This is a genomic window from Streptomyces sp. NPDC090442 (assembly GCF_044769405.1).
In the GTDB taxonomy this organism is placed as follows: Bacteria; Actinomycetota; Actinomycetes; order Streptomycetales; family Streptomycetaceae; genus Streptomyces.
Genome location: NZ_JBIVXW010000064.1, coordinates 1 through 54,299, shown reverse-complemented (window position 1 = coordinate 54,299; position 54,299 = coordinate 1). Strand labels below are relative to the sequence as shown.

Here is a 54,299-nt window from a genome sequence, read left to right as displayed (position 1 = left end):
TGCTCGGCGACGGCGGTGCGGGTGTCCTCGTCGAGGGGGACGTCGTGCAGCGCGCGGGCCCAGGCGTGGGCGTCGGCTTCGCCGATGGTGCGGCGGTCGAACGCGGCGCACAGGGAAAGCAGTTCGGCGGCGTCGGCCGGGGTCATCAGGTGGCCTCCTGTTGGCGGAGTCGGGCCGCGAGGTCGAGGCCGTCGCGGACGCGTTGGTCGGTGGTGGAGGGGCGGGCGGCGCGCAGCGGGACGACGTTGGGGCCGTGACCGGGTGCCGGGGCGTTGGTGGTGGGTGTGGTGGGCAGGGAGCGCCAGCCGGGCAGGAAGTACCGGACGCTGCGGGGGCGGGTGCGGGCGGCCTGCCAGGCACCGCCGGCGTGGTCGACGAGAGTCGCGACCCCGCAGCGTTCCATCAGGGCTTGCAGCAACAGCCATTCGGCCGGGGCGAGTTCCCAGGAGACGGACATGCCGGCGGCGGTCATGGCGTCGACCAGGGGGCGGACGGGTTCGGCGATCTGCGGGCCGTCGGGGCTAGCTTGCTGGTTACTTCCGTAGGAAGTAACGGACTGGCTTGGCTTGGGGCTGGCTTGGGGGGTTGTGACACCCTCGACAGGGTCACGGTGTGACACCCCCGTCTGACCTGCGGTTTCTGTCGAAAACTGGGGTGCGTTTCGAGGCTGATTCGTCGGCGATTGGCCATCGTTTCGCTCGCGATTCGCGGCCGATTCGTCGTCGATTCGCCCTCGATTCGCGCGCGTTCGGCTGCGCGCTTTGCGGTCCGCGGCGCCTTGGCGGGCGGCGTCGACCTGGGCGCGGGTGGCGTTGCGCCCGCCCTCGAAGTAGTCATGCACGACGTAGTCGCCGGCCACAGGCTGCGGGCAACGCGGGCATTCGTGGCCGTGCTCGTGCCACAGACCGACCGCGATCAACTTCCTTGCCTGCGGGGCGGTTCCGTACATCTGCGCCACGACACCGGGCACCGTGCCCTCGGTCAGGTGCTGGGCGGCGTAGGCGCCGCAGCGCAGCCACAGGCCGAGCGCGGCGTTACCGGCGCGGACGAACTTGGGGTGTGTGTGGCTGCTGTCGTCGATCTTGAACCACGGCACGGGCCGGCGCTCCTCTCGGATGGCTGCGGGATGGGGCGGATGGGGGTTCGGGGTGGCCGGCGAGGGCGGCGGGGGTGTGGCTGCGGCATCGGTTGCCGATGACGTAGCGGCGGGCGTCCGGGGCGCCGCAGTACCGGCGCCCCGGCCCGTCCCAGTGCCGACACCGGTAGGCGATCGGCCGGCGGATCACTGCGCAGCAGGCTCGACAGGCTGCTCGGCCGCCTCGGGCCAGCCGGAGAACTCCGCGGGCACGTCCTCGACGGCGGCCGGGGCCTGCTCGACGATCTCGCCCTCGAAGTACTCGCCGGGTGTGTCGAGGCCCTCGGCGGACGCATCACGCCGCACGGTCTCGTCGTGCGCAACAGCCCGTGCGAGCTCGGCACTCTTGGGAATCGTCTTGAAGAGCTGGCGGATGGCGGTCTTGCGGGCCATGGCGTCGTAGTCCGTTGCCCAGGGCCCAAAGTCCTTGGCCTTGCTGCGTTTACGGATGGCCTCGACGTCGTCGACATCGAGCACGACGAACGCGTTACCGCCGTTCGCCAGCCGCGCCACGGCGTAGTAGTGCGTGGGCCGGCCCTTGGCCGAGCCGCGCGCGGGAACGTGGCGCAACTTCGGTTCGAGGCCGTACTCGTAAGCGAACTCGTCGCCTTCGTACACGGTGTGCGCGTCGAGGCCGGTGGCGAGGGGGTGTTGCCAAAACAGCTTGATCATGCCCTGATAGCCGATCACGAGCTGCACCTCGTACGCCCGGACCTTCTTGTTCCAAAAGGGCAGCAGGTACGCCTCGCCGGACACGCCGCCCGGTTCGAGGCCGAGGGCCGAGCAGGTCATCAGCGCGCCGGCGAAAGACTCTTGCGTGCACTCGGCGAGGTGATCGACGCGCCGCAGTTCGGTCAACGCGATGCGTCCGATCCGGTCGGCGCCCCCGACGTGCTCCGGTAGGGCACGCTTGATTTCCGGGAGCAGCCGTTGCACGAACTGCACCAGCGTTGGCGTTTGTTCGGGCCGATTGGGCTGGGTGGCAAGGGTGCGCGCCCCGTTGCGCTTGTTGGCGACGCGCTCGGCAAGATTGGTACTCATGCTGCGGTGTCCTTCGGGGTGTTCACGATCAGGCGGCGGGCCCGGAACTGACGGTGGAGGTCGGGGTGTTCGGCGGCGAGGCGGTCGACGTCGAGGGCGTCGGCCGGGCGCCGGTATTGGGCGGCGAGGTCCGGGTGCGCGGTGGCGAACCGTTTCGCCGCGAACGGGCCGTTCTGGCGCCAGGTGTAGGCGACATGGCCCTGCACCGTGACGACCTCGGCCTCGCTGGCGGCAGCCTTCAGGCGGTTGTCGACCTCGCGCAATTCCAACTCGGCACGGGCCGCGCGCTCTTTGAGCTCGCGGCGCCGCTCCAGCAGCGGCAGCACCTCGCCCGGGTCGGCCACGGCCACGGCCTTGGGCCGGACGTTGTAGAGGTGGCCGAGCAGACGCTCGGTCGCCTCGCTGCCATCGACCGGCGGCGCGGTGCGGTTCTGCACGTGCTGCCAGAACTCGCCTACCAGGGCGACGAGATGCTCGACGAGCCCCTCGTCGCGCTCGACGCGGTGAATGATCAGGCGGTTTCCCCCGAGCAGCGCGGCGACGTGCGCGTACGCATACCCGGTGACGGCGAGGTACCAGTGCGTTTGCAGCGCCGGCCCGTCCGGCACCCCGGCGAGCCACTCGTCGAGCTGAAAGGCGGACCGCGTCTTGATCTCCAACAGGCTCGACGGCACCGACTCACCCGGAGCGAGCACGTACCGGTCGACGTTGGCCAGCATCCACCGGCGCTCGACGTGCGCAAGCGTCCCCGGGCCCTCGACGACACCAAGGCCGGTCCGCTCGGCGAACACCGCGGCGATGATCGGCTCATGGACGTGCCCCCAGAACGCGGCCTCGTCGAGGTCCGGGTCGCGAGGACGGTCGAGCGGGAGCTCACCGACCTTGTCGAGGTAGACCTCGCGCGGGGACACGTACTGGCTCATCCCCAGCACCGCGCCAACCTCCGAGCCGCCAACGCCCGTACGACGCACCCGCAGCCACTCCGCCCGCTCAAGACCCGGCGGAGCAACGACAACACCAGTCGGCGTAACAGCGGACGTCATGCAGCCACCTCTCCGCCGGCATCCGAGGCGAGGTGACCGGCACGGATGAGGCGCTGTCGGATCAGCTCGACACCACGTGGGGTGATGCGCAGGGTGTAGTGGGCGCAGGAACCGATCAAGGTGTGTCCGACGAGCGTCTCAACGGCCCGGAAGTGCCGACGGTTTGCGGTGTAGAAGTCGTAGTAGCGGTGCCCGCACGGCGCGGTCTTGGGGTAGATCAGCCCCTCGTCGATCAGAAAGTGACGCAGCCACCGTTCCTTGACCCCAAGCAACTTGGCGACCTCCCGCACAAGACGGTCAGAGTCATGCGCAGCGAGATAGGCGTCGTGCGCGGCGGCCTTCGGCTCCAACTCGGCTACGCGCTCGCTCTGTTCGACCAGGGCGCGGGCGGTATCGGCAAACTGCTCGGCCATCGCCAGCACTCCGGCCGGTGACAGGTCGACCGCTGCGGTGGCTGGGCGCAGCTCGGCCTCGCGCGCCTTGACGGCGAAATACGTCTGCGCTGCTGCAATCTCAGGCTTCCGCGGGTCCCCGTTCATTGCGATCATGTAGGCGCCGTAGCGAGTGAGCCGATAGTCCGTGCGGATGCTGCGCCTCTTGCCGCCAAAGGCTGCGGGGTCGTCCCACGTGACTTCCCGGCGCCGGGAATCCACGTGCTGACCTGCGGAAACGCCAGTGTTCTCGATAGCTAGGGCGGCGCGCTTGATGGCGTCCTCGAATCGCCCCCACTTCTCGTAGCCGAGGTGGGACATCAGCTCACGGGCGTACCAGTGCTCATCGCCCTCACCGGTGTACCGGATCGTGTCGAACGGGCTGCTCTCGGAGCGTGCGATGCGGTTCATGCGGCGACCTCCACGTGTGCGGCGGCCTGCGCCGGTGTGACACCAACGGCGGGAACCGCGCGCCCGGTGGGCGCGAACAGAATCAGCACGTCGACACCGATCACGCAGGCGATGGCATGCGCGGTCGCGGCCGAAACGCTGCGCTGCTGCTCGACGAGCAGGTTTCCGATGGTGCTGTGACTGCAACCGACCTCGTCGGCCAAGCTGCGGATGGTTACCGGTGCTCCGGTTCCGGTGCGGCGCATCAGCGCGCGCAGCAGGTTCGGGTCGACCAGCTGGTACATGGGCAGGGAAGGGGGCACGTTCACTCCCGTAAGCAGCGTGTTTATCTCGATGAACATCGCGATCATGGCATAGCGTAAACGTTTCGTCTATCGAGATGAACGGTTGGTGTTCTTCGACGCTATGTGGTGTGGGTGTTTACCGCCCCCATGTCGGAGCAATGGGGGAACCGAAGCCCTTGGCAAGCTCACTCGTGATCCGTTGTGGAGGGGCGCTTGTCGCTTCGTCGTGATTTCGGGAGTGGAGAGCGCTCGGCCCTGGCTGGCGGATCTCCATGCGGCGACCTCTCGTTCCCGTCCCGCTCGGGCCGGGGGGCGGGACAAGTGTGGACTCCTCGGGCGGGCGGATTCTCGTTGCATGGCCGCTCAGGGGCGCCAGTAGCGGCGCGCGACCTGCGTCAGGTAGATGGCGCGCGATCCGCCTAAGCCATCCAATTCATCTGTTGAGCCCACCAGTTGGACCCGGTCGAACTCCGAACCGTGGCCTCGCTCGGCTTCCGTAGACGCCAGGGCCGCATGGCGTTCGCGCAACCACCGTGCGGGCCGTTCGGGGGCCTGGAACACCACCCCGACGCTGCCGCGCGCACACCGCAGCATCAGCCGCAGGGTCAGGTCGCCGGGCGGCGTGTCGACGCCGGTCTCCTCGGACAGTTCACGGGTGGCATGCCCTTGGAGGGCCGACGCATCGAGGGGCTGGTGGGGAGCGGGCGGTTCGATGGAGCCGCCTGGCAGTTGCCAACGCCCGGGCGTGGCCGTCCAGGAGGCCATTCGCCCCACCAGCAGCCGGCCGTCCTCGGTCGGCTGCACGACGGCGACGAACAGAGCCGACAGGTCAGGAGTCGCGCTCGGGCCCCGTCGGGGAACGTAGCGCCGGTAGGTCGTGCGCGCCCAAGAGATGGTCACGTCGTGCGGGCCAGTCCGCGTCAACTGCGTGCAGGCCGCCACTGGCCCGTCGAAGAGGTCAGGGTTGGCCTGGATCGCCTCACTCCAGGCGTGGTCCATGGCGTGCTGTTCTTGGGGCGACAGGGGCGGCGTCGGTACCTCGACCAGGCGGATCCGGCGTACCTCCTGGATCTCCACGGCGGAGCGCGCCGGCGGCGGCTCGGTGGTCATCGGGTCACCTCCGCACCGGTGTTGGCTGACCGGGCCCTGCGCCCGTCCACGGGGTCAGGATCGCCCACCCGGCCGCCGTTTACCGGAAGCCCGGGCGCTGCAGCATGCCTGGAATACCGGCTATGTCAGTCGGAAGGCGGAGGTGGAGAGCGGGGAGTCGAGTACTGCAAATGAAAGAGTGCGTACCAACTTCGTCTATTATGTTGTACGCACTGTCCATCGCATGAAACGCCCATGCGGCCAGCGTGGGCAGAGTGCGACGTGAAGTGATGGCCCGCTCGACGAGGGCGACACGCCAACCATGGGGGGACGGGATGAGTCGTGTCTGATCAGATACAGCGAACGGATCTATCGGACCTCGTGCGAGACCGACGAGTCGAACTCAAACTAGGACTCCGAACGCTTGCCGACCGATGTGCCGATCCGGAAACCGGCGAACAGCTCAAAGTCGGATGGCTGCACCGGCTAGAGACGCGCGAGCCAGTCATCCCGCCCCAGCTCCCGGGGCTTCGGGCGCTGGCGGCCGGTTTGGAACTGCCGCTACCCATCATCCAAGAGGCGGCGGGCGCGCAGTTCATGGGCATCGTCTCTGAAGTGTGGAGCGAAGACGGGGATGCGCGCGCCCTCGTTGCCTATCTCGGGGAGATGACCGAAGCCGAACGGCGCCAGCTCAAGGCCATGGTTGAGGCGTTTGCGCGCAGCCGATCGACTGACTGACGCCGTACCGCCGGCTCCAAGGCGTGCTTTGCCGAGGAGCCTAACAGCCCAAACCCGAGTGAGTGTCAGATACCTCCGATAAGGTGATCTTTGCGTTGTGTGACACCTGTCGCCGTTATGCGTACCTGGATCGTTGAGGGGGCCTTTTGACCACGCCTGTGGACATCACGTTCGTTGACGAGCTGCCCGGCGGTGGGCAGGTCCTGCTCGTAGAGGGCAAGGGCAAGCTCACCTTCGTCGTCGCCCGCGGTGCCATGACGGAGGAGGCGCGCGATGAAATGGTCATGTACTTCCGCCACCTGATCGAGGAAGGTCACCTGGTCCACCAGTGGCGCGGAAAGCGCGTGCCGCAGCAGTGCCGCGCGGCATAGCCGGCCAGGTGCACACAATCAGAAGGGCCGCGCGGCGTGTGCCGCGCGGCCCTTCTGACGCTGCGTGGGCACGCAGCGTCGGGGAAGGTTCGTATCCTCCCTTGTTCTCAAAGGCGCAGGTCATGAGAGTGTCATTGCGCGCCCATTGCGTGCCCGTACGGCTCCGGAGCGGCTGTCACGAGGTGACAGTCATTGGGGCACCGCAGGGCTCTGACCTGCATAAACCGCCATGCGGCGGCACCTGGCGGGACTACCTGTCAAGAACGATCTTGAGCTCGTAATGCGTAGGTCTCGGGTTCGAATCCCGAAGGCGGCTCCACTGGAAAGCCCAGGTCAGACAGTTGATGTCTGGTCTGGGCTTTTTTGTGATGGGGGTTGGGGGAGTGCGGACTCTATGAGGGTGGTGGCCCGGGGGGTGCCGGGTTCGGTGGAGAGGTGGTTGAGGATGCGGGTGGTGTGGTGGGGGAGGGAGGGGTCGTTGAGGAGGGTGAGGACGGCGTTGCGGAGGGTTTCGGGGGTGGCGGAGGTTTTGGGGACGTGGCGGGCTATGCCGAGGCCGGTGAGGAGGGCGGCGTTGCCGAATTGGTCGGCGGCCTGGGGGACGGTGACCATCGGGACGCCGCGGGCGAGGGCCTCGTGGGCGCTGCTGGCGCCGGCGTGGGTGATGAAGGCGTCGGCCTGGTCGAGGACGGAGCGTTGGGGGACCCAGGGGTGGGCCTCGACGTTGGTGGGGAGGGCGTCGGGGAGGGCGGGGCCGCGGCCGGTCTGGAGGACGACGTGCCAGTCGGGGTGGCCGCCGAAGGCGGCGACGCAGGCGCGGTAGAAGTCGGGGGCGTGGGTGTGGAGGGTGCCCAGGGAGATGAGGAGGAGGCGTTTGCGGTCGGTTCCTGGGGGGCGGGTCCAGGGGGGTTGGGGGTCGGGGGCGTGGGTGTTCCAGCAGGGGCCGGTGAAGGTGTAGACGGTGGGGTCGACGCGGTCGGGGTGGGGTTGGAGGAGGGTGGAGATGAGCGCCAGGCAGCGGTCGGGGCGGCGGGTGGCGCGGCCGGGGCCGAGGCCGGTCTGGGCGAGCCAGGCGTGGGCGGGGGGCGTGGTGTCGCCGGGCGGCCGGGCGGCGAGTTCGGCGGCGATGTCCTCCTCGTAGCCGTCCCAGGGGACGGCGTGCGGGGAGAGTTGGACGGCGGGGATGTGCCAGCGGTCGGCGAGGGCGCGGGCCGCGTAGGCCATCGGGTCGTAGAGGATCAGGTCGGGGCGGTCGTCCCGGTAGGCGGCGAGGAGTTGGGGGAGGGCGCGGCCGGCGTCGGCGAGGAACAGCCGCAGGTGGTCGAGGAGTTGGCCGTCCCAGGCGTCCGGGTCGTCGGGGGCGGGGAGCGTGGTGGTGTACGTCCGGGGCTCGGCGCCGGTGGCGGCGACGGTGTCGGCGAAGGACGGGGGGATGGCGTAGGTGACGCGGTGGCCGCGGGCGACGAGCGCGCGGATGACGTCGAGGCTCGGGTTGACGTGCCCGTGGGCCCCCACGCTGAACATGGCGATATGGCGCCGGGTTTGGGTACGGGGCCGCTTCATGGGTGGGGCGGGTTGCTTCACGGGGTGGGGGCGGTGGGGTAGGCGGGGAGGAGGCCGCGGTGGTGGAGGGTGGTGAGGGAGGGGGCGTCGGCGTCCTTGGGGGAGAGGATCGGGGGGATGTCGGAGGGCCAGGCGATGGCGAGTTCGGGGTCCAGCGGGTGGATGCCGTGTTCGCGCTCGGGGGCGTAGCCCTCGGAGCAGAGGTAGACGACGGTGGCGTCGTCGGTGAGGGCCAGGAAGGCGTGGCCCAGGCCCGCGGAGAGGTAGACGGCGCGGTGGTTGGTGTCGTCGAGGCGGGCCATCTCCCACTGGCGGAAGGTGGGGGAGCCGGTGCGGACGTCGACGATGACGTCCAGGACGGCACCGCGGACGCAGGTGAGGTACTTGGCCTGGCCCGGGGGGACGTCCGCGAAGTGGATGCCGCGGCAGGCGCCGCGCCGGGACACCGAGAGATTGGCCTGGGCGAGCGGGAGTTGCCGGCCGGTGGCCGCGCGGAAGGCGTCGCTGCGGAACCACTCGTGGAAGCTGCCGCGCGCGTCGGCGAAGACCTCCGGCTCGTGGATCCAGGCGCCTTCTATGGACAGGGGTCGCATGCGGGCTTCTCGGCTTTCTGGCGGAGGAGGGTGGGGAACGCCTCGGTCAGGGCGGTGCGCCAGTGGGGGAGCGGGGACATGCCGGCGGCGCGCCAGCGGTCGTGGGCGAGGGCGCTGTAGGCGGGGCGGGGTGCGGGGCGGGGGAAGCGGTCGCCGATGATGGGGCGGACCCGATCCGGATCGGCGCCGAGCAGGCGGAAGACCTCCCGGCAGAGGGCGAACCAGGTGGTCGCGCCGGCGCTGGTGCCGTGGTAGACGCCGGCGGGGGCGGTGCCGGCCAGCGCGCGTCCGCCCAACTCGATCAGGTGGGCGGCGAGGTCGGCGGTCCATGTCGGTTGGCCCCACTGGTCGTTGACGACGTCGAGGGTGGGGCGGGTGCGTTCCAGTTCGGTGACGGTGCGGACGAAGTTGCGGCCGCCCGTGCCGTAGAGCCAGGCGGTGCGCACGACGTAGCCGGTGTCCGGGAGGAGGGCGCGGACCGCGCGTTCGCCGGCCAGTTTGGTGCGGCCGTAGGCGCTGCGCGGGGCGGTGGGGGCGTCCTCCGGGTACGGGGTCCGGGCGCGGCCGTCGAAGACGTAGTCCGTGGAGACCTGGAGCAGGACGCTGCCCGTGGTGCGGCAGGCGTCGGCCAGCAGGCGGGGGCCGGTGGCGTTGACCGCGCGGGCCCGGGCCTCGTGCTCCTCGGCCGCGTCGACCGCCGTCCAGGCGGCGCAGTTGACCACGACGGAGGGGCGGTGGGCGGCCAGCGCCGCGCGCACCGCCTCCGGGTCGGTGACGTCCAGGTCGGCGCGGGTGGCGGCCACCGCGGGGCGGCCGGCGGCGGCGAGGTGGTCGAGGACGTCCCGGGCGAGCATCCCCCCGGCGCCGGTCACCAGCCAGGGGCGCCGCTGTGGGGCGGTCACAGCGCCGCTCGCGCCTTCAAGGGCTCCCACCAGGCCCGGTTCTCGCGGTACCAGCGCACGGTGTCGGCGAGTCCCTGGGCGAAGGGCACCCGCGGGGCGTAGCCCAACTCCTCGCGGATCTTGGTGCAGTCGACGGAGTAGCGCCGGTCGTGGCCCTTGCGGTCGGCGACGGGCAGCACGCTGGTGTCCCAGTCCGCGCCGAACTCCGCGAGCAGCAGCTCGGTGAGTTCGCGGTTGGACAGTTCGGTGCCGCCGCCGATGTTGTAGACCTCGCCGGCGCGGCCGCGGGTGCGGACGAGCTCGATGCCCTGGACGTGGTCGTCGATGTGGAGCCAGTCGCGGACGTTGCCACCGTCCCCGTACAGCGGGATCTGCCGGCCGTCCATGAGGTGGGTGATGAACAGCGGGATGGCCTTCTCGGGGAAGTGGTGGTGGCCGTAGTTGTTCGAGCAGCGGGTGACGCGGACGTCCAGGCCGTGGGTGTGGTGGTAGGAGAGGGCCACCAGGTCGCCGGAGGCCTTGGCCGACGAGTAGGGGGAGCTGGGGCGCAGCGGGTGGGTCTCGGGCCAGGAGCCCTCGTCGATCGAGCCGTAGACCTCGTCGGTGGAGATCTGCACGAAGGTGTCGACGCCGGCCTGGTGGGCGGCGGCGACGAGGGTGTGGGTGCCCAGGACGTTGGTGTGGACGAAGGTGTCGCCGCCGTCGATGGACCGGTCCACGTGCGACTCCGCGGCGAAGTGCACCACCTGGTCGTGCTCGGCCATGAGGGCGCGCACGGTCGCGGGGTCGCAGATGTCGCCCTGGACGAAGCGGAAACCCGGGTGGGCGCGGACCGCGTCGAGGTTGGCGGGGTTGCCGGCGTAGGTGAGCTTGTCGAGCACGGTGAGCGCCACGTCGCCGGGGCCGTCCGGGCCGAGCAGCGTGCGGACGTAGTGGGAGCCGATGAAGCCGGCTCCGCCGGTCACGAGTATCCGGGTCGTCATGGGGAGTTGCGCACCTTGTCGTGAGCACCGGAACGGGCCGGTGGGCTGGGGTGGTTGGCGGCGGGGGCAGCAGGCTACGGCGCGGCGGGCGGGACGACGATCGCCGCGAGCAGCAGGCGGGGCGCGGCCAGCCAGGTGCCGTGGAGGACGGCGGGGACTTCGGACGCGGCGTCCTCCGGCGGGGTGCGGAGCACGCGCGCGCGGAAGGTGCCGGCCGGGTGGAGGGCGATGGTGGCCTCGTGGAAGCCGAGCCAGGCCCGGGTCAGGGGCGACCACACCTTGTAGACCGCCTCCTTGGCGCAGAACAGCAGCCGGTCCCAGCACACCGCGGCGTCGGTCTCCCGTAGGGCGCGCTGGTTCGCGCGTTCCTCCGGGAGCGCGATGCGGGCCAACATGCCGGGCGGCAGCGGTCGGTGGGGTTCGGCGTCGATGCCGATGGCGCGGGCGCCGGCGCGGCGGGCCAGCGCCGCGGCGCGGTAGCCGTGGCAGTGCGTGAGGCTGCCGACGATCCCGGCCGGCCAGTGCGGGGCGCCGCCGGGACCGGGGAGCAGGGGGCCCGGGGGAACGCCGAGGCGCAGGCCGGCGCGGCGGGCGCAGTGCCGTGCGGTGGCGAACTCCCGGCGGCGCTCCGGCCGCATGGCGGCGGCCAGTTGCCGCTCCTCGGGGAAGAGCGCGGCGGCCGGGTCGTCGCCGTAGGACTCCGCCGCCGCGACGTGGTCCGGCAGGAGGGTGGCGAGCACGTCGTCAGTCCCGGTCCGGGGCGAGCGCCTCGACCTGTGCGACGGGGTCGCCGTCGTCGGTGGGGAGCAGCGCGAGCACGGGGGTGTCCAGGCCGGCGGCGACGTACTGCCGGATGCGGGCGCGGCAGGCGTCCGGGCTGCCGTGCACGATCAGTTCGTCGACCACCTCGTCGGGGACGGCCAGCAGCGCGCGCCAGCGGTCGCCGGTGTCCCAGGCCCGGTGCAGCGCGGCGAGCGGTTCGGTGCGGCCGAGCCAGTCCTGGAAGGCCCGGTAGGCGGGCGCGGTGAGATAGCTGCCGATCATCATCCGGCCCAACCGGCGGGCCGCCCTGGCGTCTTCGGTGACGCACACGAAGACCGGGGCGATGAGTTCGGGGCCGGGGCCGAGCGCGGCCCGGACCGTCGGCACGTCGTGGGGGGCCAGCCAGTTGGTGATCGCGCCGTCCGCCTCCTCGGCGGCCAGGCGCAGCATCCGGGGGCGCAGCGCGGCCAGCAGGATCGGCGGGGGCGTGGCCGGCGGCCGCTCCAGCCGGAAGCCGCGCACCCCGAACGTGGGGTACTGCTCGGTCACCGGCTTCCCGGCCAGGGCGGTGCGCAGGAAGCGCAGGGTGTCCCGGGTCCGGGCGAACGGGCGGGTGTGCGCGAGACCGTTCCAGTCCTGGACGACGCCGGGGGAGGAGGCGCCGATGCCGAGGGCGAACCGGCCGGGCGCGCAGTCGGCGACGGCCGCCGCGGACATCGCCAGCAGGGCCGGGCCCCGGGTGAACACCGGGGCCACCGCGGTGCCCAGCCGCAGCCGGGACGACCACTGGGAGGCCAGCACCAGGGGCGAGAAGGCGTCGGCGCCGGCGGTCTCGGCCGTCCAGACGCCGGTGTAGCCCAGGTCGGGAAGGCGCTCGACGAGTGCGCGGTGGGCCGGCAGGGGCACGCCGGTCAGCGGGAGGGTGATCCCCCAACCAGTCATCGCGGGGTGGTCTCCTTCTCTCGTGGGCGTCGGGGGCGGGCGCCCGGCGGGGGACGGGCGCCCGCGGTCCGTGGGGTCAGTCGCCGGCGGTCAGCAGGGCCCGGGCGTGGTCCTGGAACAGCTCGGCGGCGGCGCGGACCTCGGCGGCCATCGGGCGGTCGGCCTCCAACGCCGGGGAGATCCGGGCGAGTTCGGCCCAGACGCCGGTGGCGTCCGCCTCCGTGCCGGTCATCACGGCCAGTTGGGCGGCGGCCAGGGCGAGCGAGCCGACGGCGAGCCAGCCCAGCTCCAGGGCCTCGGTGACGCCGTTCGCGCCGTTGAGCGCCATCGGGACGTGGTCCTGGTTCCAGCCGTTGGTCGGCAGCGTCGTCAGCGAGGCGGGGGTGACGAGCTGGCGGATCCGGGAGATGAACGAGGTCGCGCTGATCTGCACGCCGGCCAGACCGCAGCCGCGGCCGGCCCGGGGGGTGAGCATGATCGGGAGGTCGCCGTTGGTGGTGGGGTTGACCACCAGACCGAGCTGACGCTCCGCCAGGTAGGCGGCCATGTGCATGGCCAGGCCGGTCTGTTCGGAGGCGAAGCCGACCGGCATGGCGTGGAAGTTCCCGGCGTGCAGCACCCGGTCCTCGTAGGTGAGGGGGTTGTCGGTGCAGCCGTTGGCCTCGCGGAGCAGGAACTCGCCGGCGACGGTCAGCTGGTCCAGGACGGCGCCGAGCACCTGCGGGGCGCAGCGCAGGCTGTAGGGCTCCTGGAGCGGGCGGCGCTCGTCGCGGCGGTGGTCGGCGGGCAGGTCGCGGCGGATCCAGCGGGCCACCGTGAGCTGGCCGAGCTGGTTGCGGGCCTGGCCGACGCCCTCGTCGTAGTGCTCCGCGTTGCCGCCGAGCAGGGCCGTCAGGCGGGTGGTGAGGGCGGCGACGGCGCGGACGAGGAGGACGGCCGAGCGCTGGTTGCGGAGGGCGACGGCCAGGCCGACGCCGGTGCCGTTGACGAAGGCGAGCGCCTCGCGCACCGGCCAGACGAGCGGCTCGGCACCCAGCTCGGCGAGGGCCTCGACGGCCGGTCGTTGGGCCCACTGCCCCTGTGCGTCGCGCACCCACGCCTCGCCCTGGCCGGCGCAGGCCAGCGCCACGTGCGCCAGCGGCTGGAGGTCGCCGCTCGCGCTGACCGTGCCGTCCCGCGGGATGACCGGGGTGAAGCCGGCGTTCCACAGGTCGGCCAGCCGCTGCCAGAAGTCGGTGGAGACGGCGGAGAAGCCCTTGCGCATGCTGTTCAGCCGCAGCCAGAACACCAGGCGGGAGGTGTCCGGGTCGAGCGGGCGGCCCTGCGCGGTGCCCAGGTGGGAGATGAGCGAACTGCCCTGCTCCAGCTCGGAGGTGGCGGAGTAGGTCACCAGCGGGCCGAAGCCCTGGGTCAGCCCGTAGACGGGCTTGCCCTCGGCCAGGTACGCGTCGACGGTGGCGCCGGAGCGGTCCATCCGGGCCACGTCCGCGTCGGTGAGCGGGCCCAGCTTGGCGGTCCAGGCGGCGGCCTCGACGATGCTGTCCAGGCTGGGCAGGTCACTGCGGTCGCCGTCGGCCGGTGCCGGGGCCGACGTGGGGGTCAGAGTCACGTTGCTATCCCTGGGTTCGGTGGGTTGAGGAGGTCGTGAGGTGCTGCAACTTGCCCATTGCGGACCGCTTGAGGTCGGGCACCGTGTGCACCTTCCGCGGGCGGGCGCCGAGGACGGCGCGGGCCGCGGAGAGATCGAGGGCGTCCGGGCCGGCACCGGGCCGGGGGACGACGTGGAGGTCGACGTGCTCGCCGATCATGGGGTCGTCGACCGGGACGAGCGCCAGGTCCGCGCAGTCGAGCCGGGCGCGCAGGGCGTGCTCGGCCTCGTCGAGGTTGATCCGCTGCCCGTTCACCTTGACCAGGCGGCCGACGCGGCCCAGGAGCCGGAACGTGCGGGCGTCCAACGGCTCGACGAGGTCGCCGGTGCGCCACTGCCGCGGGCGCGGTTCGCCGGGGCGGTTGGCCAGGCGGGGGCTGCGGATCACCAGCGGGACGCCGGTCTCACGGGGCGCGGGCGCCGTCCCGTCGGTGGCTGCCCCGCCGGTCGTCGTCCCGTCGGTCGTGGTGCGGTCCTGGTCGGGGGCGAAGGTGACGTCCGGGAAGAGCGTCCAGGCGGGCGGGGCGCCGCGGCTCCAGCGGCGGGTGGCGATGCCGCCGGTCTCCGTGGAGCCGAGCAGCTCCACGATGGCCGCCCGCCCGGGGCCGGCCTGCGCGAGGAAGGTGCCGGCCTCGGCGGGCAGCATCGCGCTGCTGTAGAGGACGGTGACGTGCTCGAAGGAGCGGACCCAGTCCAGGTGCCGCAGCAGCAGGGAGAAGATCCACGGCGTGGCGACGATGGCGATCCGGCGGCAGCCGGGGTCCGGCAGGGCGCCGAGGTAGCCCGGTCGGTACCACGCCGGGACGCCGAGCCTGGCCGGCAGCAACAGCGTGGCCAGCGCGCCGTAGACGTGCACCGGCGGGGCGAAGGAGACCACCGCGCCCGGCGCGTCCGGCCGGAGGAGGTCGGCGAGCGTGCCGGCCTCGGCCCAGGCGTGCGCGCGGGTGCGCTGCCAGCACCGGCTCGGTCCGGTGCTGCCGGAGGTGTGGAAGTCGAGCACCGGCGGCAGCGCGCCGGCGACCAGCTCCGCCGCGTCGGGCGCCTCGTCCCACCGCACGCACCAGGCGCGCTCGGCGACGTCCGGTGCGCCGATCCCCGACGACAGCAGTTGCGTCGGGGTCAGCTTCTGATAGGCCACGCAAACTCCCTGTGATGACGCCCGGTTGACGGGCGGTTCCGCGGTCAGGCGGCGAACTGGGCGACCTGCATGAGGTATTGGCCGTAGCCCGAGTTGCCCATCCGCTCGCCGAGGCGGTGGCAGTGTTCCGCGTCGATGTAGCCCATGCGCAGCGCGATCTCCTCGATGCAGGCCACCCGGACGCCCTGCCGGCTCTCCATGACGTGCACGTACTGGCTGGCCGCCAGCAGCGAGTCGTGGGTGCCCGCGTCCAGCCAGGTGAAGCCGCGGCCGAGGCGGATGAGTCGGGCCCGGCCCTCCTTGAGGTAGGCCAGGTTGACGTCGGTGATCTCCAGTTCGCCGCGGGCCGAGGGGGTCAGCCCGCGGGCGATCTCCACCGCGTCCGGGGAGTAGAAGTACAGGCCGGTGATCGCGTTGTTGGAGCGCGGGCTGAGCGGCTTCTCCTCCAGGGCGACGAGGTTGCCGTCGGCGTCGGTCTCGCCGATGCCGTAGCGCTCGGGGTCGGAGACCGGATAGCCGAACAGCGTGCAGCCGTCCAGGTCGTTGCGGGCGTTGCGCAGGATCCGGGGGAATCCGGCGCCGTGGAAGATGTTGTCGCCGAGGATCAGCGCGAAGGGGTCGTCGCCGATGTGGTCCGCGCCGATGATGAGTGCTTCCGCGATGCCCCGCGGTGCGGTCTGCTCGGCGTAGGTGATCGTGAGCCCGAGGTGCGAGCCGTCGCCCAGCAGCGCCTGCAGCGGGGGAATGCTCGTCGGCGTCGAGATCACCAGGATCTCCCGGATTCCGGCCAGCATCAGTACCGAAAGCGGGTGGTAAACCAACGGCTTGTCGTAGACCGCGTGGAGCTGCTTGGACGTCGCCAGGGCCGAGGGGTACAGCCGAGTGCCGCTGCCACCGGCCAGCAGAATTCCCTTCATCGCTCTCCCTGTTGGTCTTGGATATTCCTGTGGTGTGGCTCGGACCGCACCCCTCACACCACGTGCACGGTCGGGACGTAGAGAATCCACTTGCCGCCGGCGTCGCGGAATTCCTTTTCCTTCGCCATGATTTCCTCGGCGTGGTTCCAGGCGAAGAGCAGGGCGTAGTCGGGATATGCGGAGGAGAACGCCTCCGGGGTCCGGACCGGAATGTGGGTGCCCGGGGTGAGCCGGCCCTGCTTGGCGGGCGTGGTGTCGCAGACGAACGGGACGAGGTCCGGGCCGATGCCGCAGAGGTTGGTCACCGTGGCGCTCTTGGCGGTCGCGCCGTAGCCGACCACGGACTTGCCCTTGTCGCGCAGCGTGGTCAGCAGCGTCACGAGGTCCTCGCGGATCGTGTGCACGTTGGCGCCGAACGCCTCCAGGGTGGCGAGGTCGGACAGCTTGCGCCGCTCCTCCTCGGCGACGAGCGCGGCCACCGCCGGCGACGGGGTGCGCTGCCCGGCGGGCGCGAGGAAGTAGCGGACCTCGCCGCCGTGCACCGTCAGCCGCTCGACGTCCACCAGCTCCAGGCCGTTGAGGCGGGCCATCTCCCGCACGGAGCGGGCGGTGAAGAAGTAGAAGTGCTCGTCGTAGATCTGGTCGAACGAGGTGCGCTCGACGATGTCGCCGAGGTAGGGGTCCTCGAAGACGAAGACGCCGGTGGGCTTCAGCAGCGCCCGGACGCCGGCCAGGATCGAGTCCATGTACGGGATGTGGCACAGGGTGTTGGCGGCGTAGATGACGTCGGCCGGGCCGTCCTCGGCGCGCACCTGCCGCGCCGTGGCCTCCTCGAAGAACGCCTTGCGGACCCGGATGCCCTTGGCCGCGGCGACGTCGGCCACGCTGGCGGACGGCTCGACGCCCAGGTGGCGCACGCCGTGGTCGGCGATGGCCTTGAGCATCACGCCGTCGTTGCAGCCCAGTTCGACGATGAACGGGTCGTCCGCGGTGAGCTCGTCGGCCAGCAACTGCTTGGCCAGGTTCTCGAAGTGCTCCCGCATGAAGGACGAACCGGAGGAGAAGTACGGGTACTCCTCGTGGAACATCCGGTCCCGCGGGACCTCCTCCATCAACTGCACCATGGTGCAGGAGCCGCAGACGCCGACGGCCAGCCGGTAGAAGAACTCCTCGGTGAGGTCCGCGTCCGGGGCCGGGAAGGCGTCGGACAGGGGCTGGCGGCCGAAGTCAAAGAATTCCTGTACCGGAGCGGCACAGATACGGCATGGGAACTTGCTCGACATACATGCTCCTGGAAGGCCGACCGACGGCGGGGGAACGGAAATACCCGAACTTCGGCGGCGGACTGGCGCGTTGGGCCGAAGCGGTTCTCGGTGAGTGTGCCCCAGAAAGCGACCGGGGCGGAAGTGCGTGCATTGTTCGGTGTCCCGCTGGCGGGACAGGAATCCGCCGGCGTGCAGACGTTTCTGACGGGTCGCCGGGCGCCCGGGAACGGTTCGAGAATTCCCCTGTGCCGGCCCGCTCGGGGACATTTATCCTGACGCCGTCCCAGTGCGCCCGTGCGATCCGCAAGAGGGGCCCGTGGAAATCGCGGGAACGGCCCGGAAATCCTTTGAACGGGCGGCCGTCGGCCGCCGGCGGGGTGCTCGCACGGCTTCCGTGAGAAGGCATGTGATCCATGATCAAGACCAGCTCTTTCCCCGCCCTGACCGAGGCGGCGGTGGTGCTCACCGACTCCCAGCGCGAGGAGGTCGCCCTGCTGGCCGAGGAGCTCGGTCGGGCCGCGTCCGGGGTGCTGGACAGTCCAGCGTGGCTCGCCGCGGCCCGCGCCGCCGCCGTCCGGTTGCCTCGCCAACTCCTCGACTCCATACGGGAGTTCAGGTACGACGCGGGTCCCGAGGGCGTCCTGTTGGTCCGCAACCTGCCCATCCACGCGGAGCTGCCGGCGACCCCGACCGCGCTCGGGTCGGTGCAGCGGACCGCGACCACGGCCGCCGGCGCGGTCGCCATGGTCCTGCTCCAGCTCGGCGAGGTGGTGGCCTACCGCAGCGAGAAGTCCGGCGCGCTGGTGCAGGACGTGGTGCCGGTGGCGGGCCAGGAGCGGCAGCAGAGCAACGCGGGCTCGGTGCGCCTCCAGATGCACACCGAGAACGCCTTCCACCGCAACCGCCCCGACTACCTGGGCCTGTTGTGCCTGCGCACCGACCCGACCGGGGACGCCCGGCTGTGCACCGCGTCGGTCCGCCGGGCGCTGCCGATGCTGTCGGGGGAGGCCCGCCGGACGCTGTGCGAGGAACGCTTCATGACCGAGGCGCCGCCGTCGTTCGGCGGCTCCGGGAGCGTTCCGCCGCCGGTCCACGCGATCCTGCGGGGCGCGCCCGAAGACCCGGACGTGCTGGTCGACTTCAACGCCACGCACGCCCTGGACGACGGCGCCCGGCGCGCCATGGCGGAGTTGAACGCCGCCTTCGAGCGGGCCACCCAGGCGCTCGCCCTCACCGCGGGCGACCTGGCCGTGGTCGACAACCGGCTGGTCGTGCACGGGCGGACGTCCTACGCGCCCCGCTACGACGGCACCGACCGCTGGTTGCACCGGGTCTACGCGGTCGCGGACTACCGCCGCTCCCGGGCCGACCGGCAGGAGGCGGGCAGCGTCCTGGACTGACCCACCGGGTCCACCCGGCCCAACGGGGCTGCCGGACCCGCCGCGGGCCCCGCCGTCGAGAACCGTACGGCGGGGCCCGCGGCCGTTGCGCGTCGTGCCGGGAACGGGCTCCGGGAGAGCGGCAGTTCAGCCCTCGTCGCCGCCGCGGCACCACTCCAGGACCGCCATCGCGGAGTGCATCTTGTTCTCGGCCTGCTCGAAGGCCAGGCTCATGGGCCCGTCGAGGACCTCGGCGGTGACCTCCTCACCCCGGTGGGCGGGCAGGTCGTGCAGGAACACCGCCTTCGGGCTGTCGGCCCACAGCTCCGCGCGGACCTGGAACGGGGCGAACGCGGTGCGCCAGTCGGGGTCGGCCTTGGCGGTGCCGGTGGTCTGCCAGCGCGCGGTGTAGACGACGTCGAGGTCGGCCGGCAGCCCGTCCATGGTGTGGCGCTCGCGCAGCACCGCCCCACTGGCCGCGGCCTGCCGCGCCGCCTTCTCGGCGATCGCGGCGGGGAGCCCGTAGCCGGGCGGGGTGCGCAGCTCCAACTCCACGCCCGGGTAACGGGTCAGGGCCAGTGCCAGGGCGGTCGCGGTGTTGTTGCCCTCGCCCAGGTAGAGCACGCGCAGCCCGTCGATGCGGCCGAAGTGCTGGTACAGCGTGGTCAGGTCGGTCAGGGCCTGGGTGGGGTGCTCCTCGGCGCTCATCGCGTTGACCACCGCCATCCGGCGCTGGCGCGCCCAGGCCCGCATCTCCTGGGGGTCCCCGGCGGTGCGCGCGACCAGCACGTCCAGCATCCGGGAGAGCACCCGGCCGGTGTCCTCGCTCGTCTCGCCGGTGTTGGTCTGCAGGTCGCCCGGGCCGTAGGAGAGCAGGGAGCCGCCCAGCCGCAGCGTGCCGGCGGAGAACGCGGTCCGGGTGCGGGTGGAGGTCTTGGCGAAGTAGACGCCGGTGACCAGGCCGTCGAGCGGCCGGCCGGCGTCGGCGGTGCCGGCGGCGAACGCGGCGCCCCGGCCGACCAGGTGGCGCAGGTCGGCGTCGGTGAGGTCGTCGAGGGATATCAGGTGGCGCACGGTGCGGGCGTCCTTGGGCATCAGTGGTCTCCCGGAGGGGTGGTGTCGAGGGCGTCGGCCAGCTCGGCGAGGGTGGGGTGGGCCAGCGCGGTGGCCGGATCGAGGGGGAGCCCGGCGGCGCGGGCGCCGGCCAGTACGCGCAGCACCAGGAGGGAGTCGCCGCCCAGGTCGCCGAAGGCGTCGTGGACGCCGACCCGGTCGAGGCCGAGGGCCGCCCGCCACACCTCGGCGAGCCGCCGCTCGGTGTCGGTCCGGGGCGCCACGTAGGGGGCCCGGACCGCGGTGTCCGCCCGGTGCGTGTCGGCCGCGGGGGCGCCGGTCCGGTCGTACTTGCCGTGCGCCGTCAGCGGCAGCGCCCCGACGATCCGGTAGGCGGCGGGGACGAGCGGGGCCGGCAGGAGCGTCCGCAGCCGGGAGGCGAGCTCCGCGGGGCGCGGCGGGCGGCCGGGGGCGGGCACCACCCAGGCGGTCAGGCGGGGTGCGCCGGCGGCGTCCGGGAGCGCGGCCACGCGGGCCTCGCGGACCCGCGGGTCGGCGGCGAGCGTCGCCTCGATCTCGGCGGGCTCGACGCGGTGGCCGCGCACCTTGAGCTGGCGGCCGACCCGCCCGGTGAACTCCAGCGCCCCGTCGGGCAGGACGCGGGCCAGGTCGCCGGTGCGGTAGAGCCGGGACCCGGGCGGCCCGTAGGGGTCGGGCACGAAGTGACCTGCGGTCAGGCCGGGTTGGTCCGCATAGCCGCGGGCGAGCCCGGGGCCGCCGAGGTGCACCTCGCCGACGGTGCCGTCGGGCACCGGCGCGAGGCGGTCGTCCAGGACGCGCAGTGTGGTGCCCGGCAGCGCCCGGCCCAGCGGCACCAGCGGGCGCCGCTCCCGGCCGGTCGTGCGGTGCGCGGCCGCGGCCACCGTCGCCTCGGTCGGCCCGTACTCCGCGGCCAGGCGCGTCCGGCCGCCGCCGGCGGCGATCCGGTCCGCGACCCGGGCGGCCTGCCCGGCCGGGTAGGCGTCGCCGGCACACACCAACAGGGCCGCCAGGCCGCCGAGTTCGGCGTCGGAGAGCTGCTGTTCGAGCAGCGCGAGATGGCCGGGGGTCAGGCCGACGAAGGTGTGTGGGGCGCCGTCGGCCAGCAGCCGCCCGAGCTCCTCCGGCGCCCACCGCGGCGGCAGCAGCCGCACCGTGCCGCCGGTCAGCAGCGGGACGAAGAGCGCGGGGACGCCGAGGTCGGCGCCGACGGAGGTGAAGAACGGGGCGTCGGCCGGCCCGTCCTGGGCGTAGGCGTGGACGGCCCAGCCCAGGTAGTGGGCCAGCGCCCGGTGTTCGACCGCGACGCCCTTGGGGGCGCCGGTGGAGCCGGAGGTGTGCAGCACGTAGGCGAGGCGGTCCGGCGCGAGGTCGGGCGCCGGCGGGTGGTCGTCCCCGGCCTCCCCGGGCGCGTCCGGTGCGTTCACGTGCAGTTCCGCGAGACCGCCGGCCCGGCCCGCGTGCGCGTCCTCGGTGACGACCAGGCGGCAGCCGGCTCCGGTGAACAGGGCCGACAGCCGGGCGTTTGGCGTGTCCGGGTCGCCCGGCACATAGGCGGCGCCGGCCTTCCAGACGGCGAGCAGGGTGACGAGGAGGGCCGGCCCGCGCTCCAGGAGCACCCCGATACGGTCCTCCGGCCCGGCGCCGTGCCGCCGCAGTCGTCGGGCCAACGCGGTGGCCCGGGCGTCCAGTTCGGCGTAGCGCAGGCGGGCGCCGGGGGCGGTGACGGCGAGCGCGTCCGGGGTGCGGGCGACCTGCGCCTCGAAGGCGGTCAGGACGTCGTCGAGGGGCGCGGGGGCGGCCGGCAGGGCGGCGAGTGCGCGGCCCGACTCCCCGTCCTCGGGGTAGCCGCGGCGCGCGTCGCCGTCCGGGCCGCCGGTGGCCATGTCGGTGAGGACCGCGAGGTAGAGCCGGGCCAGCCGGTCGGCGCGGTCCCGGCGCAGGGTGCGGGTGTCGGAGGCGAGGGTGAGGTGGTCGCGCAGCGGGGTGCCGACGACCACCGGGAACTCGTTGGGGCTGTCGTCGCGGGTGGCGAACGGGTCGACGAGGTCGGTGTCCACCTGGTGGAAGTCCAGGTAGTGGAAGAGCACGTCGATCGGGTGCGGGTCGCCGGGGCGGCGCATCGCCGGCATCGGGAACCGCCGGTGCGGCCAGAGCTCCACCTCGGCGGCGAAGACCTGTTGGGCCAGCTCGCCCCAGGTCCGGGCGGTGCGCCGGTAGGGGAACGGCACGGAGTTGAGGTACATGCCGGAGACCCGCTCGGCGCCCCGCACCTCGGGCCGGGCGTCGGCCACCAGGCCGCCGCGGAAGGCGGGTTGGCGGGTGAGCAGGCCCAGCACCTTGCTGTGCGCCGCGTGCAGCACGCTCTTGTACGGCACCCCGGCCGCCGACGCCAGCGCGCGCAGTCCGGGCGCCAGGTCGGTGAGCGGCAGGTCGATGCGGTACCGCTCGGCGGGCCCTCGCGGGTCGCCGGCCCAGCCGGACGGGACCTCGAACTTCTCGTGGGAGTCCAGGAGTTGGTGCCAGTAGGCGCGGTCGCCCTCGTCGTCGAGGGCGCGCAGTTCGGCGGCGATGAAGTCGGCGTAGCGGACCGCGGGCGTCGGCGGGGCCGGTTCGGGCGCGCGGCCCGCGCGCAGCCGGTGGTAGGCGCCGAGCAGCTCCATCAGCTGGTTGTGGTAGCTCCAGCCCTCGATGGCCGGGTGCCCCTCGGTGATCGACAGCCACCAGCCGTCGTCGTCCAGGAGGTGGGTGGCCATCCGCATCAGCGGGGCCCGGGCGGGGTCGAGCAGGCGGTGCCGGTCGGCGTCGGCGAACTCCACCAGCGCCGGCCACCGTTCGCCCGCCGGCAGGTGCCGCAGGTCCCGGTGGGCGTAGGGCATCGTGGCGCGCGCGTGCACGAGCTGGAGCGGCCGGCGGTACCCGGTGAGCGCGAACGAGGTCCGCATCGCCTCGTGGCGGGCCACGACCAGGTCGGCGGCGGCGCGGAAGGCCGCCGGGTCGAAGGGGTGCGGGTCGCGGATCCGGAACGAGGTGATGTTGTGGTACCGGTGCACGTCGCCGTCCCGGAACATCTCGACGAACATCCCGGCCTGGGTGCGGGAGAGCGGATAGGCGTCGACGACGTCGGCGGGCAGCGCGGCCCGCTCCTCGGCGTCGAGCAGCGCGAAGCGGGCGACCGGTTGGAAGCCCGGCCCGCCGGCCAGTGCGCCGTCCCGGACCGCCCGGCACAGCCGGGCCACGGTGCGGTGCTCGAACAGGTCGCGCACCGCCACCGCCAGGCCGGCCTCGCGCAGCGCGCCGGCCAGTGCGACCGCGCGCAGCGAATCGCCGCCCAGGTCGAAGAAGTTGTCGTGCACGCCGATCCGGTTCAGGCCCAGGACCTCGGACCAGAGCGCGGCCATCGCGCGCTCGTCGTCGTCGCGCGGGGCGACGTGCGCGCCGACCGCGGTGGCGGCCCGGTCCGGGGCGGGCAGCGCGGTGCGGTCCAGCTTGCCGTTGGCGGTCAGCGGCAGCGCGTCGAGGGTGACGAACGCGGCCGGCACCATGTAGTCGGGCAGGTGGGCGCCGAGCAGGCCGCGGAGCCGGGCCGGGGCGAGCGCCGCGGCGTCCGCGCCGGCGGCCGGCACGAGATAGGCGACCAGTCGCTTGTCGCCCGGCGCGTCCTCGCGCACCAGCGCGACGGCCTCGGCGACCGCGGCGTCCGCGGTCAGCACGGTCTCGATCTCGCCCGGCTCGATCCGGTAGCCGCGCAGCTTGACCTGGTGGTCGACGCGGGAGACGAAGTCGAGGTTGCCGTCGGGCAGGACGCGGGCCAGGTCGCCGGTGCGGTACAGCCGGGACCCGGGCGGCCCGTAGGGGTCGGGCAGGAAGCGCTCCGCGGTCAGGCCGGGGCGGCCGGCGTAGCCGCGGGCCAGGCCGACCCCGCCGATGCACACCTCGCCGACGGCGCCCAGCGGCACCGGCCGCAACCGCGGGTCCAGCACCCGCATGGTGGTGTTGGGCAGCGCCCGGCCGATGGAGACCAGCTCGACGTCCTGGGGGCCGTCGACGAAGTAGGCGGAGTTGCCGACGGTGATCTCGGTGGGGCCGTACTCGGCGGCGAGCCGGGTGCCGCCGGCCTCCGCGGCGCTCAGCCACCGGTCGGCGAGCCGTCCGGTGAAGGCGTCGCCGGCCGCGATCACCAGCCCGGCCAGGCCGGCCCGCTCCTCCTCCGTCAACTGCTGGGTGAGCAGGTCCAGATGGCCGGGGGTGAGCTTGACGAACGCGTACGGGGCGTGCGCCATCAGCAGCCGGCCCAGCTCGGTGATCTCGAAGTCCTGGTCGAGCAGGTGGACCGGCTGGCCGGTCATCAGCGGGGTGAACAGGTCGGGTACGCCGAGGTCGAAGGCGACCGAGGAGAACAGCGGGGCGCCGCCGGTGCCGGCGCTCGCGTACGCGTCGACGGTCCAGCCGAGGTAGTTGGCGAGCCCCCGGTGGGTGATCAGCACGCCCTTGGGGCGGCCGGTGGAGCCGGAGGTGTAGATGACGTAGGCGAGGTGGTCGGGGTCGTGGCCGCCGGCGGGCGGGGCGAGCGGGGTGGCCGGGCAGCGCTCCAGTGCTGCGCGCTCGGCGTCCTCGTCGAGCACCACCCGCCGGGCCGCGGTGCCGGCCAGCCGCGCGGTGTGCCGGCGCTCGGTGACGACGAGCCGGGAGCCGGTGTCGGCGAGCATGAACGCCAGCCGGTCGTCCGGGTATCCGGGGTCCAGCGGGACGTAGGCGGCGCCGGTGCGCCAGATGGCCAGCAGCGCGGCCACCAGCTCCGGGCCGCGGTCCAGCAGCACGCCGACGGTGTCCTCGGGGCCGGCGCCCAGGTCGCGCAGCCGGTGGCCCATCCGGTCGGCGAGCGCGTCGAGTTCGCGGTAGGTCGTGCGGCGGCCGCCGTGCAGCACCGCGGTCGCCTCCGGGTCCGCCGCGGCCCGCCGGGCGATGACCTCGTGGACGGGGCGCAGCGCTTCGGGGTCGAGCGGGGTGCTGGTGCCGACGGGCTCGGCGGGGCCGTCCAACAGCAGGGCGCGCTCCGGCTCGTCGAAGAGGTCCAGTTCGGGGACGGGGGTGTCCGGGTCCGCGGTGGCGGCGGTCAGCAGCCGGGTGTAGTGGCCGGCGAGCCGGCGGGCGGTGGCGGCGTCGAACAGGGCGGTGGCGTACTCCAGCGCGCCCGCGAACGAGCCGTCGGGGCGCTCCTGGAGGTGCATGGTGAGGTCGAAGCGGGCGGTGCGGGTCGGCACCTCGACCTCGGTCGCCGAGACGCCCGGCAGGTCCAGGGGCTCCGTCCCGTCGGCCCGGGTCAGGTCGAACATGACCTGGAAGACCGGGGTGGTGGACAGGTCGCGCTCCGGCTCCAGCGCGTCGGCGAGCCGGTCGAAGGGCACCGACGGGTGGTCGAAGGCGGCCAGCACCGCCTCCCGGCCCCGCTCCAGCAGTTCGCCGAACGGCTCCCCGCCCGCCCAAGTGGCCCGCAGGACCAGGCTGTTGTAGGCGTAGCCGGCCATGGTGGCCAGCTCCGGCCGGTTGCGCGCCGAGACGGCGGTGCCGACGGCCACGTCCGGGGTGCCGGTGTGCCGGGCCAGCAGCGCCTGGAAGGCGGTGAGCAGCACCATGAACGGGGTGGCGCCGTGCGCGGCGGCCAGCGCCCGCAACCGCTCGGCGACCGGCGCCGGGACGGTGAAGCGCTCCTGCGCGCCGCGCCAGGACCGCACCGCGGGGCGCGGCCGGTCGGTGGGCAGGTCCAGTGAGCTCAGGCCGGCCAACGCGCCGCGCCACCAGTCGAGTTCGGCGCGCACCTCGGGGCCGTCCTGGTGCGCGGTGAGCCAGGCGGCGTAGTCGGCGTACTGCACCGGCTCCGGGGCGAGCGCCGGCTCCTCGCCGCGCGGCTGCGCGGCGAGGAGCGCGGAGAGCTCGCGCAGCAGCAGCGGGCGGGTGGCGGCGTCACAGGCGATGTGGTGCAGCACCAGCACCAGCAGGTGGTCGTCGGCGGCGAAGCGGACCAGGCGGACCCGCAGCGGGGCCTGCTCGGCGAGGTCGAACGGTGTCAGCGCCGCCTCCTCGGCGTGCTCCGACGCGGCCGACTCCCGGGCGTCCGCGGGCAGGCCCGTGCGGTCGGACACGGCGAAGTCCACCGGGCCCGGCGGGTCGATCACCTGCCGGGGCTCGGTGCCGACCAGGACGTAGCGGGTGCGCAGGATCTCGTGGCGCGCGGCGAGCCGGTCCAGGGCCCGGCGCAGGGCGGCCTCGTCCAGCGGGCCGCGCAGCCGGTACGCCACCGGCAGCAGGTACTCCGGCGCGGCCGGGTCGAGCTGGTGCAGGAACCACAGTTGGCGCTGGCCCGCGGAGAGCGGCAGCGGCTCGCCGCGGGGGACGCGCGGGAGGTCCCGGCGGGCCCGGGGAGCGGCCCCGGACAGGCGCCGGCGCAGCAGCTCCGCGCGCAGCGCCGCGGCCGACGTGGCGTCCGCGGGGGTGGCGGCGGGTTCGGTCATTCGTCGTACTCCCTGTGTGCGGCGGCCAGCTCGGCATCGCTCAGTGACGCGATCTCGGCGCGTACCGCGTCCTCGACGGCGGCGGCGAGCCCGGCCACGGTGGGCCGGTCGAAGAGGGTGCGCAGCGGCAGCGCGACGTCGTAGGCGTCCCGGAGCAGGGCCATGACCCGGGCGGCCCGGATCGAGTCGCCGCCGAGCCGGAAGAAGTCGTGCCGGGCGCCGATCCGCGGGGCGCGGCCGTCGGGCCCGGTCAGCACCGCCCGCCAGACGTCGGCGACGGCCTCCTCCAGCGGGCCCTCGGGGGCGGCGTGCGGGACGTCGTCGGCCACCGCGGCCAGGTCCGGGGCCGGCAGCGCGGCCAGGTCGACCTTGTGGTGGCGGGTCAGCGGCAGGGCGTCGAGCTCCACCACGAGGGTGGGCAGCATGTAGCCGGGCAACTGCCGGGCGCAGTGGTCCAACAGCGCCGCCCGGCCCGGGAGTCGGTCGCCGGCCGGGACGCAGTAGCCGACCAACCGGGCCTCCTCGCCGGTCCCGTGGGCGACCACCACCGCCTCGGCCACCGCCGGATGGTCGGCCAGCACCGCCGCCACCTCGCCGGTCTCCACCCGCCGCCCGCGGATCTTGACCTGGCCGTCGGCGCGCCCGGCGAAGACCAGGGTGCCGTCGGGCAGCATCCGGGCCAGGTCGCCGGTGCGGTACAGCCGGGCGCCCGGTGGCCCGTACGGGTCGGGCACGAAGCGCTCGGCGGTGAGCGCCGGCCGGCCCACGTAGCCGCGGGCCAACCCCCGGCCGCCCAGGCACAGTTCGCCGACGGTGCCCGGCGGGACGGGGCGCAGCCGGGCGTCCAGGACGCGGGCGGCGACGTGCGGGTAGGGCCGTCCGATGGCCAGTTCGGCGGCGGTCTCGGGCACGGTCCAACGGGTCGCGGCGATGGTGGCCTCGGTCGGACCGTACTCGTTGACGAACCGCTTCAGGCCGCGGGCCAGGTCGCGGGCGAGGTCGGGCGGGCAGGGCTCGCCGCCGGTCTGGCCGACCAGCGGGCGGTCGCCGAGGCCGCTGTCGCGGAGCAGCCGCCACTGCGGGTGGACGGCCTGGAGGTGGGTGACGCCGGCCCGGTCGATCAGCTCCACCAGCGCCGGGTAGTCGGCGGTCTCGTGGTCCCGGGCGAGCACCACCCGGCCGCCCGCCAGCAGCGGCATCACCAGTTCGGTGAGGGAGATGTCGAAGGAGGCCGGGGCGAGCGCGAGCCAGGCGTTGTCCGGGCCGAACTCCAGGTGGTCCCGGGAGGCTTCCAACAGCCGCAGCAGGGAACGGTGTTCGACGCCGACGCCCTTGGGGCGGCCGGTGGAGCCCGAGGTGTAGAGGACGTACGCGAGCCGGGCGGGGTCGCGCCGGGCGGCCTCGGCCGCGCTGACCGTCGCGGTCGGTGCGTCGTCGGGGCCGGCGTCGGTGGCGCCGACGGTGAGGTGGGCGCCCCGGTGGTGCGGGGCCAGCCGGGCGCCGCCCGCCGGGTCCGAGACCAGCACCACGGACCGGGAGTCGGCGAGGACATGGGCCAGCCGGGCGTCGGGCGAGGCCGGGTCCAGCGGCACGTACGCGGCGCCCGCCCGCCAGCAGCCGAGCAGGCAGGCCAGCAGGTCGGGGGAGCGGGGCAGCAGCACGGCGACGGCGCTCTCCGGGCCGGCCCCCAGGGCGCGCAGCCGCTCCCCGAACCAGGTGGCGCGGTCCAGCAGTTCGGCGTAGCGCCACTGTTCGTCGCCGCAGACGACGGCGACGGCGTCGGGGGTGCGGCGCGCGGCCGCGGCGAAGGCGGTGGCCACGCAGCCGTCGGGGGCGTCGTTGGTGGCCGGGACGGCGGCGCCGAGGGCGAGCAGACGGGCGCGCTCGGCGCCGGGCAGCAGCTCGGCGTCGCCCAGCCGCCCGGCGGGGTCGGCGGCGAAGGACTCCAGCAGGCGCACCCAGCAGGCGGCCAGCCGTTCCACGGTGGCCGGGTCGAAGAGCGCGGTGGCGTACTCGACCTGACCCAACAGGGAGCCGTCGGACTGCCGTTGGACGACGAAGGTGAGGTCGGTACGGGCGGACCGCCAGGCGGCCCGGAACGCCGCCAGGTCGTCCTCGCGGAGCGCGGTGCCGGTCCGGCCCTCCTCGTGGAAGTCGAACATCACCTGGTAGAGCGGGGTGCGCGACGGGTCGCGCTCCGGGTGCAGCGCGCGGACCAGGTGCGCGAACGGCAGGTCCTGGTGGGCCAGGGCGTCCAGCACGGTGTCGCGCACCGCGGCGACGGCGTCCGCCACGGTGTCCTCGGCGTCCGGGCGGCACCGCACCACCAGGGTGTTGAGGAAGTAGCCGACGGTCCGCGCCACTTCGGGGCGGTGCCGGCCCGCGACGGGCATGCCGAGGGTGAAGTCCGCGCGCCCGGAGAGCCGCCCGAGCAGCGCGGCGAACGCGGCCAGCAGCGTCTGCTGGAGGGTGGCGCCGGTCTCCCGGCCCAGCGCGGCGAGCCGTTCGGTCAGGGCGGCGGGCACCGCGAAGGTGTGCAGCGCCCCGCGGCCGTCGCGCTCGGCGGGGCGGGGGCGGTCCGACGGCAGCTCCAGCGGAGTGGCGCCGTCCAACATCCTTTGCCAGTAGGCCAGTTGGGTGCCGAGCGCGGAATCGTCGGCCGCGGTGCGGCGGCGCTGCCAGGCGGCGTGGTCGGCGTACTGCACCGTGACCTCGGGCAGGGCGGGCCGGCCGCCGGTGTGCACCGCCGCCCCCAGGGCCAGCAGGTCGCGCTCCAGGAGGACCGAGGACCAGCCGTCGCAGGCGAGGTGGTGGATGCCCAGCAGCAGGGCCTGGCCGCCGCCGGCGGTGCGCAGCAGCAGGGCCCGCCACACCGGGCCGCGCGCCAGGTCGAAGCCGCGGCCCAGCTCCGCGCGGGCCGCCGCGCGCACCGCGTCGGCGTCGGCGGCCGCGGCGACCCGCAACTCCACCGGGCCGCCCGGCGCGTCCACGACCTGGACGGGGTCGGCGTCGCGCACCTCGTAACGGGTGCGCAGGATCTCGTGGCGGTCGGCCAGGTGCCCGAGGGCGGTGCGGACGGTCTCCTCGGTCCACGCGTCGGGCAGCCGGATCCACACCAGGTCGGCCCATTCGGGGCTGCCCGGCCGCAACTGCTCCAGCAGCCAGAGCCCGTGCTGCCCGTGCGACAGCGGCAGCCCGCCGGTGCGGGGCACGGCAACGACCGGGTCATCGCCGTCAGGTGACGCCTCACGGGCCTCGTCCGGCCGGTCCGCGTCGCCCAGGAGCGCCGCCTGCTCGGCGACGGTGAGGGCGGAGAACAGCGCGCGCAGCTCGATCCGGCGGCCGGCGGCGGCGGTGAGCCGGCCGGCGAGCTGGCCCAAGTGGAGGGAGGAGCCGCCGCGTTGGAAGAAGTCGTCGTGCGCGCCGACCGTCCCGGCCGGCAGCTCCAGGGTCGCCTCCCAGGCCCGGGCGACGGCCCGTTCGGCGGCGTCGCGCGGCGGGACGTGCCCGGCGCCGCCGTCGTCGCCGGGGCCGGGGTCCGGCAGCGCGGCCCGGTCGGTCTTGCCGCTGGCGGTGCGGGGGAAGCCGGTGACCGGCACGAAGACGGCCGGCACCAGCGGGTCCGGGAGGGTGCGGCGGGCGAACGCGCGCAGCTCCGCCGGCGTCGGGGCGGCCCCGCGCGGCTGCACCCAGGCGACCAGCCGCTGCCCGCCCGCGCGGTCCGGGGCCGCGCCGACGACCACGCCGTCCACGCCCGGGTGGGCGACCAGCGCGGCCTCCACCTCGCCGGGCTCGATCCGCACGCCGTTGACCTTGAGCTGCTGGTCCAGGCGGCCCAGGTATGCCAACGTGCCGTCGGCGCCCAGGCGGACGCGGTCGCCGGTGCGGTACATCCGCGCGCCGGGCGGCCCGGAGGGGTCCGGGACGAACCGCTCGGCGGTCAGCGCGGGCCGGCCGAGGTAGCCGGTGGCGACCCCGGCCCCGGCGGCGTACAGCTCGCCGGTGCCGCCGGCCGGCACCGGGCGCCCCCGTGGGTCCAGGACCAGGGCCCGCACGCCCCCGAGGGGCCGGCCGATCGGTACCGGGCCGGTGGTCTGGGCCGGGTCGAAGCGGTGCTCGGTGAGGTCCACGGAGCACTCGGTGGGCCCGTAGGTGTTCCAGATCTCCACCTGCGGCACCCGGGCGAGCAGCCGGTGGCACAGCTCCGCGTGCAGCGGCTCGCCGGCGCTGAACAGCAGCCGCAGCGCGTCGCAGCCCGCCCAGCCCGGCGCGCTCACCAGCGCGCGCAGCACCGAGGGGACGGCCTGGAGGACGGTGACGCGGCCGGCGGCCACCGCGTCGAGCAGCGCCGCCGGGTCCCGCTCGACGCCGTGTGGGGCGAGCACCACCGTGCCGCCGCCGAGCAGCGGCGCGAACAGCTCCAGCCCGGCGGCGTCGAAGCCGATCGTGGTCTTCTGCAACACCCGGTCCGCCGGGCCGAGTCCGTGCCGGGACGCCAGCCAGCGCACCCGGTTGGCGATCCCCCCGTGCGGGACGACGACGCCCTTGGGGCGGCCGGTGGAGCCGGAGGTGTAGAGCACGTAGGCGGCCCGCCGGGCGGCCTGCGCGGGGCCGCCGGGTAGCTCGGGCGCGGTGTCCGGGAACGGCGAACCGGCCTTGTCCACGGACTCGTTGGGCTCGTCGAGCACGAGCAGACGGGTGCCGTCGCGGGCCGGGAGGGCACTCCGGGCGGCGCGGTCGGTCAGGACCAGCGGGGCCCGGGTGTCCGCCAGTGTCCAGGCGAGGCGCTCGGCGGGGTGGTCCGGGTCCAGCGGCACGTACGCGGCGCCCGCCCGCCACACCGCCAGCAGGGCCACCACCAGGTCGGGGCCGCGGCGCAGGGCCACGCCGACCAGGCTCCCCGGGCCGATGCCCAACGACCCCAGCCGGTGCGCCAGTTGGTTGGCCCGCCGGTCCAGCGCGCCGTAGGTGAGGGCGGCCCGGCCGGCGGGGAGCGCCTCGACGGCGACCGCGTCGGGCGTGGCCGCGGCCTGCGCCGCGATCAGGGCGGGCAACAGGGGGAGCGGCCCCGCCGCGCCCGGCGCACCGGAGTCCCCGGACGCCCACCCGGGGGGCGAAACGGCCGACGGCGTCCAGTCGTTCACAGATGCTCCTAAGGCAGCGTCGCCGCGCGGGCGGGAAAGGGGGGCGCCCCGTGGGCGGTTCAGTCGGCGGCGGACCGTGCCATCCGGCGGCGCAGGCTCAGCGGGCGCATGTCGGTCCACACCGTGTCGATGTGGCGCAGGCACTCCTCGCGGCTGCCTTCGGTCCCCTCGGCGTACCAGCCGGCCGGCAGCGGCCGGTCGGCCCACCAGATCGAGTGCTGGTCCTCGTCGTTGCGGACCACGCGGTAGGTGGGGTCGCTGCTGTGGTCGTCCATGCGGGTTCCCAGGGTCGGGGGCGGGCGGGACGGTGGGCGGGCGCGGTCAGTCCGCGATGATGCGCTTGACCGCCGCCTGGAACTCGGCGTAGCTGCCGTTGCGTTCGGCGATGCCGGCGATGTGCTCGGCGATCTCGCGGAACGTGCGGCCCTCGAAGCCCTCCAGCTCTTCGAGGACCTTCAGCTCCAGCTCGTTCTCCAGGTCGAGCAGGACCTGGACCATGGAGAACGAATCCAGGTCGCGCAGTTCTTCCGGCTCCGGCACATCGGGCTGCTCGGCGCAGATCGTGGCGGCGGTCCGGCGAATCAACTCGGTGAATTCGTCGAGGAAGGTCGGGGCGCTGCTGTCGGTGGCGATGGCGTTTTCCAACATGGTTTTCGTCTACGCTCCTTGGCCGCTCGCGCGGTCGAAATTCATCCGCCGTGGGGCGGGCCGGGGCCGAACGGAATGAAAGTCCTAAGGCCGATCGGGGCGACCGTAGCCCGCGCCGCATCCGGTGGGCAATGCGGTGCGGGCGGCATTGCCGGCCGGCCGTCCCGCCGGCGAGACAACCGCCGCTTCCGCGCTGGTCGCCGCTTGACCGCCGGCCGTGCGGCGGCCTAGCGTCCGGTGCTTCCAGGGCCTTGGTCGACCGGATTCAAAGCCGGCCCACGCATTGCCCCGCGCATTCCCCGCCGTATACAAATCGGTGCAGAAATCAAGGGATTTACGGCGGGCCGGTGGTCCGGGTCAACCACGGCGAAAGAGGTAGCTGGCCAATGTTGTTTCCGCACACCGAGACCGACCGGGTCCACCTGCGACCGGCCGGTCCGCAGGACGCCCCCGAGGCATACCGGATCCTCTTCGCACTGGGGGCCGCGGGACTTCCGCTACTGGACGCCTTCGTCAAGAATTTCGGCGAGGGGCTCTCGGCGTGCTTCCTGGTCCACGACAAGGACACCGACGAGGTCGTCGGACTCAGCACGGTGTCCACCGCCACGTCCGCCGGGCACGCCCGGATCGAGGTCCACCTCGCCGGGCCGGCGGCCGCCGAACTCGCGGGCGACGTGCACGCGTTGACGATCAACTTCGCCTTCGCCATGTGGCGGCTGCGCAAGGTCTACGTCCACCGGACGTCGCCGGACGCCGCCGCGCTGGGCCTCGGGGCGGCCACCGCCGACCTGGTGCGCGCCGAGGCGGTGCTGCCCGACCACACGTATTTCCACGGCAGGTTGTGGGACGTCCACCTCCTCGCCGTCCACCGTGACGACTGGAACACCCACGGTGCGCCCCTGCTCAAGCAGATCGGCTGACGGGGCCGGGCGGCGTCCGCTCCCCCACGGCCAACTCTTCAATCCTGACGGCAACCCTGTTGGAGGTGACGTGCCGCGATGACCCAGCATGTGTGGGGTTACCTGCCGGAGTACGACAAGGAACGCGCGGACATTCTCGACGCGGTGGACACGGTGTTCGGCTCCGGGCAGTTGGTGCTGGGGAAGAGCGTCAAGGGCTTCGAGCGGGAGTTCGCCGACTACCACGGCCTCGGCCACTGCGTCGGCGTCGACAACGGCACCAACGCCATCGTCCTGGGCCTGCGCGCCCTGGGCGTCGGCCCCGGGGACGAGGTGATCACGGTCTCCAACACCGCGGCGCCCACCGTCATCGCGATCGACGCCGTCGGTGCCACCCCGGTCTTCGTCGACGTGGACCCCGACACGTACCTGATGGAGGTCGACCAGGTCGCCGCGGCCCTCACCCCGCGCACCCGCTGCCTGCTCCCGGTGCACCTGTACGGCCAGTGCGTCGACATGGCGCCGCTCAGGGAGCTGGCCGCCCAGCACGGCCTGGTCGTCCTGGAGGACTGCGCGCAGGCGCACGGCGCCCGCCACCACGGCCGGCTCGCCGGAACGATGGGCGACGCCGCGGCGTTCTCCTTCTACCCGACCAAGGTGCTCGGCGCGTACGGCGACGCCGGCGCCACGGTGACCGACGACGCGGCGGTCGACGCCCGGCTGCGGCGGCTGCGCTTCTACGGCATGGAGGACCGCTACTACGTCGTCGAGACGCCCGGCCACAACGCCCGCCTCGACGAGGTGCAGGCGGAGATCCTGCGCCGCAAGCTCACCCGCCTCGACGACTACGTCGCCCGCCGCCGGTCCATCGCCGACCGGTACGCGGCGGCGTTCGCCGGCACCGACCTGGTCACCCCGGTGACCGCGCCGGGCAACGACCACGTCTACTACGTCTACGTCTGCCGCCACCCGCGCCGGGACCAGCTCCTGGAGGGGCTCAAGGCGCACGACATCGCGCTGAACATCAGCTACCCGTGGCCGGTGCACACCCAGTCCGGCTTCGCCCACCTCGGCTACGCCAAGGACGCGCTGCCGGTCACCAGCCGGGTCGCCGAGGAGATCTTCTCGCTGCCGATGTACCCGTCGCTGACCGACGCGGAGCAGGAGCGGGTCATCGACGCGGTGTTCGACGTCATGGGAAGGCTCTGACCGAGGTGAGCCTTCTGTCCACCGCCGAGTTCCACGCCTGGTGGGCCGAGCGCCGCCGGGCGGGCGGGTTCTCGGTGGAGCGCATCCCCTTCCACGAGCTGGACGCCTGGGAGTTCGACCCGGGGACCGGTAATCTCGGCCACGCCAGCGGGCGGTTCTTCACCGTCGAGGGGCTCCGGGTCCGCGCCGGCGGCAACGCCGGCCCGGAGCTGTGGTCCCAACCGGTCATCAACCAGCCGGAGATCGGCATCCTCGGCATCCTGGTCAAGGAGTTCGACGGCGTCCTGCACTGCCTGATGCAGGCCAAGATGGAGCCGGGGAACGCCAACACCATCCAGCTCTCGCCGACCGTGCAGGCGACCCGCAGCAACTACATGAAGGTCCACCAGGGCGCCGGCACCCGGTACTTGGAGCACTTCACCGGGCCGCGACGCGGCCAGGTGCTGGTGGACGTCCTCCAGTCCGAGCAGGGCGCCTGGTTCTGGCGCAAGCGCAACCGGAACATGGTGGTGCTGGCGACCGGGGACGTGCCGCTGCACGAGGACTTCTGCTGGCTCACCATGGACCAGCTCCGCGGGCTGATGGCGGTGGACAACCTCGTCAACATGGACGCCCGCACGGTGCTGTCGTGCCTGCCGTTCATGCTCCCGGACGAGACCGAGGGGCGCAGCGGCGAGGCGTTCCGGGACGCCCTGGTGCGCTCGTACCAGTACCGGGGCGCGGTGCGGAGCCCGTTCGTGCCGGACAGCGCGGGCGCCATCCTGAGCTGGTTCACCGAGGCGAAGACCCGCTGCGACTGGAGCGCCCGGCTGGTGCCGCTGGCGGACGTGGCCGGATGGAAGCGCGACGACTGGGAGATCACCGACGAGGGCGCGGAGAACTTCCGCATCATCGCGGTGCGGGTCGCGGCCGGCACCCGGGAGGTCACCCGCTGGACGCAGCCGCTGCTGTACCCGCGGGGCGAGGGCCGGGCGGTGTTCCTGGCCCGCGCCATCGACGGGGTGCTCCACCTGCTGGTGCGGGCCCGGCCGGAGTACGGGCTGATGGACCAGGTGGAGATGGCGCCGACGGTGCATCTGCACCCCGGCCAGGGCCTGGACGCCGTCCAGGAGGACGTCCTGCGGGAGGCCCTGCGGCCCGGCGGCGGTACCACCCGCTACGACCAGGTCCTCTCGGAGGAGGGCGGGCGGTTCCACCACGCGCTGACCCGCTATCAGATCGTCGAGGTCGGCGAGGACTTCCCGCTCGACGTGGACCCGCAGCTGTGCTGGATGACGGCGCGGCAGCTCACCGACCTCCTGCGCCACGGCCACTACCTCAACATCGAGGCCCGCTCGCTGCTCGCCTGCCTGCTGAGCCTCGCGTGAGCGGGCGGCGGCCGGGCGATGCGTAGCGTTTCGACACCTAGCGACCCCTTCAGAGCGGTGGGCCATGTTTGATGCGGCACGAGTTACCGAAATGTCAATCAAGGGGGCGTATCGCATCGTCCCCAACAAGATCCCGGACCTGCGCGGTTCGTTCTTCGAGGCGTTCCGGGCCGAGACGCTCACGGAGATCATCGGCCATCCCTTCACCGTCGGGCAGGCGAACTACTCCGTCAGCCGCCGGAACACCATGCGCGGCATCCACAGCACCTTCCTGCCGCCCGGTCAGGCCAAGTTGGTCACCTGCGTGCGCGGCGCGGTGCTGGACGTCGCGGTGGACCTGCGGGTGGGCTCGCCCACCTTCGGCGCCTACGACGTGACGCCGCAGGACGAGGAGTCGGGCACCGCGGTGTACCTGGCCGACGGCATCGGCCACGCCTTCCTGACCCTCACCGACAACGCCTGCATGAACTACCTGTGCTCGGAGGCGTACGTCCCCGGCACGATGATCGAGGTCAACCCCCTGGACCCGGACATCGGCATCCCCTGGGGCCTCACCGAACCGCCGGTCATGTCGGAGAAGGACGCCACGGCGCCCACCCTGGCCGAGGCGGTCGCGCAGGGGCTGCTTCCCACCTATGAGGAGTGCCTGGCCCACTACGCGGCGCTGGGAAAGCGCTCGGCCGACGCCTGACGCCCCGCGGCGCGGGCGATGCGCTCCCCTTCTTCCCATCCCACGCTTCCCACGCTGAGCGGAGTTCTCCCACATGTTTAAGAGCACGAGCGATCGACTGCGCATCGGGGTCATGGGGTGTGCGGACATCGCCTGGCGGCGGACCCTCCCGGCCATGGAGGGCAACGGCGCGGTGCGGATCACGGCGGTCGCCAGCCGGGAGCGGCGGTCCGCGGCGCGGTTCACCGACCGCTTCGGCGGCGCGCCGCTGGAAGGCTACGACGCCCTGCTGGACCGGGACGACGTCGACGCCGTCTACATCCCGCTGCCCGGCCTGCTGCACGCGGCATGGGTCGAACGGGCCCTGGACGCGGGCAAGCACGTCCTGGTCGAGAAGCCGCTGACGGCCGGCCACGAGGACACCCGCCGGCTGCTGGCCCGGGCCCGCGAGCGGGGCCTGGTGCTGCTGGAGAACTACATGTTCCTCTACCACTCCCAGCACACCGCCGTGCACAAGGCCCTGGCCGAGGGCGCCATCGGCGAACTGCGCTGTTTCTCCAGCGCGTTCACCATCCCGCCGAAGCCGGTGGGCGACATCCGCTACCAGCGCGACGTCGGCGGCGGCGCCTTCCTGGACTTCGGGGGCTACCCGGTGCGGGCGGCGCAGTTCTTCCTCGGCAGCGAACTCAAGGTGGCCGGCGCGGTGTTCCGGCACGACCGGGAGCGCGGCGTGGTGATGTCCGGCAGCGTGCTGCTCTGCACGCCCCAGGGCGTCCCGGCCCAGCTGACGTTCGGCATGGAGCACTCCTACCGCAACACCTACAGCCTCTCCGGCAGCACCGGACGCCTCACCCTGGACCGGGCGTTCACCCCGCCGGAGACCTACCAGCCGGTGATGCGGATCGAACGGCAGGACCACGCCGAGCAGTTCGTGCTGCCCGCCGACCACCAGTTCGCCAACGTGATCGACACCTTCGTCGGCGCGGTGCTCGGCGAGCGGGACGTCACCGAGCAGCAGGAGGGCTCGCTGCGGCAGGCCGCGCTGATCGAGGAGATCCGCCACAACGCGCTGCTGGTGGGGATCTGACCGCCGCGGCCGGGACGCACCGGCCCGAACGCCGACTGCCGTGCCCCCCGTGATCCGGACGGGGGCACGGCAGTCGGCGTTGCGGTGGGGCGGCTACGGCAGGAAGCCCTCGACGCGGGTGCCCAGGCCGTCCGCCCGGGCCCGGTCGCGGACCCAGCGGGCCAGGGCGAGGTCGAGGACGCCGAGGCCGAAGGGGGAGAAGACCGCGGTCCGCCGCGGGTCCCGGTGGAACGGGGCGGTGCCGCGCAGCAGGGCGCCCAGGGAGGCGTCGATGAAGTCCCGGTTGCCGGTGGCCAGTTCGGCCAGGTGGAGGCTGGTGCGCTCGCGGCACACGTGGTCGGCGTCGTCGACCACGTTCTGGGCGCCGAGGACCGCCTCGACGGTCAGGTCGCGGAGCGAGACGTGCAGCACGGTCGTGCCCGGCTCGCAGGCGGCCAGGTCCAGGTGGGGCTCGCCCGCGGAGGTCGCGAGGGAGACCAGCGGGTGCGCGCCGAGGGCCTGTTCCACCCGCTCGGCGACGGTGACGGTGACGTCGGGCGCCAGCGCGCCGGCCCGGTCGGCGAAGGCCGCGGCCCGCGCCGGGTCCAGGTCGAAGACCACCACCTCGCGCAGGGACGGGAGTTGGGCCTTGGCGAAGCGCAGCACCTCGTGGTTGATCGGGCCGGTGCCGATCAGGGCCAGGCCGTGCGGCGCCGGGTCGGTGACGAGCTGGGCGGCGGCCAACGCGGCGGAGGCCGCGGTGCGTTGGGCCGAGATCAGCGACGCCTCGATCAGCGCCTCCGGGGTGCCGTCCGCCATGGAGTTCAGCAGCAGGGCGGCGCTGGCGCGGGCCCGGCCGTCGGCGACGTTGCCGGGGAAGCTGGCGATCCACTTCATCCCGGCGGCGGCGTCGGTGCCGCCCACGTAGGCGGGCAGGCCGATGATCCGGTCCCGGGGGCGGTCCGGGAAGCGCAGGAACACCGAGTGCGGCAGGGCGGTGCGGCCCTCGTCGTGCAGTCGGTAGGTCTCGCCCACCAGGGACAGCACGCGCTGCTCCCGGCCCCGCAGGAGGTCGGCGACCTCGGCATGGCGGATGATCAGCAAGGGACGGTCTCCTTCGCGTCGGGCGAGGCCGGTTCCGCCCACAGGTGCGAGACCTCGCCGAAGTGGTGACGCACCCAGGCGTCGGAGTAGATGGTGTCGAGATAGCGGTCGCCGCCGTCCGGCAGCACCAGCACGCAGGAGGCCCCGGGCGGGATGTCCGGCGCGGTCCTGGTCAGCGCGGCGACCAGGGCGCCGGAGGAGCCGCCGGCGAGCAGCGCCTCGTGCCGCACCAGCCGCCGGCAGCCGACCACCGCCTCCAGATCGCCGACGTGCACCACGCGGTCGGCGGCCGTGGGGTCGAAGAGCGCCGGCACCACGGCGGCGCCGTGCCCGGGGATGAGCCGGGGGCAGGCCGCCGGTGAGCCGAAGATCCGGCTGCCCACCGCGTCCACCGCGACCACCGTCGTCGGCAGGGCGTGCTGGCGCACGTACGCGGCGCAGCCGTTCAGCGTGCCCGTGGTGCCGGCCGCGCAGAACAGGTAGTCCACCGCGCCGTCCAGGGCCCGGTCGATCTCGCCCATGGTCTCCAGGTGCGCCCGGGGGTTGAACGGGTTGCCGTACTGGCCCGGCACATAGGAGTCGGGCAGCGCCGCGGCCAACTGCGCCACCCGGCGCAGCCGTTGCGGCAGGTACTCGCCGGACGCCGGGTCGGGCTCGGTGACCACCTCGACCTCGGCGCGGTAGGCGCGCAGGATCGCCAGGTTCTGCTCGGTGGTGCGGGCGTCCACGACGCAGACGAACCGCAGGCCGTAGTAGCAGCAGATCTGGGCGATGCCGATGGCGAGGTTGCCGGAGCTGGACTCGATCACCGTGGTCCGGCCGGGGACCACCTCGCCGGTGCGCAGGGCCTCGCGCAGCATGCTGAGCGCCGAGCGGTCCTTGATGCTGCCGCCGGGGTTGAAGCGCTCGACCTTGGCGAACACCCGGAAGGGGAGGCCGTACGCCGCGGTGAACTGGGTGAGCTCCACCAGCGGGGTGCTGCCCACCGTGGCGAGGATGCCCTGGAGCGGTTGCGCGGTCACCGCGTCAGCCCCCGGTGGCCAGGCGCGGCAGGTCCTCCGGGCCGAACAGGTCCGGCCGGGTCCAGCCGTCGAGGTCGTACTCGGACAGGCACTGGTCCGCGAACCCCTTGAGGGAGTCGGCCTGGCCGCGCGCCTGGTAGCTCAGCAGGGTCTGCACGCGGATGCCCTCGTGGTCGCCGCCGTAGTTCCGCTCGTACAGCTCGTGCCGGCCGGCGAACTCGGTGCCGACCGCGTCCCACAGCAGCTTCAGCAGCTTGACCCGGTCCACCGCCTCGACGCCGCGCGAGCCGCGCAGATAGCGGTCCAGGTACGGGCGGATCTGCGGGTTCTTCCAGTCGCTGGAGTGCGAGTTGAGGTAGATCAGACCGCTGCCGACGGTCTGCTGGATGATCTCCTTGATCCGCGGATAGCCGATGCCCATGAACGTCCGGTACGCCAGGCCGTAGTTGAGGTTGGGCTGGACGGCGCCGTTGTGCCACGGGGTGGGCGACTTCGCCATCGCGTCGGACATGCCCCAGAACATGTCGCGCCAGTTGAGCACCTCGCCGATCTGCGCCTGGACGCCGCGGAAGCCGGAGGTGCCGGTGACCTCGACGGCCTTCAGCAGGCACCCGGCGATGAAGTCCAGCTTCACCGCGAGCCGGGTGCAGCCGTGGAAGGTGAAGCGCTCCAGGAAGCCGGAGCGGGTGGCGAACACGTTGGCCGACACCGCGTCGTAGGAGAACACGTTCTCCCAGGGGACCAGCACCCGGTCCAGGACCATGATCGAGTCGTTCTCGTCCAGCCGGCTGGAGAGCGGGTAGTCGAAGGGGCTGCCCAGCAGGGCGGCGTGCATCTCGTAGGAGGTGCGGCAGAACAGCTTCAGGCCGGGGGCGTTCATCGGGACCGTGAACATCGCGCCGAACCGCTTGTCCCGCAGCGGCAGGCCCATGTGCGCGATGAGGTTGGCGTTGGTCAGCGCGGAGGACGTCGCCACGACCTTGGCGCCGGACACCACCAGCCCGGCGTCGGTCTCCTCCTCCACGTGCACGCAGACGTCGGCCGTCCGGTCGGCGGGCCGGTCGCGGTCCACCGGCGGGTGGACGATCGCGTGGTTGAAGAAGAGCACCTGCTCCTGGGCCCGGCGGTACCACTGGCGCGCGTTGTCCTTGAACGGCCCGTAGAAGTCCGCGTTGGCCTCCAACGTCCCGAAGAACGCGGCCTTGTAGTCGGGGGTGCGGCCCATCCAGCCGTACACCAGGCGCTGCCAGGCGACGATCGCGTCGCGGGCGGCGACCAGGTCCTCGGAGCTCCTGGCGGTCTTGAAGAACGGGTGGGTGAAGCCGCCGTTGCCGGTGTCGGTGGGGACGCTCAGCACGCCGCGGGACTCCGGTGCGTGCAGCACGTCGTAGAGCTGCGCGAGCGAGCGGGCGCTGTTGCGGAACGCGGGGTGCGCGGTGACGTCCGCGACCCGTTCGCCGTGGATGTAGACCTCGCGCCCGTCCCGCAGGGACTCCAGGTAGCTGGCACCGGTCATCGGACGGGAACCGTTTTGTGCGTCTTTATTCGGACCTGGCGCTGTGGTCAACTCGGCCTTCTCTCGCGGAAAAGGGCAGCCGGCCTGCGGCGGCTGCCTCGGCGGCGGGGCATGGGGGAGCATCCGGACGGCGGGCACCCGCGGCGGGCGGCTGGCGCGCAACGGCCGGCCGCCGCACCGGACTTGGGGTCCTGGTGGGGCGCGCCACGGGTCGGGAACGGGGAGCGGAACGAGAGCGGAAACCCTCCGCCGGGCCGCTCCGGCAAGGGGCCGGCCCGTCCCGCCGGCGAGACGGGGACGGGCGTCGGCGAGGCCGTCCCGGGGAGCTGCCCGAGACTAAAGTCTCCGACGGTCCGACCAAGGTATCGTCCACCGCCCGACCCGTCCTCGGGAAGGGATCACGCCGGTAAAGTCCGAAGCGTGCCCGACTCCGTGACCGCTTCCGTGCCCGTCCGGCGGAGTCCACGGGACTGGACCGTGGACACCGCGCTGTTCCTGCTTGCGGTGGCCTACGGCGTCCTCTCCGCGAAGGGCCGGGGGCAGGCCGATCCCGGGCTCGGCGTCAACTGGTGGTACGTCGAGCAACTGGCCGGGGTGTTCGGCTGCGTCCTGCTGTGGCTGCGCCGGCGCAAGCCGGTCGAGGTCGCCTTCGTGTTGATCGGCCTCTCGGTGCTGTTCGAGATGGTCGCCGGCGCGATGTTGGTCGCGCTGTTCTCGGTCGCCGTGCACCGCTCCCCGCGGACCACCGCGGTGGTCTACACGGCCAGCCTGCTGCCGGTCGTCTCCGATGTCTTCATCCGCCCCGACGCGGCCCTGCCGGCCTTCCACTTCTTCCTCTTCGGCACCATCGTCCAGGCCGGCGCGGTCGGTTGGGGGCTCTTCATCCACCACCGGCGGAAGCTGCTGGTGCAGGTCGCGGCGGAGGCCGCGCTGCGTGCCGAACAGGTCCAGTTGCGGGCCCGGGAGGAGGTGGCCCGGGAGATGCACGACGTGCTGGGCCACCGGCTCTCGCTGCTGGCGCTGCACGCCGGCGCCCTGGAGTACCGCCCCGACGCCCCCACCGCGGACGTCGCCCGGACCGCGGGGGTGATCCGGGAGAGCGCGCACCAGGCGCTCCAGGACCTGCGCCAGGTGCTGGGCGTGCTGCGGGCCCCGGCCGGTGAACTGCCCCAGCCGACCCTGGCCGACGTGCACCGGCTTGTCGCAGAGTCGTGTGCGGCGGGAATGCGGGTACGGCTGCTCAAGGAGATCCCGGAGGCCGCCCCCGACCTGATCGGCCGCACGGTCTACCGGGTCGTGCAGGAAGCGCTCACCAACGTCCGCAAGCACGCCCCCGGGGCGACGGCGCGGGTCGAGGTGACCGGCAGGGCGGGGGAGGGGCTCAGGGTCGAGGTGGCCAACGCCGCGGCCGGCGGCCGGCCCACCGGCCAGGCGGCGGGCGACGCCGCCGGGCAGGGGCTGGCGGGGCTGGCCGAGCGGGTGGCGCTGGCCGGCGGGCGACTGGAGTACGGCCCGGCCGCGGACGGCGGTTGGGAGGTCACGGCGGCGCTGCCGTGGCCGCGGGAGGCGTAGGGCCGGCCGGGAGCCGCCGCCGGGCCGGAACCCGGCCGGGCGGTGCGCACGGAGCGGCCGCGCGCCGCGCACGCACGGACTTTTCTGATGTCAAGGGGCGCCCCCGCGCGGGGTATCCGAGCAACGAGTGGGAGTGATCTAGCTGTGCCGAAAGAGCTGAACCCGAAGACCGACCAGCCGACGGTGGTCGCCGAGCCGATCCTGGGCCAAGTGCTCGTCTGCGTGGTGTTCGGGCTGATCGGGGCCGGGCTCGGCTGGCTGATCAAGGTCGTCGCGAAGTGGCTGGTCACGCTGCCCTGGGCGCCCATGCAGGGGCCGGCGAAGCTGCTGTCCTCGATCCCCGAACCCGGGCTCACCATCGGGGTGGTGGCCGCCGGCGGCCTCGTCGGGCTGATCGGCGGGGCGATCATCAAGTTCAGCGAGCTGTCGGTCAGCGTCGACGGCGACCGCGTCGTCCTCACGCGCAAGGGCGAGCCCCGGGAGTACGCCGGCGCCGACGTCGCCATGGCCTTCCTCGACGGCAAGCAGCTGGTGCTGCTCGGCCACCGCACCGAGGAACTCGCCCGGGAGGACTGCGACCAGGACCGCCGTCGGCTGGCGGTGGCGTTCGCCGCGCACGGCTACACGTGGGCCGAGGAGGACCCGTACAAGAAGGAGTTCCAGCTCTGGGTGCCGGAGAGCGGGAAGCTGCCCGCGCAGGCGCACGTGCTGTTCCGGGCCCGCGAGGAGCTGCTGAAGAAGCCCGGGTCGTCCGACCAACTCCGGGAGCTGCGCGGGGAACTCGCCGACGCCGGCGTGGTCGTGCGCGACAAGGACAAGCGGCAGTACTGGCGCGCGACGCGGCGCTGAGGCCGGTGGGGCGGCACCGACGCCGCCCCGCGGCCTCGCCCCCTCAGCCGCGCGCCGCGGCCACCCGCTCCGTCAACTCCCGGGCCACCGCGTTGGCGTGCGGCACGTCCAGCAGCTCGTCCCGCAGGTCCCGGGCCCGCCGCGGGAAGGCGGCGTCCTCCAACAGCCGGAGCACACCGGCCCGGACACTCTCCCCGGTGGCCCGGGTGGCGTGCGTGGTGAGGCCGGCGCCGTGCGCGGCCAGCCGCGCCGACAGCAGCGGCTGGTCCACGTCCCAGGGCAGCGCCAGTTGGGGCACGCCGTAGAACGCCGCGGTGGTGAGGGTGCCGACCCCGGCGTGGTGGATGACCGCCGAGCAGGTCGGCAGCAGCGCCTGCATCGGCACGTACGGCACCAGGCGGGCGTTGTCCGGGACCCGCGCCAGGCGCTGTCGGGCCGCGTCGCTGACGGTGGCCACCAGCTCGATGTCCAGGTCGGCGACGGAGTCCAGGACGTCCTGGACGTCGACCGGGTAGGGCAGGCCGTGGTCGCTGACCGTGAGCCCCAACGTCAGGGCCACCCGGGGGCGTTGCGGCGGCTCCCACAGCCAGCGGGGGACGACCGCCGGCCCGCCGTAGGGGGTGAACCGCAGCGAGCGGTAGTCGAGCCCGGGCGCATGGACCTGGAGCGACGGCGGCAGCAGGTCGATGCTGAACTGGCCGGTGACCAGGGACTCGCTGAACTCCCCGCCGTTCTTGCGCGCGTAGCCGGCCAGCCAGGCGCCCAGCGGGTCGTCGGCGTCCCCGCCCGGCCGCTGTGCGGACAGCCGCAGGAAGTGCTGCCGGGCGATCCCGTACACGTCCGCGCCGATCAGCATCCGGGCGTGCGCGGCGCCGGTCGCCTCGGCCGCGATCGCGCCGGCGAAGGTCAGCGGCTCCCAGACCACCAGGTCGGGCTTCCAGTGCCGGGCGTACTCGGTGAGCGCGCCGGCCAGCGGCGCATTGGTCATCTTGTGCGCGGCCTCGACCCGGACCCGGTAGGCGTCCCGCAGCCAGTCCAGGGTGATGTCCCCGGGCGCGCGCTCCGCGGCGTCGTACGGCTCGGCCAGGCCCGGCGCCAGCCGCGCGCCGGCGCCGTTGAGCCGGCCGGCGACCTGCCACAGGTCGCGGTCGCTGCCGACCGGCACCGCGGTGAGCCCGGCCTGGGTGACGGCCCCGGCCAGCTTCGGTTGGCAGGCCACCCGCACGTCGTGGCCGGCGGTGCGCAGCGCCCAGGCGAGCGGTGCCATCAGCAGGAAGTGGGTGCGCTCGGGATAGCAGGTGAACAGAATGCGCATGGTGGGTCGGATCCGTCTCCTCGTCGGCGCCGTGGGCGCCGTCAGCGGTGGTCGTGCGGGGCGCCGGTGCGGTGCCGGGCGGTGAGCTCTTCCAGGCGGGGGACGAGCTGGTTGGGGGTGGGCAGGGCGAGGGTCTCGTCGCGCAGCGCCCCGGCCCGGGCGGTGAACCGCGGTTCGGCCAGCAGGCGTTGGACGGCGGCGCGGATGGCCTCCCCGGTCGCCCCGGTGTGCGGGAGCTCCAGGCCGGCGCCGTGCTCGGCCAACTTCCGGGCCAGCAAAGGCTCGTCGAAGCTGTACGGGATCGACAGTTGCGGAACGCCGTACCGCGCGACGGTGCCCAGCGTGCCGGGCCCGGCGTGGTGGATGACGGCCGCGCAGGTCGGCGCCAGCGCGTGCAGCGGCACGAACGGGAGCAGCCGGGCGTTGTCCGGGACGCGGTGCAGCTTGGCCCGCTCGGCGTCGGCGAGGGTGGCGACGACCTCGATGTCCAGCGCGCCCAGGGCGTCGAGGACGTCCTGGGCGCCGATGGTGTAGCCGTCGAAGAGGTCGGTGGCGGTGAGCCCCATCGTCAGCGCCACCCGCGGCCGGGCGGGCCGGGACCACAGCCACCCCGGGACCGTCGCCGGCCCGTTGTAGGGGACGAACTGCATGCGCAGGTAGTCGAGTTCGGGCGCCTCGATCTGGAGGCCGCGGGGGAACTGGTCGACGGTGAAGTGGCCGGTGACCATGGACTCGGTGAACTCGGCGCCGTACTTGCGGGCGTAGGCGCCCAGCCAGTCGGCGAGGTGGTCGGCCCGTTCGCCGGCCGGCCGCTCGGCCTTCAGTCGCAGGAAGTGCGCGCGGGCGACGCCGAACACGTCGGCGCCGAAGAGGAGTCGGGCGTGCGCGGCGCCGGTGGCGGTGGCCGCGATCGGGCCGGCGTAGGTGAGCGGGTCCCACAGGACCAGGTCCGGCCGCCAGTGCCGGGCGAACTCCACCAGGCCGGCGATCATCGGGAAGTTCTCCGGCTTGTGGCCCTTCTCGACCGCGTCGTAGTAGCCGTTGAGCATCGGCTCCCAGCGTGCCCTCGACGGGTCCTCGGCCGCGTCCCAGGGGGCGTGCAGCCCGACCCGGGCCGCTTCGAGCCCGTCGGGGTCCCGCCGCGCCATCCGGAACACATCGCTGTCCCGGCCCACCGGCACGGCGGTGAGCCCGGCCTGCGTGACGACCGGTGCGAACGAGGGCTGGCAGGCGAAGCGGACCTCGTGGCCGGCGGTGCGCAGGGCCCAGGCCAGCGGCACCATGCTCAGGAAGATCGTCTTTTCCGGGATGACGGTGAACAGGACGCGCATCTGGGTGCCCTCCAGGGTCTTCAGGCGGGGGTGGTGCGGTGGCGGGCGGTGAGCTCTTCGAGGCGGGGGACGAGCTGGTTGGGGGTGGGCAGGGCGAGCGTCTCGTCGCGCAGCGCCCCGGCCCGGGCGGTGAACCGCGGTTCGGTCAACAGGCGTTGGACGGCGTCGCGGACCGCCGGGCCGCTCGCGCGGCTGGTGTGGAGGTCGAGGCCGGCGCCGTGGGCGGTGAGCTTGTCGGCCAGGATCGGCTGGTCCCAGTGGTAGTGCAGGGACAGATGGGGCACGGGGTGGCGGGCGACGGTGGCCAGGGTGGCGGCGCCGGCGTGGTGGATGAAGGCGGAGCAGGTGGGGGCGAGGTGGTGGATCGGGACGTAGGGGACCAGGCGCGCGTTGTCCGGGATGTGGCGCAGCTTGGCCTTCTCGGCGTCGGCGAGGGTGGCGACGAGTTCGATGTCGAGGTCGGCCAGGGAGTCCAGCACCTCTTGGGTGTTGACGGTGTAGCCGTCGTAGATGTCGGTGGCGCTCAGGCCCATGGTGAGGGCGACGCGGGGCTTCTCCGGTTGTTTCCAGAGCCACTTGGGTACGGTCGCGGGGCCGCCGTAGGGGATGAACTGGGTGCGGACGTAGTCGAGTTCGGGCGCCTCGATCTGGAGGCTGCGGGGGAACTGGTCGATGGTGAAGTGGCCGGTGGCCAGGGACTCGGTGAACTCGGCGCCGTACTTGCGGGCGTAGCCGCCCAGCCAGTCGGCCAGCGGATCGGCCCGTTCGCCGACCGGCCGCTCGGCCTTCAGCCGCAGGAAGTGGTCCCGAGCCACGCCGAACACGTCGATGCCGAAGAGGAGTCGGGCGTGCGCGGCGCCGGTGGCGGCGGCCGCGATCGCGCCGGCGTAGGCGAACGGCTCCCAGATCACCAGGTCCGGCTGCCAGTGCCGGGCGAACTCCACCAGGTCCGCGATCATCGGGAAGTTGTCCTCCCGCAGGGAGCTCACGGCCAGCTCGTAGCCCTCCCGCAGGTGATCCCAGGTCGCCCGCGCGGGATCCGCCGCGACGTCCCAGGGGGCTGGCAGGCCGACCCGGGCCGCGGCGATCGCCTCGGGGTCGACGAAGTCCAGCATCCGGAACGGGTTCTGGCGCCGCCCGACGGGGACGGCGGTCAGGCCGGCCTGGGTGAGGGTCGGGCCGAAGGCGGGCTGGCTGGCGAAGCGGACCTCGTGGCCGGCGGTGCGCAGCGCCCAGGCCACGGGCGCCATGTACTGGAAGATGCTCTTGTGGGGACTGGTGGCGAACAGGACGCGCATGGCGTGGGCCTCACGGGGTTCGTCGGGCGGGGGAGCGGAACTCGGCGGTCAGGCGCTCCAGTTCGGGCACCAGCTCGTTGGGTGTCGGCAGCGCGGCCAGCTCGTCCCGCAGGGCGCTCGCCCGCTCCCGGAAGCCGGGCTCGCCCAGCAGCCGCAGCACCGCCTCGCGCACCGCCGCGGGGGTCGCCCGGTCGGCCTCGATCACCAGCGAGCCCCCTTGGGCCGCGGCCTGGCGGGCCAGCGTGGGCCCGTCGAAGTCCCAGGGCAACAGCAGCTGCGGCACGGGGTGTTGGGCCATCGTCAGCAGCGTGCCGAAGCCGGCGTGGTGGATGGCCAGGCTGCACGTCGGGGCGAGGGCGTGCAGCGGGACGTAGGGCACCAGGCGGGCGTTGTCCGGGACCCGCGTCAGCTTGCGCTGCTCGGCCTCGGGGACGGTGGCGACCACCTCGATGTCGAGGTCGGCCAGCGAGGCGAGGACGTCCTGGACGCTGAACTCGTAGCCGGCGCCGTGGTCGGTGGCGCTCACGCCCATGGTCAGCGCCACCCGGGGCCGCTCGGGCGGGGTCCACAGCCACCGGGGCACCGTCGCCGGCCCGCCGTAGGGGACGAACCGCATCGGCAGGGTGCGCAGCGAGCTCTCCAGCCGCAGCGACGCCGGGAGTTGGTCGACGGTGAAGTGGCCGGTGACCAGGGACTCGGTGAACTCCCCGCCGTGCAGGCGGGCGTAGCCGCCCAGCCAGTCGGCGAGCGGATCGGTGCGCTCCGCCGGCGGCTGCTCCGCGCGCAGCCGCAGGAAGTGGTCGCGGGTGACGCCGAAGGCGTCCACACTCCACAACAGTCGGCCGTGCGCGGCCCCGCACGCCGCCGCGGCGATCGGGGCGGCCATCGCCAGTGGCTCCCACAGGACGAGGTCGGGCCGCCAGGCGCGGGCGAAGCGGACCAGGTCGGCGATCATCGGAAAGCTGGCCGGCCTGTGCCACAGGCGCACGATCTCCTCGTAGCCGGCGGTCAGACGGGACCAGGTGGCCCGCCCGGGGTCGTGCGCCGCGTCGTACGGCGCGGGCAGGCCGAACTCCGGGCGGTAGGACCAGTCCGGGAGGGTGTGCATCTGGCGGCGCAGCAGCTCCCACAGGTCGTAGTCCCGGCCGACCGGCACGGCGGTCAGCCCGGCCTGGGTGATCACGTCGGTGAACCACGGAGTGCCGGCGACCCGCACCTCGTGGCCCGCGGTGCGCAGCGCCCACGCCAGCGGCAGCAGCGGCAGCACGTGCGCCTTCTCGGGGTTGGCGACGAACAGGACCCGCACGACGTCAGCCCCCGCTCACGGTGGTGGCCGCGGCGTGCTCCCGCCGCTCGGCGACGAACCGCTCCAGCGTGGGCACCATGGCGTTGGGGGTGGGCTGGGCGAGCATGGCGTCCCGCAGCTCGGCCGCGCCCTGGCGGATGCCCGGGTCGGACAGCAGCCTGAGCACCGCGTCCCGGACGTCCGCGCCGGTGGCCTCCTTGGGGTTGAGCCGCAGCCCGGCGCCGACCCGGGTGACGCCCTCGGCGAGCGCCGGGCCGTCGTTGTCCCAGGGGAGGGTCAGTTGGGGCAGTCCGCGCAGTGCGGTGGTGGCGAGGGTGCCGAAGCCGGCGTGGTGGATGACCGCGTCGCAGGTGGCGGCGAGCGCGTCCAGCGGCAGGAAGGACGCCACCGTGGTGTTGTCCGGGATCCGCTCCAGCTTGCGCTGCTCGGCCTCGGCGAGGGTGGCGACCAGCTCGATGTCCAGGTCGCCGAGCGCGTCCAGGACGTCCTGCACGCCCACCGCGTACTCCCCGCCGTGTCCGGTGGTGCTCAGCCCCAGGGTGAGCGCCACCCGCGGTCGCTCGGGCGGGCGCCGCAGCCAGGCGGGGACGGTGGCGGGGCCGCCGTAGGGCACGTACCGCAGCGGCAGGTAGGTCAGGCCGCCGGCGCGGCGCTGGAGGCACTCCGGGACCAGGTCCACGGTGGCCTGGCCGGTGATCAGCTCCTCGCCGAACTCCCCGCCGTACTTGCGGGCGTAGCCGCCCAGCCAGTCGGCCATCGGGTCGGTGCGCTCGCCGGCCGGCTGCCGCGCCTTGAGCCGCAGGAAGTGCTCGCGGGCCACGCCGTACATGTCGATGCCGAAGAGCAGCCGGGCATGGGCGGCGCCGACGGCCTGGGCGGCGAGCGCGCCGGCGTAGGTGAGCGGTTCCCACAGGACCAGGTCCGGCTGCCAGTGCCGGGCGAACTCCACCAGGTCGGCGATCATCGGCACGTTGCTGGTCTTGTGCCAGCGCTCGACCTGCGCCGCGTAGCCCTGGCCGAGGTACTCCCAGGTGATCTCCTCGGCCGGCCGGTCGGCCACGTCGTACGGCAGCGGCATGCCGCCCCGGTCGGACTGGCCCAGCCAACTCGGGTCGCGGGCCAGGAGCTGCCACAGGTCCCGGTCCCGGCCCACGGGGACGGCGGTGAGCCCGGCCTGGGTGATCTCCCCGGTGAACTTCGGCTGGCTGGCGAAGCGGACCTCGTGGCCGGCGGTGCGCAGCGCCCAGGCCAGGGGCGCCATGAGCAGGAAGTGCGTGCGCTCCGGATAGGCGGTGAACAGGACTCGCATGGGTGGCCTTCCAGGGGGTCTTCCGGTGGATTCCGGCGGGTTCAGGCAGGTGTTCAGGCGGGGGTGGTGCGGTGGCGGGCGGTGAGCTCTTCGAGGTGGGGGACGAGCTGGTTGGGGGTGGGCAGGGCGAGGGTCTCGTCCCGCAGCGCGGCGGCCCGGGTGGTGAACCGGGCCTCGGTGAGCAGGCGTTGGACGGCGTCGCGGACGGCCGGGCCGCTCGCGCGGCTGGTGTGGAGGTCGAGGCCGGCGCCGTGGGCGGTGAGCTTGCGGGCCAGGATCGGCTGGTCGTAGTGGTAGTGCAGGGAGAGGTGGGGGACGGGGTGGCGGGCGACGGTGGCGAGGGTGGCGGCGCCGGCGTGGTGGATGAAGGCGGAGCAGGTGGGGGCGAGGTGGTGGATCGGGACGTAGGGGACCAGGCGCGCGTTGTCCGGGATGTGGCGCAGCTTGGCCTTCTCGGCGTCGGCGAGGGTGGCGACGAGTTCGATGTCGAGGTCGGCCAGGGAGTCCAGCACCTCTTGGGTGTTGACGGTGTAGCCGTCGTAGATGTCGGTGGCGCTCAGGCCCATGGTGAGGGCGACGCGGGGCTTCTCCGGTTGTTTCCAGAGCCACTTGGGTACGGTCGCGGGGCCGCCGTAGGGGATGAACTGGGTGCGGACGTAGTCGAGTTCGGGCGCCTCGATCTGGAGGCTGCGGGGGAACTGGTCGATGGTGAAGTGGCCGGTGACCATGGACTCGGTGAACTCGGCGCCGTACTTGCGGGCGTAGCCGCCCAGCCAGTCGGCCAGTGGGTCCGCCTGCTCGGCCGCCGGCTGCCGCGCCTTGAGCCGCAGGAACTGCCGGCGGACGCCGCCGTGCACGTCGATGCCGAAGAGCAGCCGGGCGTGGGCGGCGCCGACGGCGGTGGCCGCGATCGGGCCGGCGAAGGTCAGCGGGTCCCAGATCACCAGGTCCGGCTGCCAGTGCCGGGCGAACTCCACCAGGCCGGCGATCATCGGGAAGGCGGTCTGGCGGTGCCGGTCGGCCACCGCGCGGGCCATGCCGGGCGCCAGGTACTCCCAGGTGTCCTTCCCCGGGTCGGTGAACGCGTCGTACGGCTCCTCGATGCCCGCCCGGCCCGCGTCGAACCCGTTCTTGGTCGCGCGGGCCGCCCAGAGCTTGGCGTGGTCGCGGCCGACGGGGACGGCGGTCAGGCCGGCCTGGGTGACGGTCGGCGCGAAGTCGGGCTGGCTGGCGAAGCGGACCTCGTGGCCGGCGGTGCGCAGCGCCCAGGCCAGCGGCGCCATGTACTGGAAGATGCTCTTGTGCGGGTTGGTGGCGAACAGGACGCGCATGGCGTGGGCCTCACTGGGGTCGTCGGGCGGGGGAGCGGAACTCGGCGGTCAGGCGCTCCAGTTCGGGCACCAGCTCGTTCGGCGACGGCAGCGCGCGGAACTGGTCGCGCAGCTCCGTGGCCGCCCGCGCGAAGCCCGGCTCGCCCAGCACCCGCAGCAGGCTGTCCCGCACCGCCCGGCCGGTGGCCCGGTCGGCGCGGACGGTCAGCACCGCGCCCTGGGCGGCCGCCCGCCGGGCCAGTTCCGGCTCGTCGAAGTCCCAGGGCACGGCGACCTGGGGGACCGGGTTGAGGGTCGTGGTCAGGAAGGTCCCCGGGCCGGCGTGGTTGATCACCGCGCTGCAGGTGGGCAGCAGGGCGTGCAGCGGCACGTACGACACCACCCGGGCGTTGTCCGGGATCCGCCGCAACTTGCGCTGCTCGGACTCGGCGAGGGTGGCGACCACCTCGATGTCCAGGCCGTCCAGCGCCTCCAGGATGTCCCCGACGTCGGCGATGTGACCGGCGAAGCGGCTGGTGGCGGCGATGCCCAGGGTGAGCGCCACCCGGGGCCGCTCGGGCGGGGTCCACAGCCACCGGGGCACCGTCGCCGGCCCGCCGTAGGGCACGTACCGCATCGGCACGTAGCGCACGCCGTCCGCGGCCATCCGCAGCGAGGGCGGGAACTGGTCCAGGGAGAAGTGGCCGGTGGCCAGGGACTCGGTGAACTCGCCGCCGTACTTGCGGGCGTAGGCCCCCAGCCAGTCGGCGAGCGGGTCGGCCTGCTCGGCCGCCGGCTGCCGCGCCCTGAGGGCCAGGAAGCGGCTGCGGGTCAGGCCCAGCACGTCGATGCTCCACAACAGCCGGGCGTGGGCGGCGCCGACGGCCTGGGCGGCGATCGCGCCGGCGTAGGCGAGCGGCTCCCACAGGACCAGGTCCGGCTGCCAGTGGCGGGCGAACTCCACCAGGTCGGCGGTCATGGGGAAGTTGTCGGTCTTGTGCCAGTGGCCGACGACCCGCTCGTAACCGGCCCGCAGCGTCGGCCAGTCGAGCGCCTCCAGCGGCGTCTCGGCGGCGCTGTAGGGGGCGGGCAGGCCCTTGCGCTCGGCCTCCATCCGGTCCGGGTCGAGCTGCGGCAGCCGCCAGATCGGGCGGTCGCTGCCCACGGGGACGGCGGTGAGCCCGGCCTGGGTGATGACGGACGCGAACTTCGGCGGGGCCGCGACGCGGACCTCGTGGCCGGCGGTGCGCAGCGCCCACGCCAGCGGCACCATCTGCTGGAACAGGCTCTTGTCCGGGGTGGTGGTGAACAGTACTCGCATGGTGTCCCTCGTCGGTGGCGATCAGGCGGGGGTGCGCTGCTGCTGCGCGACGGCGGCGGCGATCCGGTCCAGCCCCTCGCGGAGCGGTACCCGCGGGGCCCAGCCGGTGACGTCCCGGAACGCGGGGGAGCGCAGGACGAAGTCGATCCGGTCCGTCGGCATGGCGTACGCGGCCGGGGCGCTCGCCACGACGGGCACCGGCGGCCGGCCGGTCTGCCGGGACACCGCCTGCGCGATCGCCGCGAACAGCTCGGCGACGCTGGTCTGTTCACCGGTGCCGATCTCCCAGGCCCGGCCCGCGACCGCGTCCAGCGCGTCCAGGGCCGCGGTGAACGCCCGGGCCGCGTCGTCGATGCCGAGCAGGTCGCGCTTGGCGGTACCGCCGTGCCAGACGGTGAGCGGCCGGCCCTCGACGGCGCGCCGGGTCATGCTGGCGACCACCCCGCGATCGAGGTCGGCCGGGTCGGTGCCGAGGCTGTAGAGGGTGGACAGCCGCAGGGTGCTGCCGCGGACCAGGCCCTCGGCCGTGGCGTCCGCGATGGCCCGCTCCGCGGCCAGCTTGTGCCGGTCGTAGGCGGTCAGCAGCTCCTCGGGCCGGACGCCGGCGGCGGCCAGCTCCGCGGGCACCTGGGCGGACTGGGAGAGCGAACCGGCGAACAGCAGGGCCGGCGGGCGCGCCGGGCGCCGGGCCCGGACGGCGTCGAGCACGTCGTGCACCAGGCCGAGGTTGACGCGCTCGGCCAGCGTGTCGCCGTCCGCCACCCGCCAGGTGCCGGAGCCGGAGATGTGCGCGACGAGGTGCACGACGACGTCCGAGCCGGCGATCGCGTCGGCGACCGCGCCGGGCGCGGTGAGGTCGACCCGGCGCTGTTCGATCCGGGCGGCGGGGTGCGGCGGCAGCGTCACCGGGCGGCGGCCGACGAGCCGGAGACGGACCAGCCGGCTCGCCAACTCCCGGCTGACGGCCGTACCGAGCAGGCCCGAGGCCCCGAGGACGGTGATCAGCGGTCCCGTTCCGTGACCTGGCACTGGTTCTCCTTGCAGTCCTGTTGCGGTGGGTGGCGGCGCCGCGCGGCGGGCGCCGGACGGGGTGTCGGTCGGGGTCACGCGGCGGCGGGCGGGCGGTTCGGGTCGGTGCGCCAACTCCGGCCCGGCCCCAGGACGTCGTCGAGGTCGCCGTCGACGTGCCGCTCCCACTCGGCCCGTTCGAGCTGGAAGGTGTGCAGGTCCCAGTGGCGGCCGCGGAAATAGAGGAAGTCGCCCAGCACTGCGGTGGCGGTGTCGTCCTCCGGCGCGATGCCGACCGAGCCGAACGTGGCCGCGGTGGTCTGGGCGATCACCTTGGCGATGTCGAACATCGCGAAGGCGTAGTTGATCGTCAGGTAGATCGCCTCGGAACCGACGCCCAGCCGGGCGCGCGCGGGATCCAGATAGACCCCGGCCTTGACGTGCCCGGCCTGGTCGAGCCCGTGCAGCGTGCTGAAGCCCAACAGGTCGCCGCTGCCCCGGCGGGTGACGAGGAAGGCCGCGTCGCACGCGGACAGGTCGCGGTTGCCCGCGCGCCCGCTGGGGCTGACGCTCTCGATTCCGGTGCTCAGCATGGTGCGGATCAGGTCCGCGTGGTCCGCGGCGGAGGCCGGGCGGAAGGCGAGGCGGCGGGACGTGGTGTGCGGGAAGAGCACGGTGGTCGTCCAATCTTCTCCGGTGGTGGCCTAGGGCGCTTCTGACGGATCTCCGTGGAGGAAGGAGCGGCGTCTGGTGCGTGCGATCGCAAGGCGCCGGGATGTCTTCATAGCGGAGCTAT

General features: G+C 73.7%; 43 protein-coding genes. 10 read left to right on the top strand and 33 right to left on the bottom strand.

The window, feature by feature from the left end:
- Positions 1–145: 145 nt before the first annotated feature.
- The 6 genes from ACIQU6_RS33720 to ACIQU6_RS33695 form a co-directional block, all read right to left on the bottom strand.
- A complete protein-coding gene (locus ACIQU6_RS33720; RefSeq protein WP_403485542.1) occupies positions 146–1,096 on the bottom strand; it encodes a mucin-2 in 951 nt (316 codons plus the stop codon).
- Positions 1,097–1,282: 186 nt separating this feature from the next.
- A complete protein-coding gene (locus ACIQU6_RS33715; RefSeq protein ID WP_403485541.1) occupies positions 1,283–2,176 on the bottom strand; it encodes a recombinase RecT in 894 nt (297 codons plus the stop codon).
- A complete protein-coding gene (locus tag ACIQU6_RS33710) occupies positions 2,173–3,219 on the bottom strand; it encodes a YqaJ viral recombinase family protein (RefSeq protein WP_403485540.1) in 1,047 nt (348 codons plus the stop codon). The genes ACIQU6_RS33715 and ACIQU6_RS33710 overlap by 4 nt, the downstream gene beginning before the upstream one ends.
- Positions 3,216–4,061: a phage antirepressor KilAC domain-containing protein gene (locus tag ACIQU6_RS33705; RefSeq protein WP_403485539.1), complete on the bottom strand. Its 846-nt coding sequence runs from the start codon at positions 4,059–4,061 to the stop codon at positions 3,216–3,218. Before ACIQU6_RS33705 ends, ACIQU6_RS33710 begins: the two co-directional genes overlap by 4 nt.
- Positions 4,058–4,411, bottom strand: a complete 354-nt coding sequence (locus ACIQU6_RS33700; protein WP_403485538.1) for a helix-turn-helix domain-containing protein — start codon at positions 4,409–4,411, stop codon at positions 4,058–4,060. The genes ACIQU6_RS33705 and ACIQU6_RS33700 overlap by 4 nt, the downstream gene beginning before the upstream one ends.
- 297 nt (positions 4,412–4,708) lie before the next feature.
- Complete coding sequence (locus tag ACIQU6_RS33695) at positions 4,709–5,455, bottom strand: NUDIX hydrolase (RefSeq protein ID WP_403485537.1); 747 nt, start codon at positions 5,453–5,455, stop codon at positions 4,709–4,711.
- A gap of 321 nt (positions 5,456–5,776) precedes the next feature.
- On the opposite strand from ACIQU6_RS33695, the gene ACIQU6_RS33690 reads away from it, so the two are divergent.
- Positions 5,777–6,172 (top strand): XRE family transcriptional regulator, encoded by a 396-nt coding sequence (locus tag ACIQU6_RS33690; RefSeq protein ID WP_403485536.1) that lies wholly within the window; start codon positions 5,777–5,779, stop codon positions 6,170–6,172.
- A 158-nt stretch (positions 6,173–6,330) separates the two neighbouring features.
- On the top strand, positions 6,331–6,543 hold the full coding sequence (locus tag ACIQU6_RS33685) for a hypothetical protein (RefSeq protein WP_403485535.1): 213 nt from the start codon (positions 6,331–6,333) through the stop codon (positions 6,541–6,543).
- 333 nt (positions 6,544–6,876) lie between these two features.
- Here the strand turns inward: ACIQU6_RS33685 and ACIQU6_RS33680 are convergent, their stop codons facing one another.
- The 10 genes from ACIQU6_RS33680 to ACIQU6_RS33635 all read right to left on the bottom strand — a co-directional run bounded on the left by ACIQU6_RS33680 (position 6,877) and on the right by ACIQU6_RS33635 (position 17,274).
- Positions 6,877–8,106, bottom strand: coding sequence for a macrolide family glycosyltransferase (locus ACIQU6_RS33680; protein ID WP_403485534.1), 1,230 nt, complete (start codon positions 8,104–8,106; stop codon positions 6,877–6,879).
- 17 nt (positions 8,107–8,123) lie between these two features.
- A complete protein-coding gene (locus tag ACIQU6_RS33675; protein ID WP_403485533.1) occupies positions 8,124–8,699 on the bottom strand; it encodes a dTDP-4-dehydrorhamnose 3,5-epimerase family protein in 576 nt (191 codons plus the stop codon).
- Positions 8,681–9,601, bottom strand: coding sequence for a dTDP-4-dehydrorhamnose reductase (gene rfbD, locus ACIQU6_RS33670; protein ID WP_403485532.1), 921 nt, complete (start codon positions 9,599–9,601; stop codon positions 8,681–8,683). The genes ACIQU6_RS33675 and rfbD overlap by 19 nt, the downstream gene beginning before the upstream one ends.
- Positions 9,598–10,584: a dTDP-glucose 4,6-dehydratase gene (gene rfbB, locus ACIQU6_RS33665; protein ID WP_403485531.1), complete on the bottom strand. Its 987-nt coding sequence runs from the start codon at positions 10,582–10,584 to the stop codon at positions 9,598–9,600. Before rfbB ends, rfbD begins: the two co-directional genes overlap by 4 nt.
- A 74-nt stretch (positions 10,585–10,658) precedes the next feature.
- The gene (locus tag ACIQU6_RS33660; protein WP_403485530.1) at positions 10,659–11,324 is read right to left on the bottom strand and encodes a 4'-phosphopantetheinyl transferase; all 666 of its coding nucleotides are present in this window, start codon (positions 11,322–11,324) and stop codon (positions 10,659–10,661) included.
- A gap of 4 nt (positions 11,325–11,328) precedes the next feature.
- Positions 11,329–12,288 carry an LLM class F420-dependent oxidoreductase gene (locus ACIQU6_RS33655; RefSeq protein ID WP_403485529.1) on the bottom strand — a complete coding sequence of 320 codons (960 nt, stop codon included), beginning with the start codon at positions 12,286–12,288 and terminating at the stop codon, positions 11,329–11,331.
- 76 nt (positions 12,289–12,364) lie between these two features.
- Complete coding sequence (locus tag ACIQU6_RS33650; RefSeq protein ID WP_403485528.1) at positions 12,365–13,897, bottom strand: aromatic amino acid lyase; 1,533 nt, start codon at positions 13,895–13,897, stop codon at positions 12,365–12,367.
- A 4-nt stretch (positions 13,898–13,901) separates the two neighbouring features.
- Positions 13,902–15,074, bottom strand: coding sequence for an AMP-binding protein (locus tag ACIQU6_RS33645; protein WP_403485527.1), 1,173 nt, complete (start codon positions 15,072–15,074; stop codon positions 13,902–13,904).
- Between the two features lie 44 nt (positions 15,075–15,118).
- Positions 15,119–15,991 carry a glucose-1-phosphate thymidylyltransferase RfbA gene (rfbA, locus tag ACIQU6_RS33640; RefSeq protein ID WP_403485526.1) on the bottom strand — a complete coding sequence of 291 codons (873 nt, stop codon included), beginning with the start codon at positions 15,989–15,991 and terminating at the stop codon, positions 15,119–15,121.
- 53 nt (positions 15,992–16,044) lie between these two features.
- Entirely contained in the window at positions 16,045–17,274 is a 1,230-nt protein-coding gene (locus tag ACIQU6_RS33635) for a methyltransferase domain-containing protein (RefSeq protein WP_403485525.1), read from the bottom strand.
- A gap of 395 nt (positions 17,275–17,669) precedes the next feature.
- Here ACIQU6_RS33635 and ACIQU6_RS33630 point away from each other — a divergent pair, with 395 nt between their 5' ends.
- A complete protein-coding gene (locus ACIQU6_RS33630; RefSeq protein ID WP_403485524.1) occupies positions 17,670–18,656 on the top strand; it encodes a TauD/TfdA family dioxygenase in 987 nt (328 codons plus the stop codon).
- 126 nt (positions 18,657–18,782) lie between these two features.
- Here ACIQU6_RS33630 and ACIQU6_RS33625 read toward each other — a convergent pair whose 3' ends face one another.
- Genes ACIQU6_RS33625 through ACIQU6_RS33605 form a run of 5 tightly spaced genes read right to left on the bottom strand, consistent with a single transcriptional unit; the run spans position 18,783 to position 32,031 of the window.
- Positions 18,783–19,730: an ornithine carbamoyltransferase gene (locus ACIQU6_RS33625; protein WP_403485523.1), complete on the bottom strand. Its 948-nt coding sequence runs from the start codon at positions 19,728–19,730 to the stop codon at positions 18,783–18,785.
- Positions 19,730–26,239: an amino acid adenylation domain-containing protein gene (locus ACIQU6_RS33620; RefSeq protein ID WP_403485522.1), complete on the bottom strand. Its 6,510-nt coding sequence runs from the start codon at positions 26,237–26,239 to the stop codon at positions 19,730–19,732. Before ACIQU6_RS33620 ends, ACIQU6_RS33625 begins: the two co-directional genes overlap by 1 nt.
- On the bottom strand, positions 26,236–31,383 hold the full coding sequence (locus ACIQU6_RS33615; RefSeq protein WP_403485521.1) for an amino acid adenylation domain-containing protein: 5,148 nt from the start codon (positions 31,381–31,383) through the stop codon (positions 26,236–26,238). Before ACIQU6_RS33615 ends, ACIQU6_RS33620 begins: the two co-directional genes overlap by 4 nt.
- Before the next feature lie 59 nt (positions 31,384–31,442).
- Positions 31,443–31,658, bottom strand: coding sequence for an MbtH family protein (locus ACIQU6_RS33610; protein ID WP_403485520.1), 216 nt, complete (start codon positions 31,656–31,658; stop codon positions 31,443–31,445).
- 46 nt (positions 31,659–31,704) lie between these two features.
- Positions 31,705–32,031, bottom strand: coding sequence for a hypothetical protein (locus tag ACIQU6_RS33605; protein ID WP_403485519.1), 327 nt, complete (start codon positions 32,029–32,031; stop codon positions 31,705–31,707).
- Positions 32,032–32,417: 386 nt separating this feature from the next.
- On the opposite strand from ACIQU6_RS33605, the gene ACIQU6_RS33600 reads away from it, so the two are divergent.
- The 5 genes from ACIQU6_RS33600 to ACIQU6_RS33580 all read left to right on the top strand — a co-directional run bounded on the left by ACIQU6_RS33600 (position 32,418) and on the right by ACIQU6_RS33580 (position 37,263).
- Positions 32,418–32,951, top strand: coding sequence for a GNAT family N-acetyltransferase (locus ACIQU6_RS33600; RefSeq protein WP_403485518.1), 534 nt, complete (start codon positions 32,418–32,420; stop codon positions 32,949–32,951).
- A gap of 78 nt (positions 32,952–33,029) precedes the next feature.
- The gene (locus ACIQU6_RS33595) at positions 33,030–34,139 is read left to right on the top strand and encodes a DegT/DnrJ/EryC1/StrS family aminotransferase (protein WP_403485517.1); all 1,110 of its coding nucleotides are present in this window, start codon (positions 33,030–33,032) and stop codon (positions 34,137–34,139) included.
- 5 nt (positions 34,140–34,144) lie between these two features.
- Entirely contained in the window at positions 34,145–35,506 is a 1,362-nt protein-coding gene (locus ACIQU6_RS33590) for an NDP-hexose 2,3-dehydratase family protein (RefSeq protein ID WP_403485516.1), read from the top strand.
- A gap of 91 nt (positions 35,507–35,597) precedes the next feature.
- Complete coding sequence (locus ACIQU6_RS33585; RefSeq protein ID WP_403485515.1) at positions 35,598–36,197, top strand: dTDP-4-dehydrorhamnose 3,5-epimerase family protein; 600 nt, start codon at positions 35,598–35,600, stop codon at positions 36,195–36,197.
- Between the two features lie 73 nt (positions 36,198–36,270).
- On the top strand, positions 36,271–37,263 hold the full coding sequence (locus ACIQU6_RS33580; protein ID WP_403485514.1) for a Gfo/Idh/MocA family protein: 993 nt from the start codon (positions 36,271–36,273) through the stop codon (positions 37,261–37,263).
- 93 nt (positions 37,264–37,356) lie between these two features.
- On the opposite strand, the gene sbnB is transcribed toward ACIQU6_RS33580, so the two are convergent.
- Genes sbnB through ACIQU6_RS33565 form a run of 3 tightly spaced genes read right to left on the bottom strand, consistent with a single transcriptional unit; the run spans position 37,357 to position 40,884 of the window.
- A complete protein-coding gene (sbnB, locus tag ACIQU6_RS33575) occupies positions 37,357–38,346 on the bottom strand; it encodes a 2,3-diaminopropionate biosynthesis protein SbnB (RefSeq protein ID WP_403485513.1) in 990 nt (329 codons plus the stop codon).
- Positions 38,340–39,368 (bottom strand): 2,3-diaminopropionate biosynthesis protein SbnA, encoded by a 1,029-nt coding sequence (sbnA, locus tag ACIQU6_RS33570; protein ID WP_403485512.1) that lies wholly within the window; start codon positions 39,366–39,368, stop codon positions 38,340–38,342. Before sbnA ends, sbnB begins: the two co-directional genes overlap by 7 nt.
- A 4-nt stretch (positions 39,369–39,372) precedes the next feature.
- Complete coding sequence (locus ACIQU6_RS33565; protein ID WP_403485511.1) at positions 39,373–40,884, bottom strand: 4-hydroxyphenylacetate 3-hydroxylase N-terminal domain-containing protein; 1,512 nt, start codon at positions 40,882–40,884, stop codon at positions 39,373–39,375.
- Positions 40,885–41,304: 420 nt separating this feature from the next.
- Here ACIQU6_RS33565 and ACIQU6_RS33560 point away from each other — a divergent pair, with 420 nt between their 5' ends.
- Together ACIQU6_RS33560 and ACIQU6_RS33555 are read left to right on the top strand one after the other, a co-directional pair.
- Positions 41,305–42,456 carry a sensor histidine kinase gene (locus tag ACIQU6_RS33560; protein WP_403485510.1) on the top strand — a complete coding sequence of 384 codons (1,152 nt, stop codon included), beginning with the start codon at positions 41,305–41,307 and terminating at the stop codon, positions 42,454–42,456.
- A 144-nt stretch (positions 42,457–42,600) separates the two neighbouring features.
- Positions 42,601–43,305, top strand: a complete 705-nt coding sequence (locus ACIQU6_RS33555; RefSeq protein ID WP_403485509.1) for a hypothetical protein — start codon at positions 42,601–42,603, stop codon at positions 43,303–43,305.
- Between the two features lie 43 nt (positions 43,306–43,348).
- On the opposite strand, the gene ACIQU6_RS33550 is transcribed toward ACIQU6_RS33555, so the two are convergent.
- The 9 genes from ACIQU6_RS33550 to ACIQU6_RS33510 form a co-directional block, all read right to left on the bottom strand.
- A complete protein-coding gene (locus tag ACIQU6_RS33550; RefSeq protein ID WP_403485508.1) occupies positions 43,349–44,620 on the bottom strand; it encodes an activator-dependent family glycosyltransferase in 1,272 nt (423 codons plus the stop codon).
- A 41-nt stretch (positions 44,621–44,661) separates the two neighbouring features.
- Positions 44,662–45,951, bottom strand: coding sequence for an activator-dependent family glycosyltransferase (locus ACIQU6_RS33545; RefSeq protein ID WP_403485507.1), 1,290 nt, complete (start codon positions 45,949–45,951; stop codon positions 44,662–44,664).
- A 20-nt stretch (positions 45,952–45,971) separates the two neighbouring features.
- Positions 45,972–47,249 (bottom strand): activator-dependent family glycosyltransferase, encoded by a 1,278-nt coding sequence (locus ACIQU6_RS33540; RefSeq protein WP_403485506.1) that lies wholly within the window; start codon positions 47,247–47,249, stop codon positions 45,972–45,974.
- 10 nt (positions 47,250–47,259) lie between these two features.
- The gene (locus ACIQU6_RS33535; protein WP_403485505.1) at positions 47,260–48,555 is read right to left on the bottom strand and encodes an activator-dependent family glycosyltransferase; all 1,296 of its coding nucleotides are present in this window, start codon (positions 48,553–48,555) and stop codon (positions 47,260–47,262) included.
- A 4-nt stretch (positions 48,556–48,559) separates the two neighbouring features.
- Positions 48,560–49,864, bottom strand: a complete 1,305-nt coding sequence (locus ACIQU6_RS33530) for an activator-dependent family glycosyltransferase (RefSeq protein ID WP_403485504.1) — start codon at positions 49,862–49,864, stop codon at positions 48,560–48,562.
- Positions 49,865–49,917: 53 nt separating this feature from the next.
- On the bottom strand, positions 49,918–51,195 hold the full coding sequence (locus ACIQU6_RS33525; RefSeq protein WP_403485503.1) for an activator-dependent family glycosyltransferase: 1,278 nt from the start codon (positions 51,193–51,195) through the stop codon (positions 49,918–49,920).
- A gap of 10 nt (positions 51,196–51,205) precedes the next feature.
- Complete coding sequence (locus tag ACIQU6_RS33520; protein ID WP_403485502.1) at positions 51,206–52,495, bottom strand: activator-dependent family glycosyltransferase; 1,290 nt, start codon at positions 52,493–52,495, stop codon at positions 51,206–51,208.
- A gap of 21 nt (positions 52,496–52,516) precedes the next feature.
- On the bottom strand, positions 52,517–53,524 hold the full coding sequence (locus ACIQU6_RS33515; RefSeq protein ID WP_403485501.1) for an NAD-dependent epimerase/dehydratase family protein: 1,008 nt from the start codon (positions 53,522–53,524) through the stop codon (positions 52,517–52,519).
- Between the two features lie 74 nt (positions 53,525–53,598).
- Entirely contained in the window at positions 53,599–54,177 is a 579-nt protein-coding gene (locus ACIQU6_RS33510; protein ID WP_403485500.1) for a GNAT family N-acetyltransferase, read from the bottom strand.
- Positions 54,178–54,299: the final 122 nt, after the last annotated feature.

What these genes read in the sequence shown, in the direction of transcription:
- ACIQU6_RS33715 (WP_403485541.1), bottom strand. Translation starts at nt 2,176, where the DNA reads ATGAGTACCAATCTTGCCGAGCGCGTCGCCAACAAGCGCAACGGGGCG.
- ACIQU6_RS33710 (WP_403485540.1), bottom strand. Translation starts at nt 3,219, where the DNA reads ATGACGTCCGCTGTTACGCCGACTGGTGTTGTCGTTGCTCCGCCGGGT.
- ACIQU6_RS33705 (WP_403485539.1), bottom strand. Translation starts at nt 4,061, where the DNA reads ATGAACCGCATCGCACGCTCCGAGAGCAGCCCGTTCGACACGATCCGG.
- ACIQU6_RS33700 (WP_403485538.1), bottom strand. Translation starts at nt 4,411, where the DNA reads ATGATCGCGATGTTCATCGAGATAAACACGCTGCTTACGGGAGTGAAC.
- ACIQU6_RS33695 (WP_403485537.1), bottom strand. Translation starts at nt 5,455, where the DNA reads ATGACCACCGAGCCGCCGCCGGCGCGCTCCGCCGTGGAGATCCAGGAG.
- ACIQU6_RS33680 (WP_403485534.1), bottom strand. Translation starts at nt 8,106, where the DNA reads ATGAAGCGGCCCCGTACCCAAACCCGGCGCCATATCGCCATGTTCAGC.
- ACIQU6_RS33675 (WP_403485533.1), bottom strand. Translation starts at nt 8,699, where the DNA reads ATGCGACCCCTGTCCATAGAAGGCGCCTGGATCCACGAGCCGGAGGTC.
- rfbB (WP_403485531.1), bottom strand. Translation starts at nt 10,584, where the DNA reads ATGACGACCCGGATACTCGTGACCGGCGGAGCCGGCTTCATCGGCTCC.
- ACIQU6_RS33655 (WP_403485529.1), bottom strand. Translation starts at nt 12,288, where the DNA reads ATGACTGGTTGGGGGATCACCCTCCCGCTGACCGGCGTGCCCCTGCCG.
- rfbA (WP_403485526.1), bottom strand. Translation starts at nt 15,991, where the DNA reads ATGAAGGGAATTCTGCTGGCCGGTGGCAGCGGCACTCGGCTGTACCCC.
- ACIQU6_RS33635 (WP_403485525.1), bottom strand. Translation starts at nt 17,274, where the DNA reads ATGTCGAGCAAGTTCCCATGCCGTATCTGTGCCGCTCCGGTACAGGAA.
- ACIQU6_RS33630 (WP_403485524.1), top strand. Translation starts at nt 17,670, where the DNA reads ATGATCAAGACCAGCTCTTTCCCCGCCCTGACCGAGGCGGCGGTGGTG.
- ACIQU6_RS33625 (WP_403485523.1), bottom strand. Translation starts at nt 19,730, where the DNA reads ATGCCCAAGGACGCCCGCACCGTGCGCCACCTGATATCCCTCGACGAC.
- ACIQU6_RS33620 (WP_403485522.1), bottom strand. Translation starts at nt 26,239, where the DNA reads ATGACCGAACCCGCCGCCACCCCCGCGGACGCCACGTCGGCCGCGGCG.
- ACIQU6_RS33610 (WP_403485520.1), bottom strand. Translation starts at nt 31,658, where the DNA reads ATGGACGACCACAGCAGCGACCCCACCTACCGCGTGGTCCGCAACGAC.
- ACIQU6_RS33605 (WP_403485519.1), bottom strand. Translation starts at nt 32,031, where the DNA reads ATGTTGGAAAACGCCATCGCCACCGACAGCAGCGCCCCGACCTTCCTC.
- ACIQU6_RS33600 (WP_403485518.1), top strand. Translation starts at nt 32,418, where the DNA reads ATGTTGTTTCCGCACACCGAGACCGACCGGGTCCACCTGCGACCGGCC.
- ACIQU6_RS33595 (WP_403485517.1), top strand. Translation starts at nt 33,030, where the DNA reads ATGACCCAGCATGTGTGGGGTTACCTGCCGGAGTACGACAAGGAACGC.
- ACIQU6_RS33585 (WP_403485515.1), top strand. Translation starts at nt 35,598, where the DNA reads ATGTCAATCAAGGGGGCGTATCGCATCGTCCCCAACAAGATCCCGGAC.
- ACIQU6_RS33580 (WP_403485514.1), top strand. Translation starts at nt 36,271, where the DNA reads ATGTTTAAGAGCACGAGCGATCGACTGCGCATCGGGGTCATGGGGTGT.
- ACIQU6_RS33565 (WP_403485511.1), bottom strand. Translation starts at nt 40,884, where the DNA reads ATGACCGGTGCCAGCTACCTGGAGTCCCTGCGGGACGGGCGCGAGGTC.
- ACIQU6_RS33550 (WP_403485508.1), bottom strand. Translation starts at nt 44,620, where the DNA reads ATGCGCATTCTGTTCACCTGCTATCCCGAGCGCACCCACTTCCTGCTG.
- ACIQU6_RS33545 (WP_403485507.1), bottom strand. Translation starts at nt 45,951, where the DNA reads ATGCGCGTCCTGTTCACCGTCATCCCGGAAAAGACGATCTTCCTGAGC.
- ACIQU6_RS33540 (WP_403485506.1), bottom strand. Translation starts at nt 47,249, where the DNA reads ATGCGCGTCCTGTTCGCCACCAGTCCCCACAAGAGCATCTTCCAGTAC.
- ACIQU6_RS33530 (WP_403485504.1), bottom strand. Translation starts at nt 49,864, where the DNA reads ATGCGAGTCCTGTTCACCGCCTATCCGGAGCGCACGCACTTCCTGCTC.
- ACIQU6_RS33525 (WP_403485503.1), bottom strand. Translation starts at nt 51,195, where the DNA reads ATGCGCGTCCTGTTCGCCACCAACCCGCACAAGAGCATCTTCCAGTAC.
- ACIQU6_RS33520 (WP_403485502.1), bottom strand. Translation starts at nt 52,495, where the DNA reads ATGCGAGTACTGTTCACCACCACCCCGGACAAGAGCCTGTTCCAGCAG.